Annotated in this window: 56 protein-coding genes (2 of these 56 running past the window's edge); 16 read left to right on the top strand and 40 right to left on the bottom strand. The window is 40.7% G+C overall.

The genetic code is table 11. The annotated features are described in order from the left end of the window. Positions 1-1396, top strand: the 3' portion of a protein-coding gene (locus tag ACUN24_RS19910; protein ID WP_445564084.1) for a DUF5723 family protein. 17 nt of this gene lie to the left of the window's left edge; 1396 of the gene's 1413 nt are visible here — the last part of the coding sequence; the start codon falls outside the window, past its left edge; its stop codon occupies positions 1394-1396. Positions 1397-1398: 2 nt separating this feature from the next. Here ACUN24_RS19910 and tsaB read toward each other — a convergent pair whose 3' ends face one another. The 4 genes from tsaB to rpmH all read right to left on the bottom strand — a co-directional run bounded on the left by tsaB (position 1399) and on the right by rpmH (position 3247). After that, positions 1399-2097: a tRNA (adenosine(37)-N6)-threonylcarbamoyltransferase complex dimerization subunit type 1 TsaB gene (gene tsaB, locus ACUN24_RS19915; protein ID WP_445564085.1), complete on the bottom strand. Its 699-nt coding sequence runs from the start codon at positions 2095-2097 to the stop codon at positions 1399-1401. A 312-nt stretch (positions 2098-2409) separates the two neighbouring features. Further along, positions 2410-2640 carry a membrane protein insertion efficiency factor YidD gene (gene yidD / locus ACUN24_RS19920; protein ID WP_025142648.1) on the bottom strand — a complete coding sequence of 77 codons (231 nt, stop codon included), beginning with the start codon at positions 2638-2640 and terminating at the stop codon, positions 2410-2412. After that, the gene (locus ACUN24_RS19925) at positions 2624-3022 is read right to left on the bottom strand and encodes a ribonuclease P protein component (protein ID WP_445564086.1); all 399 of its coding nucleotides are present in this window, start codon (positions 3020-3022) and stop codon (positions 2624-2626) included. Before ACUN24_RS19925 ends, yidD begins: the two co-directional genes overlap by 17 nt. 66 nt (positions 3023-3088) lie before the next feature. After that, complete coding sequence (gene rpmH, locus ACUN24_RS19930; RefSeq protein WP_010601723.1) at positions 3089-3247, bottom strand: 50S ribosomal protein L34; 159 nt, start codon at positions 3245-3247, stop codon at positions 3089-3091. A 408-nt stretch (positions 3248-3655) separates the two neighbouring features. On the opposite strand from rpmH, the gene ACUN24_RS19935 reads away from it, so the two are divergent. Beyond that, entirely contained in the window at positions 3656-5596 is a 1941-nt protein-coding gene (locus ACUN24_RS19935) for an LTA synthase family protein (protein ID WP_445564087.1), read from the top strand. A 256-nt stretch (positions 5597-5852) separates the two neighbouring features. Here the strand turns inward: ACUN24_RS19935 and ACUN24_RS19940 are convergent, their stop codons facing one another. Next, complete coding sequence (locus ACUN24_RS19940; protein WP_445564088.1) at positions 5853-6233, bottom strand: outer membrane beta-barrel protein; 381 nt, start codon at positions 6231-6233, stop codon at positions 5853-5855. Positions 6234-6978: 745 nt separating this feature from the next. Between ACUN24_RS19940 and ACUN24_RS19945 the strand changes: the two genes are divergently transcribed. Continuing rightward, positions 6979-8601: an ATP-binding protein gene (locus tag ACUN24_RS19945; RefSeq protein ID WP_445564089.1), complete on the top strand. Its 1623-nt coding sequence runs from the start codon at positions 6979-6981 to the stop codon at positions 8599-8601. Positions 8602-8610: 9 nt separating this feature from the next. Here the strand turns inward: ACUN24_RS19945 and ACUN24_RS19950 are convergent, their stop codons facing one another. Both ACUN24_RS19950 and ACUN24_RS19955 read right to left on the bottom strand, forming a co-directional pair. Beyond that, the gene (locus ACUN24_RS19950) at positions 8611-8973 is read right to left on the bottom strand and encodes a response regulator transcription factor (protein ID WP_445564090.1); all 363 of its coding nucleotides are present in this window, start codon (positions 8971-8973) and stop codon (positions 8611-8613) included. A gap of 651 nt (positions 8974-9624) precedes the next feature. Next, a complete protein-coding gene (locus ACUN24_RS19955) occupies positions 9625-9873 on the bottom strand; it encodes a hypothetical protein (protein WP_445564091.1) in 249 nt (82 codons plus the stop codon). 30 nt (positions 9874-9903) lie between these two features. On the opposite strand from ACUN24_RS19955, the gene ACUN24_RS19960 reads away from it, so the two are divergent. Beyond that, complete coding sequence (locus ACUN24_RS19960) at positions 9904-10359, top strand: DUF1810 domain-containing protein (protein WP_445564092.1); 456 nt, start codon at positions 9904-9906, stop codon at positions 10357-10359. A 765-nt stretch (positions 10360-11124) separates the two neighbouring features. Here the strand turns inward: ACUN24_RS19960 and ACUN24_RS19965 are convergent. Further along, on the bottom strand, positions 11125-11736 hold the full coding sequence (locus ACUN24_RS19965) for a class I SAM-dependent methyltransferase (RefSeq protein ID WP_445564093.1): 612 nt from the start codon (positions 11734-11736) through the stop codon (positions 11125-11127). A 466-nt stretch (positions 11737-12202) separates the two neighbouring features. Between ACUN24_RS19965 and ACUN24_RS19970 the strand changes: the two genes are divergently transcribed. Both ACUN24_RS19970 and uvrA read left to right on the top strand, forming a co-directional pair. After that, a complete protein-coding gene (locus ACUN24_RS19970) occupies positions 12203-12409 on the top strand; it encodes a DUF3606 domain-containing protein (RefSeq protein ID WP_445564094.1) in 207 nt (68 codons plus the stop codon). Between the two features lie 155 nt (positions 12410-12564). After that, positions 12565-15066 carry an excinuclease ABC subunit UvrA gene (gene uvrA, locus ACUN24_RS19975; protein ID WP_445564095.1) on the top strand — a complete coding sequence of 834 codons (2502 nt, stop codon included), beginning with the start codon at positions 12565-12567 and terminating at the stop codon, positions 15064-15066. A 464-nt stretch (positions 15067-15530) separates the two neighbouring features. Here uvrA and ACUN24_RS19980 read toward each other — a convergent pair whose 3' ends face one another. From ACUN24_RS19980 to ACUN24_RS20110, 27 genes are all read right to left on the bottom strand, one after another. Then, complete coding sequence (locus tag ACUN24_RS19980) at positions 15531-16277, bottom strand: DUF421 domain-containing protein (protein ID WP_445564096.1); 747 nt, start codon at positions 16275-16277, stop codon at positions 15531-15533. A 553-nt stretch (positions 16278-16830) separates the two neighbouring features. Beyond that, complete coding sequence (locus ACUN24_RS19985; protein WP_445564097.1) at positions 16831-17112, bottom strand: helix-turn-helix domain-containing protein; 282 nt, start codon at positions 17110-17112, stop codon at positions 16831-16833. 425 nt (positions 17113-17537) lie between these two features. Beyond that, a complete protein-coding gene (locus ACUN24_RS19990) occupies positions 17538-17846 on the bottom strand; it encodes a hypothetical protein (protein WP_445564098.1) in 309 nt (102 codons plus the stop codon). Positions 17847-18091: 245 nt separating this feature from the next. Next, positions 18092-18661, bottom strand: a complete 570-nt coding sequence (locus tag ACUN24_RS19995; protein ID WP_445564099.1) for a UPF0758 domain-containing protein — start codon at positions 18659-18661, stop codon at positions 18092-18094. Between the two features lie 796 nt (positions 18662-19457). Further along, on the bottom strand, positions 19458-20219 hold the full coding sequence (locus tag ACUN24_RS20000) for a hypothetical protein (RefSeq protein ID WP_445564100.1): 762 nt from the start codon (positions 20217-20219) through the stop codon (positions 19458-19460). A 94-nt stretch (positions 20220-20313) separates the two neighbouring features. Continuing rightward, a complete protein-coding gene (locus ACUN24_RS20005; RefSeq protein ID WP_445564101.1) occupies positions 20314-21111 on the bottom strand; it encodes a hypothetical protein in 798 nt (265 codons plus the stop codon). Positions 21112-21162: 51 nt separating this feature from the next. Further along, positions 21163-21972: a DUF4099 domain-containing protein gene (locus ACUN24_RS20010; protein WP_445564102.1), complete on the bottom strand. Its 810-nt coding sequence runs from the start codon at positions 21970-21972 to the stop codon at positions 21163-21165. Between the two features lie 56 nt (positions 21973-22028). Then, positions 22029-22553 (bottom strand): M23 family metallopeptidase, encoded by a 525-nt coding sequence (locus ACUN24_RS20015; protein WP_445564103.1) that lies wholly within the window; start codon positions 22551-22553, stop codon positions 22029-22031. Beyond that, entirely contained in the window at positions 22525-24483 is a 1959-nt protein-coding gene (locus tag ACUN24_RS20020; RefSeq protein WP_445564104.1) for a type IV secretory system conjugative DNA transfer family protein, read from the bottom strand. Before ACUN24_RS20020 ends, ACUN24_RS20015 begins: the two co-directional genes overlap by 29 nt. Positions 24484-24493: 10 nt before the next feature. Beyond that, positions 24494-25333: a conjugative transposon protein TraN gene (gene traN / locus ACUN24_RS20025; RefSeq protein ID WP_445564105.1), complete on the bottom strand. Its 840-nt coding sequence runs from the start codon at positions 25331-25333 to the stop codon at positions 24494-24496. Between the two features lie 6 nt (positions 25334-25339). After that, on the bottom strand, positions 25340-26536 hold the full coding sequence (traM, locus tag ACUN24_RS20030) for a conjugative transposon protein TraM (RefSeq protein ID WP_445564106.1): 1197 nt from the start codon (positions 26534-26536) through the stop codon (positions 25340-25342). A gap of 10 nt (positions 26537-26546) precedes the next feature. Further along, the gene (locus ACUN24_RS20035) at positions 26547-26975 is read right to left on the bottom strand and encodes a hypothetical protein (RefSeq protein ID WP_445564107.1); all 429 of its coding nucleotides are present in this window, start codon (positions 26973-26975) and stop codon (positions 26547-26549) included. Next, a complete protein-coding gene (gene traK, locus ACUN24_RS20040; protein ID WP_445564108.1) occupies positions 26953-27567 on the bottom strand; it encodes a conjugative transposon protein TraK in 615 nt (204 codons plus the stop codon). Before traK ends, ACUN24_RS20035 begins: the two co-directional genes overlap by 23 nt. A gap of 16 nt (positions 27568-27583) precedes the next feature. Continuing rightward, positions 27584-28729: a plasmid transfer protein gene (locus tag ACUN24_RS20045; protein WP_445564109.1), complete on the bottom strand. Its 1146-nt coding sequence runs from the start codon at positions 28727-28729 to the stop codon at positions 27584-27586. 12 nt (positions 28730-28741) lie between these two features. Beyond that, positions 28742-29518, bottom strand: coding sequence for a hypothetical protein (locus ACUN24_RS20050; protein WP_445564110.1), 777 nt, complete (start codon positions 29516-29518; stop codon positions 28742-28744). An 11-nt stretch (positions 29519-29529) separates the two neighbouring features. Continuing rightward, the gene (locus ACUN24_RS20055) at positions 29530-30195 is read right to left on the bottom strand and encodes a hypothetical protein (RefSeq protein WP_445564111.1); all 666 of its coding nucleotides are present in this window, start codon (positions 30193-30195) and stop codon (positions 29530-29532) included. Next, positions 30192-30857, bottom strand: a complete 666-nt coding sequence (locus ACUN24_RS20060) for a hypothetical protein (protein WP_445564112.1) — start codon at positions 30855-30857, stop codon at positions 30192-30194. The genes ACUN24_RS20055 and ACUN24_RS20060 overlap by 4 nt, the downstream gene beginning before the upstream one ends. Further along, on the bottom strand, positions 30854-31516 hold the full coding sequence (locus ACUN24_RS20065; protein ID WP_445564113.1) for a hypothetical protein: 663 nt from the start codon (positions 31514-31516) through the stop codon (positions 30854-30856). Before ACUN24_RS20065 ends, ACUN24_RS20060 begins: the two co-directional genes overlap by 4 nt. A gap of 12 nt (positions 31517-31528) precedes the next feature. After that, a complete protein-coding gene (locus ACUN24_RS20070; RefSeq protein ID WP_445564114.1) occupies positions 31529-33994 on the bottom strand; it encodes a TraG family conjugative transposon ATPase in 2466 nt (821 codons plus the stop codon). Then, complete coding sequence (locus ACUN24_RS20075; RefSeq protein WP_445564115.1) at positions 33972-34280, bottom strand: plasmid transfer protein; 309 nt, start codon at positions 34278-34280, stop codon at positions 33972-33974. The genes ACUN24_RS20070 and ACUN24_RS20075 overlap by 23 nt, the downstream gene beginning before the upstream one ends. A 2-nt stretch (positions 34281-34282) precedes the next feature. Continuing rightward, complete coding sequence (locus tag ACUN24_RS20080) at positions 34283-34591, bottom strand: DUF4134 domain-containing protein (protein WP_445564116.1); 309 nt, start codon at positions 34589-34591, stop codon at positions 34283-34285. A gap of 68 nt (positions 34592-34659) precedes the next feature. Continuing rightward, positions 34660-34956, bottom strand: coding sequence for a DUF4134 family protein (locus ACUN24_RS20085; RefSeq protein ID WP_445564117.1), 297 nt, complete (start codon positions 34954-34956; stop codon positions 34660-34662). A gap of 2 nt (positions 34957-34958) precedes the next feature. Beyond that, complete coding sequence (locus tag ACUN24_RS20090; RefSeq protein ID WP_445564118.1) at positions 34959-35276, bottom strand: hypothetical protein; 318 nt, start codon at positions 35274-35276, stop codon at positions 34959-34961. Then, positions 35273-35629 carry a hypothetical protein gene (locus tag ACUN24_RS20095; RefSeq protein ID WP_445564119.1) on the bottom strand — a complete coding sequence of 119 codons (357 nt, stop codon included), beginning with the start codon at positions 35627-35629 and terminating at the stop codon, positions 35273-35275. Before ACUN24_RS20095 ends, ACUN24_RS20090 begins: the two co-directional genes overlap by 4 nt. 9 nt (positions 35630-35638) lie before the next feature. Then, positions 35639-36277: a ParA family protein gene (locus tag ACUN24_RS20100; RefSeq protein ID WP_445564120.1), complete on the bottom strand. Its 639-nt coding sequence runs from the start codon at positions 36275-36277 to the stop codon at positions 35639-35641. 19 nt (positions 36278-36296) lie between these two features. After that, positions 36297-37424, bottom strand: coding sequence for a relaxase/mobilization nuclease domain-containing protein (locus tag ACUN24_RS20105; RefSeq protein WP_445564121.1), 1128 nt, complete (start codon positions 37422-37424; stop codon positions 36297-36299). 256 nt (positions 37425-37680) lie between these two features. Next, positions 37681-38091 (bottom strand): plasmid mobilization protein, encoded by a 411-nt coding sequence (locus ACUN24_RS20110; protein WP_445564122.1) that lies wholly within the window; start codon positions 38089-38091, stop codon positions 37681-37683. Between the two features lie 1258 nt (positions 38092-39349). Here ACUN24_RS20110 and ACUN24_RS20115 point away from each other — a divergent pair. The 9 genes from ACUN24_RS20115 (at position 39350) to ACUN24_RS20155 (ending at position 53172) form a co-directional block, all read left to right on the top strand. After that, positions 39350-39664: a hypothetical protein gene (locus tag ACUN24_RS20115; protein WP_445564123.1), complete on the top strand. Its 315-nt coding sequence runs from the start codon at positions 39350-39352 to the stop codon at positions 39662-39664. Positions 39665-40438: 774 nt separating this feature from the next. Further along, positions 40439-41176 carry a hypothetical protein gene (locus tag ACUN24_RS20120; protein ID WP_445564124.1) on the top strand — a complete coding sequence of 246 codons (738 nt, stop codon included), beginning with the start codon at positions 40439-40441 and terminating at the stop codon, positions 41174-41176. A 1-nt stretch (position 41177) separates the two neighbouring features. Continuing rightward, on the top strand, positions 41178-43658 hold the full coding sequence (locus tag ACUN24_RS20125) for a TonB-dependent receptor plug domain-containing protein (protein WP_445564125.1): 2481 nt from the start codon (positions 41178-41180) through the stop codon (positions 43656-43658). Further along, positions 43655-44806, top strand: coding sequence for a DUF4249 domain-containing protein (locus ACUN24_RS20130; protein ID WP_445564126.1), 1152 nt, complete (start codon positions 43655-43657; stop codon positions 44804-44806). The genes ACUN24_RS20125 and ACUN24_RS20130 overlap by 4 nt, the downstream gene beginning before the upstream one ends. A 10-nt stretch (positions 44807-44816) precedes the next feature. Beyond that, on the top strand, positions 44817-47189 hold the full coding sequence (locus ACUN24_RS20135; protein ID WP_445564127.1) for a hypothetical protein: 2373 nt from the start codon (positions 44817-44819) through the stop codon (positions 47187-47189). Between the two features lie 521 nt (positions 47190-47710). Next, a complete protein-coding gene (locus ACUN24_RS20140; RefSeq protein ID WP_445564128.1) occupies positions 47711-49216 on the top strand; it encodes a hypothetical protein in 1506 nt (501 codons plus the stop codon). 13 nt (positions 49217-49229) lie between these two features. Further along, on the top strand, positions 49230-49748 hold the full coding sequence (locus tag ACUN24_RS20145; protein ID WP_445564129.1) for a hypothetical protein: 519 nt from the start codon (positions 49230-49232) through the stop codon (positions 49746-49748). Between the two features lie 17 nt (positions 49749-49765). After that, complete coding sequence (locus ACUN24_RS20150) at positions 49766-51541, top strand: O-antigen ligase family protein (protein ID WP_445564130.1); 1776 nt, start codon at positions 49766-49768, stop codon at positions 51539-51541. Beyond that, positions 51538-53172, top strand: a complete 1635-nt coding sequence (locus ACUN24_RS20155; RefSeq protein WP_445564131.1) for an alpha/beta fold hydrolase — start codon at positions 51538-51540, stop codon at positions 53170-53172. Before ACUN24_RS20150 ends, ACUN24_RS20155 begins: the two co-directional genes overlap by 4 nt. Before the next feature lie 149 nt (positions 53173-53321). Here the strand turns inward: ACUN24_RS20155 and ACUN24_RS20160 are convergent, their stop codons facing one another. From ACUN24_RS20160 to ACUN24_RS20175, 4 genes are all read right to left on the bottom strand, one after another. Beyond that, positions 53322-53540 (bottom strand): hypothetical protein, encoded by a 219-nt coding sequence (locus ACUN24_RS20160; protein ID WP_445564132.1) that lies wholly within the window; start codon positions 53538-53540, stop codon positions 53322-53324. A 560-nt stretch (positions 53541-54100) separates the two neighbouring features. Next, positions 54101-54505: a hypothetical protein gene (locus ACUN24_RS20165; protein ID WP_445564133.1), complete on the bottom strand. Its 405-nt coding sequence runs from the start codon at positions 54503-54505 to the stop codon at positions 54101-54103. 176 nt (positions 54506-54681) lie between these two features. Beyond that, on the bottom strand, positions 54682-55098 hold the full coding sequence (locus ACUN24_RS20170; protein ID WP_445564134.1) for a lysozyme inhibitor LprI family protein: 417 nt from the start codon (positions 55096-55098) through the stop codon (positions 54682-54684). Between the two features lie 578 nt (positions 55099-55676). Beyond that, a complete protein-coding gene (locus tag ACUN24_RS20175; RefSeq protein ID WP_445564135.1) occupies positions 55677-56108 on the bottom strand; it encodes a hypothetical protein in 432 nt (143 codons plus the stop codon). Positions 56109-56486: 378 nt separating this feature from the next. On the opposite strand from ACUN24_RS20175, the gene ACUN24_RS20180 reads away from it, so the two are divergent. Continuing rightward, the gene (locus ACUN24_RS20180; protein WP_445564136.1) at positions 56487-56903 is read left to right on the top strand and encodes a DUF4259 domain-containing protein; all 417 of its coding nucleotides are present in this window, start codon (positions 56487-56489) and stop codon (positions 56901-56903) included. Positions 56904-57469: 566 nt separating this feature from the next. Here the strand turns inward: ACUN24_RS20180 and ACUN24_RS20185 are convergent. Continuing rightward, positions 57470-57671 carry the 3' end of a DASH family cryptochrome gene (locus ACUN24_RS20185; RefSeq protein ID WP_445564137.1) on the bottom strand. Its footprint extends 1214 nt past the window's final position, so the window shows 202 of its 1416 coding nt (coding positions 1215-1416); its start codon lies beyond the right edge, outside the window; it ends in the stop codon at positions 57470-57472.

Raw genomic sequence — 57671 nt, forward strand, 5'->3', positions numbered from 1 at the left:
TACGTTACTGGCAATAGCCAGCTTCGGGATTGCAAATGCACAACAATATGCGCTTTTTGGCACGAAAACCATGTTCGATGCATTCGAAAATCCATCTCAGAAATCTTTCACCTTAGATTCATCACGAAGATTTTCTTCTAATTTCTTCTTACCTTATTTTGGAACAAATGCCATTAATATGGGAAGCTCCAGGCTGGCTATAAGGAAATTAACGCAGACAGGTGTTTTTGATACAAGAAGTTTACCGATTGGTACTGGAGAAGTGAATCATTTTTTCGAAAACAGTAATATCTATGTTGCAGCATTCAGGCTTTTCAAATCTTATAAATATCAAAAAGAGATGGGGTTTTCGTGGCAGATCAGATCTGATGCACATATCAATTATACCAACGAAACTTTGGCTATTTTTGATTCGTTCGAACGTTTCACACCAGATAAGCAATATACAGGCATATTCGATACAAAAGGTTACGAACAAAGTTACCATCAGTTCAGCTTTACCTATCGCGAAAACTGGAATAAAAGGCTCGCATTTGGATTAAAAGCAAGTGTATTGAGCGGAATACTTTATAACAAATTAGATGTTTCTGATTCTTATTTATACATCGATCCCGAATCAGATGCGCTGTTAATTGGTTTGAAAGGAACTTATTCAGCTAATTTCTCTGATTTTAACGAGGTGGATAAGAAAAACTTCTTCCCAAATTTTAAAAACCCTGGTTTATCATTAGGTTTTGGAGCAAATTATACCACGAAAAAGGGTTTGTTTTTAATGGCTAACGTTAAAGATTTAGGTTTTATCTGGTGGCGTAGCAATACTCAGCGTACGACGATAAATCAATCGAAAATTATTGAGAATATAGAAAACAACCAGTCGAATACGAATCAGGAAATAAAAGACCTTTTCCTCCTTTCAGAGCAACCCAAAAAGTTTTTGGCGCCAACCAATGCTAAACTGGATGTTTACCTATCTAAACGTTATGGTTTTTACAAACCCGCATTGGCCGTTTCAAAAAACCTGTTTTACAAAGGCGGGGATATCGCTTTTGTAAACACCTTTATTGTTAACGATCTTTCAGGAAGCATTACCCCATTATATAATTTGAATGGTGTTTTTATGGTTGGGCTGCAAGGGAAATACCAGACGCCGAACTTTGAGGTGTTTATGGGTACTGATAATTTTGTGGCTACAGGCTACCAAGCTTATGGACTAATTAAAAAAGATGCTTATGTAGGCAGCGGACCTAATGGCGCCTCTTTTTACATGGGCGTAGGCATTAAATTTGGAAACGTGGTTAACCACCCTCAATTTGCCGATGTGATACCAGGTATTAATGACAAAAGTGATAGTGACAGTTTCTTTAAAAGCCTGTTTTCGATCTTTAAAAGAAAATAAGCTTAACCTTGTGCTAGTTGCTTTTTTTTAGATTGGGTAACTACAAAATCTTTAAGGTAAAAGGGTTCGAAATAAGCTACGTCTTCAAAATTACTATTGCCGAAAGCTTCGTTAGCTAAACGCGACATATATGTTGCAGAATTGAAGTTGGCTCCATCGAATTTTGCATTTTGATATGTTAAAATTTCAGCACACTTGGCTGCGCCATCACCAATAAGAGTAAGCGTTTCCTGTGTGAGATAATCGGCAAAACTTGTTTCATCAATAATTTTAGCTTCAGTTGGCATCATTACGTTTAATGACAGGTCGAAAATTGAGGTGTACACTTCCATTCTACGGGCATCAATCATCGGGCAAATTAAACCAGAATAATCCGGGTTCTCCGCTAAGTAACCGGCAGCCATCATTTCTAATGTTTCAATTGCAATCAGGGGTTTATCTAAGGCATAACAAAGTCCTTTAGCAGTAGAAACGCCAATTCTCAATCCGGTATAAGATCCAGGGCCTTTACTTACGGCAATGGCATCCAATTCCTGATAGCTTAGTCCTGCAGTTTTAACTACCTCATCAATAAACAAGGTTAAATTTGCTGCGTGCAGGTTTTGTCCTTGCTCTTCTTTAAATGAAATTGTTTTGCCGTTAACAGATAATGCCACAGAACAGATTGCCGTAGCGGTTTCTATTTGAAGTATTTTAGCCATGAGGCAAAGATAAGTAAAAATGGAAGATGTAAGAGGGATTATGGAAACTGCTAGTCCGCAGTCTTTAGTCCGAAGTCTATAGTCAATTATCGCTTGCGTAGGATCATCCTGAGGGATGATTTTTTGTATAAAAATCTTATGAATAACAGAAATTTTGACTAATGAAAGGCTTCGAGAGATCGTCATTCCCAACTCGTATTCTATCGGATCGAAATGACGTCCACATTAACCAATAATCAAATGGTTAATGAATCAATAACCAGTCAGGGGTGGTAACAAATGAACTAATGACTAATGAACCAGTGAACGCTCCTATGGAACCGGATCGTGCCCATGTTTACCCCAGGGATGACAACGGCCAATACGTTTCAGCGCCAGCCAGCCACCTTTAAACGGGCCATGTTTTTTAATGGCCTCTATCCCATACTGGGAGCAGGTTGGTGTAAAGCGGCAGTTTGCGCCAAGCATAGGTGAAATGGCGTATTGATAAATTTTGATCAAACCTAAAAAAAACCATCCAAAAATTTTATTGATGAATTTCATTGGGCTGGATTAAATTTTGGAAACGCTTAAAGGTAGCAATCAGTTTTTTCTCGATAAAAGCAAATTCATACTTATCTTTCCCTACAAACTGGATGGAAAACAAAAGTAATCCCCGATCCGTAGGTAAGGGCATATATAATTTATCTTGTTTATTTAGGCGATAAGCTTCGCGTATACGGCGCTTGAGCAGATTGCGGTCTACTGCCCGTTTATATCTTCTTTTAGGAACATTGATCACCACCTGTGCTTGTACATTAGCAAGTGCATCAACAAAAAGATAAGAAATCCGAAAAGGATATAATAAAAAAGAAGAACCGTTTTTAAACAACAGGTCTAAATGTTTCCTGCTGCATAACCGTTCTTCTTTTCTGAATGTGTACATATATTTTGATTGATAATTGCAGATTTTGATCTGCCGATTCCGAATTAACGGAAAAGCAATCAAAAATTATGCTTTATGCTTGCGTTCGTCAGAAACTGTTAATCTTTTTCTTCCTTTAGCACGACGTGATGCTAATACTCGTCTGCCGTTAGCTGTTGCCATTCTTTCGCGGAAGCCGTGTTTGTTTCTTCTCTTTCTTTGCGAAGGTTGGTATGTTCTTTTCATGACTGTATATTATCTATTGTAAAATTAAGAGGTGCAAATATAAAGCGATTTCTCTACAAATGCAAGAGTGATTAATTATTATTTTTTCTATTTAAATGCAAATGTAGAAAATCTTTTGAAAAATGAGGTTATTGGACCATTTATAAATATCTATTCTTCACAAAACGTTCTTACGGAACGGAATATCCAATTTAATGTGATAGAAAGAAATTACCTGCTAATCTAATCTTTAAGCAGTAACCTACACCATTTATTAACATAGGATTAATAAATTATTAAGTATAATACTTTAATAATACCTTTAAGCCTAACCAAACCTTCAGGATTTCTTCAGAATTGAAAACTACCTTCGCCAAATTACTTAATACCTGGCAAGTAAAATTCAAGCTTTGGATCCATCAATTAATTATGAGCATTAAAGAAAAAATAAATAGGGTACAACGCCATAGGTTTGGACCAGTCTTTTTAGTTATCGCACTATTGTGTAGCATTTCATTGATTACCAGAGTGGCCCTGTTAATTTATAGTGCATCTGCTGTTGATTGGTCGATCTTGAATCTCCTTAAAATTTTAATTATTGGATTATTTTACGACCTTGCTGCTGCGTCTTTTGCGGTAATTCCCATTGTAATTTACCTATGGTTGCTCCCATCAAAATGGTACGTCAGCAAATTCAACAGGATATTATTATTCATCTACTTTTTCTTTGTTGTTTTCACCCTTATCTTCAATGCCATTTCAGAATGGTTCTTTTGGGAAGAGTTTTCGGTCCGTTACAACTTTATAGCGGTCGATTATCTGGTGTACACCACAGAAGTTATTGGAAATATCCGCCAATCGTACCCAATAAACAGCATTATGGTAGGCTTGGTTATAGTAACCTTGTTAATTATTTTCTTCTTAAGAAAGTCCATCACCATATCTACCACCAATACAATTGGTTTTGGTAAACGCACCAAAATTGCTTTGGTTCTTTTGTGCCTGCCAGTGTTTACTTATTTTGGTGTAAGCCATAAATTAAAATACCTGAGCAAAAACCAATATGTAAATGAGCTTTCGGGCAACGGCATGTACGATTTCGGATTTGCTTTCTGGAATAATCAACTGGACTATAATACTTTTTATAAAACGCTTCCGATCAAAGATGCAGAAACCATTTTAAGCCATTTGCTTCAACAGGATACTATTAACAAAGGAGTATTTAAAAATACGTCCAGAACCATCAGTAACGCTGGTACTGACAACAAAATGAATGTGGTACTGATCAGCGTAGAGAGTTTAAGCGCTGAATTTCTGGGTGCATTTGGTAATACACAGCATATTACACCCCAACTCGACTCCCTCGCCAAACAAGGTCTGCTTTTCAATAACCTGTATGCCTCGGGAACGCGTACAGTACGTGGTTTAGAAGCACTGTCGCTTTGTATCCCACCTACACCAGGCCAATCCATTGTAAAACGTCCTGATAATAAAAACCTGTTTACTTTGGGGAGCGTATTTCGGTCTAAAGGCTACAACAGCAGGTTTATTTATGGTGGTTATGGGTATTTCGATAATATGAACGAGTTTTTTTCTAATAATGGTTATCAGGTAACGGACAGAAGTGCACTTCAGGATTCAGAAATTCATTATTCGAATATCTGGGGTGTAGCCGATGAAGATTTATTTACGCTTTCGTTACGGGAACTGGATAAAGATTATAAAGACAAGAAACCCTTCTTTGCACAGATTATGACGGTTTCGAACCACCGTCCATATACTTACCCCGAAGGGAGGATTGATATTCCCTCGCACACAGGCAGAGAAGGTGCGGTTAAATATACTGACTACGCTATCGGCAAGTTTATTCGCGAAGCAAAACAGAAACCATGGTTTTCGAATACCTTGTTTGTTATTGTTGCTGATCACTGTGCTTCGAGTGCTGGTAAAGTACAGCTACCAGTAGATAAATATCATATTCCAATGATTTTTTATAGCCCGGGGCACATCGCACCAGGCAAATTCGGGAAACTTACCGCACAGATTGATATCGGCCCAACTATTCTCGGTTACCTGAATTTCAGTTACAACAGTAAGTTTTTTGGTCAGGATGTGTTTAAAATGAAAGATAGTGATGAAAGAGCTTTTATAAGCACTTACCAGAGTTTGGGTTACATTAAAAACAGTACCTTGGTTATTCTCGACCCGAATAAAAAAGCAGCTACATATAAGCCCGATTTCACTACTGGAAACGCCATAGCCATACCAGCAGACCAGAAGTTGATTAACGAAGCCATATCAAATTATCAAATGGCATCGTACCTTTATCAAAATCGTTTGTACGGATTTGAGTCTAAAAAGAAACCCTGATAAATTTTACCATGAGCATAAATATTGGGTTGCTGATCTGGAAAGAGATAAAGGCAAATCGATGAGTAGAGAACAACTTGCCGGGCAAATAAGCGTAGAGCATATTTCATTCAAGCATCTCTCCAAATCTCATAACATTCGAACTGAGGAGCCAACCCCGTTGTGTAAAATTGACAGCTATTTGTGGGCTTTTTAGAAGTAGATAAAAGTGATGTACCAACACACTCGCTTTTATCTTGACGAGTGATCCCATCGATTAACTGCCGCTCCTTCCCTTTTCATCAGCATCACCGCGGCGTCGTTCTTCGGTCTGTCGGATCTTTGTATTGCCAAATCGCCAATTGAAACCCAGGGAAACACGGCAGCTCTCGAAAGTACCGAAATCAGTATACTGTAAACTACCGAAGTTAACGCTTGTATATTGACGCTGAGTTTTAAAGATATCACTGATACCGATCCGTAGTGAAGCCTGATCATTGAAAAGTTTACGTCTGATACTTGCGCTGGCATTGGCGCTGCTTGGTTGCTGATAGATCCGGTTTTGCGAAGCAGAAGTATATCGACCGCTTAACTGGAACTGGTATTTGCTAAACAGGCTAACTGCTGGAGAACTGGTAGCGCCATTTGCCCTGGTCAAGTTTGCCCTGAAACAATTCTCCAGAAAAGTAATCGTTGCCGATAATCATTCCTGATGTGATAATACTTTAAGACCAAATATGTTTAACCATAATCTTTAAGCTTCCTCTCACCAACATGTACCAGCTCTAGACCAATACTGTTACGATGAATAAGACTAGATATGAGTAAAGTGATTATTTACCGGGTGAAATGCATCTTTTAAGTAATAAATACCAAATGATAACCTTCAGTGTGAATTTAAACGCATGTCCATGTCGCTGAAGGTTATTTTATTATTTTATTTTAATGGTAGTCATTAATTGGCAAACGAACTTTCGGCATCAAAGCGAGATAATCGTTTGCAGTATCCCTATAGCCCATAGAAAGAATAACTGAAGCGTGCAGGTTCTTTTCTGACAACCCCAAAACATCATTAAAGAGCTGTGGAATGAAATCCTCCATAGGGGTTGCATCTACTTTAAGTTCAACAGCTGCAAATTTAGATTGGTGTAACCATTAATTTGGTTATCCCTTTTTTTAGAACCAAAACGCATGAAATTCCTTGTCAAAAGTGATCAGCCAAGAAGAACCCAAACAGAATCCGTCATTGCAAAATGAGCCTCACTCCCCTCCCCTTAAGGTTTTTAACCACAAATGCACGCAATCGATGTCCAGCTTATTTTCGGCAGTAACTAAAGACTTTGATTTGATGATTATCTTTTGAAAAAATCTTGTTTTTATATAACTTATACCAAATTTAGAAAGTGAACACTTACAAACACGCCATAGACAACCTTTTCCCTGATAATGACGAACAGCGGGTTGCAGCATTGAGGAGGTACCAAGTTTTTAACGATGAACCTGAACCGGTATTCGATAGAATTTGCGAACTAGCCTGTAATATGTTTAATGTTTCGATTGCTCACATTTCATTCCTTGATGAGGAGAATGAGCTGGTTAAATCCAGTATGGGGCTTGGTGAACAGGTTATCAAAGTTGACCGGTCGATTAGCCTTTGTGCCATCACGGTATTAAATGGCAGCTCGACAGTTATTCCCAATGCCCTGTTGGATGAAAGGCTTGCAGGACACCCTTATGTTTACGGAGAATTCGGGCTTAGGGCTTATGCCGGCGCGCCTATCTTAAGTAACGATGGCTATATCGTCGGAACGATGTGCCTGGTTAGCCGTGTGGTACGCGATTTTACAGGGCATGAGGTAAGTCTGCTAGAAGGATTGGCGAGAATTGTTAATGAGCAACTGGAACTTAGGCTGGAAAACCTGGAATACAATAATCAGCAAAAGTCTATCCAGGATAGGCTCATTGCCAGCGAAGCCCGCCTGCGTTGTATTTTAGATACAATGGCCGATGGAGTATGCATTGTTAATGAAAACGGGACCACCACCTACATCAACCAGATGGCCGAGCAGATTTTCGGCGTAAACCTGTTGCAAATGCAAAGCCGATCATATAACGACTCACTTTGGATAAATCTTCGCCTTGACGGATCGGCGCTCCCCATAGATGAGCACCCCATGTACACCATGCTTAAAACGGGTGCCCCGGTTTACGATCGGGAAATTGGCGTTGCCAGACCTGGAAAGAATACTTTTTACATCTCGGTTAACGCCGTACCTTTGTTCAGCGACCAGAATGAACTTTCCGGAGGAGTCTGCACCTTTATTGATGTGACCGCCAGGCGGAAACTCATGAAGGAAAAAGATGATTTCATCAGTATCGCCAGCCATGAACTGAAAACACCTATTACAAGTCTGGGCGCATCGCTCCAGTTAATGAAAAAAATGAAAGATAATCTTGCTTCGCCAATCCTCCCCAAGCTTATTGAGCAGGCAAATAAAAGCATGGAGCGGCTCAATAGTCTCGTCGGAAGTCTGCTCGACGTGAACAATATCAATATTGGAGCACTAAGACTGAACAAAAAGGCTTTCATTATTTATGAAATGATTGATGAATGCTGCCAGCAGTTGCGGCTAGCTGGCGAGTATCGGCTGAAGATAACAGGCGATTGCAGTTTGCGGATGTATGCTGACCAGGAAAGGATAAGCCAGGTGGTGGTTAACCTTATCAATAATGCTGTTAAATATGCACCAGAGTCCAGGGTTATCAAAATCAATATTTCTATCCAGGATGGAATGGCAAAGATTTCCGTGGAAGACCAGGGAAGGGGCATCGACATTGAAAAGATACCACATCTTTTTGACCGGTATTACCGCGCAGATTACAAAAGCCTTCACTATTCTGGCCTGGGACTGGGCTTATACATCAGTGCAGACATTATACGAAGACATGGGGGCGAGATTGGTGTAGACTCGGTACCGGGTCAGGGAGCCTGCTTTTGGTTCACTGCTCCTTTATCCGATCAATAAAAAGATTCGTTACCCTTTAAACAGCGATGCTATTTTTTCAGTGAGCTTGTAGATATCGAAGGGTTTGGCGATAAAATGCTTTTCGCCGGGCCAGTTAGAGACTTCAGCAACATTGGTATGGGCGCTCATGATTAAAACAGGAATGTGTGCGGTTGCCGGGTCGTTAGCTAATGAAGCCCTAACCTCGAGTCCATTGCCATCGGGTAACATAATATCAAGCAAGTAAAGATCTGGTACCCCGTCTGCTTTCCCTGCATTAAATTTGCTGACATCGGCGAAGCAGGTTACCTGGTGACCTTCCATTTCGAGCACCATTTGAACAATTTCGCTAATATCCTTATCATCCTCCAGGACGTATATTCTTTTTGCCATACGGTCAATCACTATTTTGCTTTAGCCGGGCGGTTCTAAAAGACGCCATTTCATGGTTATAAAAATATAATTATAATTCAAACTGACCAAACTAAAATAATTTGAAATAACGGAATATGAATACCCGCTACGCTGATCTAATGTTGCTGTTTCAGAAAGCTGGAAGTTCATTGCTATAGGCAGCAGGTACATCAAACCGCCTTAAGCAGTATTTGGACTCTTGGGTCACGAAACAACCTTTCATCCGCAGTATAGGCAATGGCTATTTTAATGCCCCATTTTCCTCTGAGGAAATTGGGCTTGTTTTTATAGGATGGTGAGTAATCTCCGTTGTACCAAGGTATAATATCGATTTTTATATGATCAATTGACCCCTATTATTTCAAAGTAGGCATCATCATTCTTTTTGACTATTAGATCCAAGTGCTCTTCAAAGTCCACCAGGTTGTGCACCTCACCTTTTAGAAATGTGTTGAATATCTCCAGGTCAGCGGTTGGGCTTATTATGACTTCGAGTATTTCGCTGCTTTTCCATTCGGTTTGGATGATTTCACCATAAGCGCCCTGGAGCAGTGAAGGAAAGCCTTTCTGGAAAATGCTTCGGAAAGTGCTGCTGCAATGTCATAAAGATACTCCTGTAGCGCCTGGTCTTCAGTCGTCCATTGCAGAGGGGCAGGTAATTGTATGGATCAGACTCAAAGCTAGCGACCAATTTACCCTGTTGAAATACCTTACCTTGCAGCTTTCTCCATTCTGGTGCAGGTATTCGCCAACCTCAAAATGATGGGTCTTTTTATCCCAACTTATACTGATCTGATAGTTTTCCATAGTATTTGTTGTTGAGTGTGTTAGCGAAATTGCTGTTTTACCTGGTTTCGAAAACCATTTTGCACTAGTCACGGTTAGCATAATACTAGCTTATAATTTGTTATGGAAAATACGATCGACAAAGAAGAAAATCTCGAACTGGAAAAATTCATTGTTGCGCAAGAGCAGGATTACGCAACGGCGCTAAACGAAATCAGCAGAGGCAGAAAGCAATCGCATTGGATGTGGTACATATTTCCACAGATCCAGGGGCTTGGATTTTCCGATACCGCAAAACACTATGCTATCCGCGATCTTAAACAGGCAGCTGATTATTTAGCTCATCCGGTGCTTGGAACCAGGTTAATAGAGATTTCGAAAAGACTATTAACCCACACGGAGCTTAGTGCAAAGGAGATTTTTGGCAGTCCCGATGATTTGAAACTACGCTCATGCATGAGCTTGTTTGCTGCCGTACGGAATGCGCCTTTTGTGTTTCAGCAGGTGCTGGATCAATTTTTTTCGGGTGAAAAAGATTCAAAAACACAACGGATTCTGGAGCTACAGGCTTATGGTTGACGGCCGCTGGCATTTCTATACTGCATTATTTCGTAAAAATTTTGGGTATCTGTGGCAGGCCGCACCATTGCGCTATACCATTATACTTTCCTGCTAAATCCCTAAAGGTATCCTAACCATATTCTACGGCTTTAGTCGTTTTATGAAGCGTTGTATTTTTATACGCAGGCTAACATGACCAGTCTTAAAGTTTAATGATGATGCCCCACATCGAATGTGGCTGCAATACTTCCTTCCGGGCAGGAACAGTCAGGACGCATTTGCTGCGCAAAGGCTACAGACAGGCTTAGCGTAAAAGCGATGAAAAATACAAAATGTTTCATATGTTTCTAACGAATCTGTAATGCAAATATTATTCTATTTGATTCAATATATCTTGGATATGCTTTTATCAAAGTGAGTAATTTATAAAGACAGTTCAAACTCCCTTGAAAATCTTAACAACGATTTCGCACACGCTAACTCACTCGTTAATACGCTCTTTACTTAGATTGAAATATATGGATGATGATTTTGCTAAGCGGCAAAGCTGGTTGATAGACAAAGAACTTCCCCGTGTTAGAATTGTTTCACGCTATCGCATAAGTGGAAACCAAAACTAATAATTTTTACAAAAAACAAGACTTTTCCATTCAACGTTTACACGCTACTTTGCTTAACTTGACACCCTCAACATGGCTAAGTATCAAAATACTCAAAAAGGCACAGAAAACAGCTGGATAATGTCGGTATCTGCATCGCTTAAGTGACAGCCCCTTTATAAAATTAACTTTTCCTCACGCACCAAGTTGTCATGCTTCGCATGTTTTGGACATTTGTAGTTTTGATCGGTTCGTGAAGTTTTCCGGATAGTTTCTTGGTCAAACTAAGCAGCATCTCCTGATTAACAAGAAAGCGTTCTGATTCATCAGGAAGTATGTACCTACCATTCCCAATAAACCTTACCAACGACTCGATACCAATATCTGAAGCCAGACGGCAAAAAAGATACCCTCCTGGTTTAATAACCCTCCACATCGAATTCAACATAGCTTCAAAATGCTCAAGGTTCTCTGCAAAATGCAGAACTGCGATACTGATCACCAGATCAAATTTCCCATCCTCAAAGGGCAGTTCTTCTATAGGCGATATCAAAAATTTATCCATATTGCTCTTTTTTGAAAAATTAGCAGCTAAATCTTGAATTTGATAAATTGCATGAGGATCGCTGTCAATACCAAATACATCAAGCCCTTGTCTTAGAAAGTAGTTGATGTTCCTTCCTGTACCACATCCTGCATCGAGGATCACCTTACAATCCGAATATGTATCCTTTAACAGCTGGTCCAATAAATAGATATCAATATTCCCGTAAATTTCCTGAATACGCTCGCCCATATCATAAATAAAACAACAAAGATAATGACTGCACTTTAAGATCAAAATAATAAGAACGGATCAAAAACATTAGCATTTGTTATTCAGAAAGCTATTCATTGCCTTCAGATCCACTCTGGCCTATAGGGCTATCCGATACTTATGATTTACCATTATCATCAATGGCCTTTTCATCATACTTTGCTAACCGATTTTGATTCCGATACTGATTTGAATTCCTCGTAAGATTCTATACATTAAAGATAACGGATTGCTTCCCATTGAGATAACCATACTGCACGGTAAATTATTAACAAAATACACGTGGAGATTGAAAGCTATCCATCGACTTCAACTTATGCAGATAGAATTTTATAAACATATAATCAAAACAAAGACGTGAACAAAAAAGCATGATAAATCAAGAGTAAATTTGGGGAATTTCAGTTTATTAATGGCTAAACAATCAGGTTAGAGAGATTGTTAAATGAAGAAAACATTTGATACTATGAGCGACAATAAGCGTAAACAGGATGGCAGGGAAGATTCCAAAGTCGATCTCAATGATGCCAGCGAAGTAGCTTATGCTGCGAAACAGGCAGGGGTCACTCCGGCAAAGTACAAAGAACTGGCAAATGCTTCGGGCAGCACTTCCAGAGAAAAGGTAGCTGGATACATCAAAAAAAACAGCTAATCCTGACAGTAAAGCGGGCCCTGATTAGATTAAAACAGGACCGAAGATCCGGCCTGTTTTTTTAGTTCATCTTTTAGTCCACTTTTGGATTGCCAATTTTAAATATCAAAAGAATTTGGCCATTTAACTTATAACTAGAGAACAAAAAAACAAAAATGCAGGAAAACAAGAATATGATTAGGGTAAGAGGCGCACGTGAGCACAATCTCAAAGATATTGACATCGATATACCAAGGGATAACCTTGTGGTATTTACCGGTGTCTCCGGCTCCGGCAAATCTTCACTTGCATTCGGAACTTTATACGCCGAAGCCCAGCGGCGTTATTTGGAATCAGTTTCCCCATACGCCCGCAGACTGTTCAATCAGATGAATGTTCCGGAGGTAGATTCAATAGAAGGCCTACCACCAGCCATTGCCCTCCAACAGCAGAGGGGCGGAACCAGCACCCGTTCATCTGTGGGAAGTGTTACTACCCTATCTAACCTGTTGCGCATGCTCTATTCAAGAGCCGGACATTATCCGAAAGGACAGTCGATCATTTATGCAGAAGGTTTTTCGCCCAATACACCACAAGGTGCATGTCCGGAATGCCATGGCTTGGGAAGTGTATTTGAAGTTACGGAGAAAACCATGGTTCCGGATGACAGTCTGACCATCCGTGAACGAGCAGTGGCCTCCTGGCCATTGGCGTGGCAGGGGCAGAACCAGCGGGACATATTGGTTTCGATGGGTTTCAATGTAGATATTCCCTGGAAGCAATTACCGAAGGATCAGCGGGACTGGATCCTTTTTACCAATGAGACGCCAACTGTTCCGGTTTATCCGGGCTATTCTCCAGAAGAAACCGCAAAAGCTATAAAAAACAAGAAAACTCCTGATTACATGGGAACTTTCATTGGAGCCAAACCTTATGTACTCAAAACATTCAGTTCAAGTCAGTCCGAGCTGATGAAAAAAAGAGTAAGCCAGTTTATGGTCAGCAGTAAATGCCCCGAATGCAATGGGAAGCGGCTCCATAAAGAATCCTTATCTGTTAGTTTTGACGGTAAAGATATTGCTGAAATCTCACGGCTCCCCATTTCTCAACTTTCTGACATTTTTAAAAAATACGCACAAGCTAAAGGGATGGAATCAGAACAGCAGATCGTTACTCAACGGATTTCTAAGGATATCCTTTCCAGAATAGAAGTGATGTTGGAACTGGGGCTGGGCTACCTCAGTCTGGAACGCACAACGCCCACTCTGTCCCCGGGAGAACTTCAGCGTTTAAGATTGGCTACCCAAGTATATTCAAACCTTTTCGGTGTTGTTTATGTCCTTGATGAGCCTTCCGCAGGGCTCCATCCGGCCGACACTCAGGCGCTGCTTGGAATATTGGACAGATTAAAAGAGGCAGGAAATTCAATCTTTGTTATCGAGCATGAAATAGAGGTCATCCGGCATGCGGACTGGATTGTTGACGTAGGGCCGGAAGCTGGCGAAAAAGGTGGATATATCCTATACAGTGGTCTTCCAGAGGGCTTAAAAAAAATCAAAGGCTCACTCACCTCAGCCTTTCTTTTCGGTAAAGCCGGAAAAACCCACCATGCTGAGAGAAAACCCGCAGGCCAACTCGTTATTACTGGAATTTCCCGGCACAATTTGAACAATATAAATGTCGAATTTCCAATTGGTGTGATGACCTGCGTGACGGGAATTTCAGGCTCGGGAAAGAGCAGTCTGGTAAGCCAGGTACTTGTTCAACTCATCTCGGATGCACTTGGCCAAAAAACGGACTCCGTTTCTGATCTGCCACTAGACGCCCCGGATATGCATATAAACTCAGCGATTAGGGGAAAAATTTGCTCGGGCCTGGATCATATCACCAGGCTGGTGGTGGTCGATCAGAAAGCTATCGGAAGGACACCAAGATCAAACCTTTCCACCTACACCGGATTATTCGACCACGTGCGCAAACGCTTTGCAGATACCCCGCTCGCAAAGAAAAGGAAATATGATGCCGGACGCTTTTCCTTCAACGTAGCAAAAGGCCGCTGCCCAAACTGTCAGGGAGAAGGCTTTGTCATGGTTGAATTACTGTTTTTACCCAGTGTTTACACACCATGTCCAGTCTGCAAGGGCAGCCGGTACAATCCCCAAACCCTGGAAATAACCTACAAAGGGCACAACATCGCCCAAGTGCTGGAAATGACAGTAGAACAGGCATGCAACTTTTTTGACGAAGATCCGGTAATTTATAGGGCGCTGGATATTGTCCGCGAAGTCGGACTTGGCTACTTAAGACTTGGGCAATCTGCAACCGAACTCTCCGGGGGTGAGGCCCAGCGTATCAAGCTGGCAACCGAACTGCAGAAAAGCCAGAAAGGATCCTCACTCTATATACTGGATGAACCCACAACAGGCCTGCATCCTTCGGATGTGGAAAGACTGTTGATTCAGCTTAATAAGCTCGCAGATTCGGGTAATACCGTAATTGTTGTTGAACACGATATGCAGGTAATCGCCGAGAGTGACTGGATAATAGATATCGGACCTGGTGCGGGAGAGAGTGGAGGAAAAATTTTGTATTCAGGAAATGTGGGTGGTCTGTTAAAATGTAAGGAAAGTAAAACAGCCCCGTTTTTAGCACGTTATCTGAAAGATGCAAAGCAATAAAATTGCACAAAATTAAAAACAAACAGCAATTTATCTCTACATTACCTTTATCCGGTATGTAAAAATGCTAAGGATTATTAGTGCAATGGAAATGATTAAATACTGAATATAACCGAGATTGGATATCCCAATATATCGGCATTCAGCAATAATTTCCACCAATTGACAAACATGCGATCTACCGAATTTAAGGCGGTGTCTTTATAAATAAAGAAACTAACGGCAACACTTCTTCGAATCAATCAATAAAAGCAGACTATATGATGATCCGTTAAGGTAATAGATCTAAACCAAAATGTTTTTCACTTACATTTAACCATGAAAATAACCTTATATATTGTTGATTATGAATAATATAACATCGATTATACTTCTGAGCTAAGTAAGAAAACACCGCCTTTTAGAACTATTCGCCTGGAAAAGACTAAAGGAAGTTTACTCGATATGATCAGACGGCCCATCCACTAATTTTCATGCTGATTGTACTCCGAGGTAAGCCAGCGTTCACAGCCGCAGCGTTTGCACATACCCAGGGGTAGCCCCGAATGCTGACGTGTAAAACCGCACCTGGTACAGCTGTAATGTACCTTATCCTCAGCTATGGTGCCGGACTCAGCAAACAGAGAACAATCGATCATTTCTTCCGGCACTGTGCTCAAGCCCGGCCGGATCTGCTTAGGTGGTAAAAATAACACCGAGATTATCCCCGAGGTTTCAAAAATTGCTTTATTAATCTGACCCAAATGATCGACCTGGCTTGTTCTCAATGACCGCAGTAAATCTTCATGTGATAGTTCATTCTTTTCCAGCAGTTCCAGATTGATCAAACCCTGATCCACCAGACAATCAGGCTGTCCCTCCATGACATTTTCCAGCTTCTTATTTCTGTTGATTACCTTCTCCATGCCGATCTGGAGCAGCGCCACCGTGGTAATAACCACCAAGCCGTGGATAACTGGGATATCCACACCCATCATCGGATCTCCGACCGCCGAGCCAAAACTAATGATGATCGCCAGCTCCAGGGTCGAAAGCTGCCCCATTCCCCGCTTACCTAAAATCCTTAGCAAAAAGATGGTGTACGCATACATCATGACCGTACGGAATAAAATTTCCAGCAGAAAAGCATAGGGTGCGTCCCCGAAAAAAATACGATGAAAGTCATACCTTCTGCAACGGCCACCACCGTTTATTTGATATCCTTTGCCCAAAGTATGCCGAATAAAAAAACGAAACCCCCTAAATGAACCATTTAGAGGGTTTTTGATACAGTTTGTATCTGTTTTTGTCGGGATGGCAGGAAGCGAAACACTTCCATAACTACCTATACAACAATAACTTAGAACACTCAATTTTTAGATGGTTACGATTTGGGTAACTGTTTCTTTTATCGCTTTTCACTCCAGATTTTGTTTAATTTTTATCTTGATAACTAACCGAAAATCCGTTTTTGTTACTGCAAGTTACATAGAAATAATGAAATTATTAAAGAAAGAATGCGGAGGCAGCGAGACTTTGGGATAGTAGCGAAAGTAAAGTAGGCCTCCCATCCAAGTCTGTAAATTTGGGAGCTATTGAGGGGGGATGCTAGATATCAAAGATGACAGCTATTTATTAGACGGAACAATCACACTATAATGGGATTTTGTTTTCAAATGAATATCTCGAATTGTATTAATTTCCTTCCTTTCACTATAAGGAGTAACCAACCATTGTTGAGTTCAGGGAATATGAACAAGGCTCTGTCTTTACTTAACCAGTTTATCAAGATAAACACCATTGCCTCTTAAGTACCAAGGCCTCTATGTCCTCATATTTATAGTACATAAGTCCACCGACCTTAGAATACCTTACAATACCCCTTCGTCTGTAGCTGCTTAAAGTTCCCTTTGAGATGGAGAGTAGACCACAGACTTCATAACTTTTCAGCCATTCTTTTTTAAAAGGTGCTTTTACGCCAGAAAACCGGTTCCTTCTTAACTCCTCAAAAATATCTTCTTTGAGCTGCTTTATATCTTCTTTTGTAACGATTTCAGAAATATCCATGTTGTTGATGATAAGATTGTACAATAATTATTTATCGCAAAGCGCATATTTTAATCTGAAATTTATTATATATTAATACCAGTCTATCAAATGGTTATACCATTCATATACTATTTCACTTAAAATAAGCGTTCATTTTGCTCCCCAAATGTATCACAACAAAGAAAAGCAGAAAACTTTTGAGCCAAAATAGCTCTAATTGATCCGAATATGAGCTAATTGTGAGCCCTGAATAAGGGACAAATGGAAGAACTATCAAAGGCTCTTTGTTAAATTATTTATTTAGTTAAGTGAAGTATTATGTTGAATAAGAACCTTAAATAGTAGTATTTAATTTAAGTTCCTATATTTTTTCTAAGGGTCAGATTCAGCCTTAGCCCTACAGGCTTGAATTTTTGCAATCCGGCAGATCGGAAACAGAGGCTTTATGATAAAAAGACCCTATCATGCTCATTCACCGTGCTCTTGTAATGGGTGTAACCAAGCCGGCTACATCTTTCCGCCACCAGATACTCGATATCTGCAGGGACATCGTTTATGATCAGGTAACGGATCTTGTATTTCTGGTTGTAAGCTAGGTTGATGATAAGGCAATGTGCAGTGGATCTTCTTCCGTGAAGACAGGCAAGATGGAAATCCTGCAGTTCTTTTGCCGCTGTCAGCAATCTGTTGTTTATGATCTTGGCCAGCGCCGGCTCCTGTCTGAATTCTGCATCTAAAATAGCAACTGCCATAACCTTCATTAGGTAAAACTACCATCTTCAGCACCACTTGCAAACCTCCTACAGGTAAGTCACTGGAACGAGAAACATTTTATTTATGCACAATCCGGCAGCATTTTCCTCTATAATAGATCCCCGTTCTGCACCCCTTGTTTCTTCTCCTCACCCGGCACCTTATACTGCCTGGTAGCTCAAGAATATATCAAACAGCTATTGTTTACAGTATAGGCACTAATTCCAATTGTCAATATTAGCAACTAAACCGCGCACATCCTCCTTCCCAGTTCAAGTGCAGCCAGAATAGCACTGGACTTTGCAAGGCCAATCCCCTTAAATCTGGTAAGCGTTTTATGATTCAGACCGCCCAACAAATCAAGCCTGCCCCCAACCGCTTTTAAAATATTTTTCGCTATATCCACCGCGCTCACGTCTATTCGCCCAGAACCGATCAGCATCGCCACTAGCTCCGCATCACTCATCAGTTCCGCTCCGAGTGAAACAAATTTTTCCCTGGGCCTTAGCGCTACATCCCATGATTTAATCCCGCGATGGCAACTGGCTCTCTTAATACAGGCCATATCCGCGATACCATAATTATCTTGATGCAGGTATGCCGCTGAATGGAACAGGGACGACATTGCGGAAATAAGAAAATGAAAATCTTCCTCAAAGACCACAACACTTGAACGTTTATAGTTACCATTTTTTTGCTGATCGCTTCTGGTAATGCACAGATACCGGTTATCATTTACCGCTCTTTTAAAATCAAGGAAGTAATTTTTCTTCCCGGACGAAAAGTTTTCGGTTGCAAGATTAATATTTTCCATGTTCATCATTTTAAATTTAGACAAAATTGGTAATTTGATTCCAAGCTAATCGGTTGTATATTAGCGTATCCGATCCAATCGGATAAAAAACGGATAGAAAAACCCTGATAATTATTCGAGATGCAACAACTCAGAGAAACCCAACGGCTCTGCAGTTACAAATACTGCGGCAATACATTCGAGGGAAGAAGCGATAAAATCTTTTGCAGCGACCAGTGCCGCAACAGGGCTCGGCGTGATCAGTTAAAGACCGAAAAATGGAATGCACCCCTTTTCTTAAATAAAATAATAGACATCCTGCAGAACAACCATAAAATATTAAAGGCACAGTATGGTGAAAACAGGGAACCAAAGGTTGTCAGCGAATTCTTGTTAAGGGACAACGGTTTCAATTTTGAGTTTCAGACCAGGATTCTCATTACATCGAAAGGCATATATAAATTTTGCTTTGATTATGGCTGGCTTGAGCTTGAGAATGGCAAAATACTTATAGTCCACAATGACAAGATGGTCGTTCTTTGATTTACCGGATTTCAAAACGTGTACTTTCCATTCACCTTAAGAATAAAACTGACCTACTTTAAAAATAAACATCAGTTTAAAGAAAATTTTAAGCTTACTAGGTTAAACTTCACTATTTTATAGTACTGCCTCTTCCGGGGTTAGTTTTTTACGCTTGCATTTCCATTATCTTTTCCCATGATGAGTTAATGTTCATTTTTCCATTTGCTAAAAAATCTAGGGCATGCCTGAACAGGGGGCCAAAGCCCCCTTTCCTTGGAAACGTGCTCACCAACTATCTGCCAAGTCCTTTTTTCTCTTCCATTTCAATGTACTTTTCCTTTATTAAAGGCTCAGGTCGGTTTATTGCTTTACGATTAATCTGACTTAAGTTCCTGTCATAAAAATCAATAGTTTTAAAATGTGGGTTAGCTGTTACAAAACCATTTACCTCTTTGCCGCTTTTAACGAAAGATACGGCATGAAGATTACCCTGTTCGAGACTTCTTAGAAACTGATCCATTGATCCGGCAGTTTCAATGCCAAGGATTGCAAACTTATCAATTACATTGACAAGATTGAAACCATGTTTACCACCATAATATTTAACATTAAAACCTTTGTCCGGATCCCATTCTGTGAGGTCTAACTTTAACCAGACCCTTTCTCTTTCGTTATTTTTGAACACAACAAGCTTATTGACCGCACGACCGGAAAGCAGATTAAAACTTTCTTTCCCTGTTATCCCCAGACCATTTTTTACAGGAAATACATGACTGATCAAACTAACCACATTGTCCGGCATAAGTGTAGCACGATACCTATCTAACAGGTATCTCTGCCCTTCCTTATTTTTCAGAAAGTATAGTTCGTAATGAACTGCATCTGCAAATTCCGGCCTATTATCCCCATATTCTGCCTGAACATTCATACTTAATTTCAATTTGAATTCAGAAAGCCTATTTTCAATGCACTCCCTTAACTGTGTATTTAAGAATGTTCCAAATCCTAAATATTTAAGACAATCATAAAGGGGGCCTAAGTTATCTTCTATCATAACCCGCAGATTTATTTAAAAATTAATTATTTTACAAATGAAATTGATGGGGGACCTAAGTCCCCTATCAGTGTTCAATGGTAGGTAATTCAAATTATCTACCTCTCCCCTTTTTTGCTTCCACCGAAGCCTCCTCCACCACAGCTTCTTTTATTTCATTTGATTGCGTCGCTTTCGCAAAAGCTTCTCTTAAATCTACCGCTTTACTATAAACCTGGCTTAAATCTTTATCATAAAAGTCCAGCGTTTTAAACTGTGGGTTAGCAGCAACAAAACCGGCTGCTTCTTTTCCATTCTTCATAAACGATACCTCATGAAGATTTCCACGTTCAAGACTTTTAAGTAACTGATCCCTAAAACCAGGCTTCTCCATATCCAGTATATTAAATTTATCTACTGTTTGCTTAAGGTTAAAACCGTAATTTTCGCTATAAGAATTCACAGCATAGCCTTTCCCTGGAGTGTGTTCGGAGAAATCCAGCTTAAGCCAAAGATTGGCTTTTTCTCCACTTTTAAGTACGACATCCTTGTTTACAGCACGGCCTGACAGCAGGTTATAACTTTCTTTGGCGGTAACCCCTTTCCCTTTATTAACATAAAAGGTCTGCGAAATAAAATCCTTCGTATCTGCTTTTTTCAATGTAGCCTCATAACTATTAAAAAAATACATGTCAGTTTCCTTACTTTTTGAAAAACTAAGTAAGTATGAAATCTTGTCTCCAAATCCCTGCTCATATCTTTTAGCCGGATCTGACATCTCCTTAGTGGGAGACTGGATTTTAAAGCCTTCCGGGCTATGTGCAATTGACTCCTTTAAATCTGCGTTCAGGGAATCTCCAAAGCCTAAGTACTTTAATGTACTCTGTAAGTACTCTAAATTATTCTCATTCATAATTTGAAAAATTAAGGTTAACATTCATTTGATTATTTTTTTTGAACAGGATTATCTCGACATCCCTGATCTGCCGTATCCACGCGAATATTCGTTATTATTGGATATGGCTGAGTTTTTTACTTCAGCGTCCTTAACCGTAGACTTATGTGCTCCCGCTGCCTGAAGCGCTTTATGATAGTTTTCATTCCGCTCATCTTTCTGGGGCAAAAGCCCCCTATCTCCAACCATAGCTTTTAGCCCTGTTAACAGGAGATAGGATATTCCACCGTCCATCAGAAGAGAGACGACAAGCGCCAACCTATTGGAACGGATTCCATCCGGAGTAGTACTACTGGCCTGAAAGGTAGTCCCATCAGGCATTTCAATCTGTCTTCCGCTACCAAAACGTTCTTTCTGATAAGGGGTGAGTGGCATACCATTAATCATTTCTGGCACCCTCAGCCTGGACGTGTCAGTAACAATAAATTCACGCGTGTCCCAATCATATTCCACCATAAATTTCTTTTGTTGCCCCTTCTCAGTAGTTTCTTTAATAAGGTTTGCCTTCAGGCCGGTCAGCAGGTCATCTCCTTCCCCGCGGGAAATAATAGAAGGAAGATTACTCTGTTTGTAAACAGGGTGCACCAACAGTTCAGCTTTTCCATCTGCACTTTTGGCCAGGGAGAGCTTTACACTCATCTCCTTTATTTCAATGTCCCAATGATTGATATCATTTAGCCTTATAAGCCCTGTCCGCATCCCGGCCAATAGCGCATCTATATCTTTTTTGGGAAGTCTAATCTCTCCTTCCCTAAACAGTCCGAGGTCGCGCAAATCTTCAACCGGAAGATCCCGCGCATTCAAGTTTGCAGTCTGCATATTGATTCATTTAAAAATTTGGATTAAAACCTAATGGGGACAATGTGTAATTTTGCTCATCCGCCATGTAAATAGTGCTTGAGTTCTTCGCCTGAAATTGATAGAATTATCATAAGAAAATAAAGCGGATTAACGCTCAGCCCGCCGCGAAGCACAGATATGTGCAGGTGTTCACCCGTTGTCCTGCCCGTTGATCCGGTAAACCCTATGGGATACCCCGTAGCAACAACCTGGGCAACAGAACAATATATTTTCGATAAGTGGGCATAATAGACGGTATAGCCACCGTACCTTATGGCAACATAATTGCCCATTATGGACGTATAGCCAATTTTATCAATTATTCCTGGCAGCAAAGAAACAACAACCTGGTTTTTACCTGCTATGTCTATCCCCTTATGAAAAGAATACCGTTCTCCAGTAACCGGATGAACCCTTATCCCATAATGAGAATTCAGTTTAAATCCTTTAAGCGGAAGCATCGCGTACCAGTTTTTAGAAGAAACAGTATCCTGGACAGCACCATATCCGTTAATACTGATCAATAAAGCACTACATGAAGCCAGCAACCAATAATTCAATTTCCTGATTAATCCGTAAAAAATTCCGTGTGAGGATTTCTTCCTTCTTTCCACCAAAGTCGTAAAATTTAGGTAGTTCAACATATCCTTCTTCCTCCTTTTTAATTTCTTTTAAATCCAGGTTTATCTTGCAGTTTATAGCTGAGGTTTCATACTCACCTGTATACTTATCATCTGCATCCGTTGCAAGTAAACCCACCAGCTCTCCTGCACCGAGCGTGGTGATCTTACCTGCAGGAATCAGTACTTCAAGCTTTTCACTGATCGATTTGGAAACCTTACTCCTATCAATGGAAATACTTTCACCGATCTGTTTTGATTTACCAAAGATCCTTTCCAGCCAGTCTAGCGTTTCCTTGTTCCTCGCAGAACCGGACAGCACATTGCCCACTACGGAAATGATGGTAGTCGCCGTATCTTTTCCGTATTGCTGTTTGAACTGGGGCAATTCCTGTAACCCCATTAAAACCGCCACCTTGTTGGACCTTGCAGTTGCAACGAGGTTCTCAATCCGGTGAACGAAAAGTGTTGGAACTTCATCCAGTATTAGGGCTGACGGAAGATTTCCCTTTGAATTGATCAGCCTGGTAAGTCGGTTAATTACAACCGAATAACATGCAGAATTGATGTTCTGCGTATTGGGATCATTCGCCAGCACCAATATCCCCGGCGATGATGGGTCAGAAATTTTCAGGTTAAAATCATCCCCTGAAAATACCCAGAATGTTTCCTTCGTAGCCATGCGGCTCATGAATATTTTCAGTGTTCCAATCTGCCCTTCTAATTGATCAAAGGCCTTTGCAGCGAATGCAGATTTGAAAGGCGATAGCAGTGATACTAGCTCTGGGTTGGTAAACAGTACAGAAAAAATCTCTTCATAAGAACGGTTTAACAAAGCCATTACATGTGGAAGACTGGAATATTTACCCTTTTCATACCTGCTCATAAAATAGATACAGGAAGCCAGAAAATTGATAGCTGACTGCGTAAAAAAAGCATCGCTCCCACTAGCCCTATCTCCTTTTTTAAGCGCTTCCACGGTTCCTTCCGCCGTCTCTGAAGCATCTGCCAGCATCGTAATATAATCGCACCGGAACGGATTTATCCTCCTGCTCCTTTCAACATCGGTCAAGTTGATCACATGAAAAGTAAAATCCTTCAGTAAGTTTTTTTTCTTTGCCTTCAAAAACTGGTGATAAGCTATCTTTCCAAGATCAGGAAACTTAAAATCGTATAAACAGACCGCAAACGATTTCGATATCAGTTGTCTGATATATGGATTTACGACCGAAAAAGATTTTCCGGATCCCGGGGTTCCGATTAAAATTGTTGCACGGAAGGGATTTACAATATTTACCCAGCCCTTCCGCACTTTACGTTTATAATAGAAAAGCATCGGTATATTTACCGAGTAAGGATTTTCTATTTTTTTGACCTGCTGCATGAAACTTTCGGCCTCAACATTCCATTTATCCTTGCCCAGTCCCGACCTGATGATCTTGGAAACATTGTCCATAGAAATACTGATCAGTATAGCTCCGACAAGGGAAAACACCATGTAGGTCAGATCCATTGTCGTAGTGTAAGCAAACAAAAGCCTGCCGGGTTTTCCATAAAAAAACAGGCTACCGAAATAAAGGAGGAGTCCAAGGGTCAAAGGATAAACAACTTTAGTCTTTGGGTCAAAGTCCAACTGCTTTTTTGACAATGTCCCGATGCTGACCAGGCAGATCAATAGCAGCACAGAAAGCTTGCTATTGATCAGTTCTCTGTATATAATGATTGTTTTGATCTTTAACAGCCCTATATTAAAGATGCCCCAAAATGGCGCACCCAAATAAACAAATACACTTATCTCCAACACAATTGCAAAGTAGATCAGGCACTGCAGAAAACCGTGGAGTTTCTGGATTTCCCTCGTCTCTTCCATAGTACCTCTTTTAGATGATAATCTTTTTAGCTTTAAGAATGTCGGAATAGCGGATATTAAAAGAAATGGAACGTCCCGAGATCTGCTTTTCGGAAAGTTCTACTTTGAGCAGTTTATGATCTGGGAAAGTCAGCCTGCGCAGCACAAAAATATTCCTATAACTTTTTTCAAAGACCTGGATGTTTTGTAGCCTTGATACTGGAAGGATCTCCAATGACTGTACCGTGGTTGCCTTATGTTGTTTTTGATCTTCAATACGAAACCTTAAACCATCTATCTCATAAGGGATATGGGTTGTATTGTCGAAACCGACATCCAGAAGAATATATTCTCCAATTGTACTAATGCCATTTAACATCGCACGGATTCCATTTTTCCTTTTCCTTACCTCTGTCTTTAATGGTCCATGTTTCAATATCGCCCTGGAAATACTATCAAGTTCAGTACTTGATACCATTGAAACTTTCGGTTCAATAGTCCTCATCCCGCCGATGCCTATATCAATGAGGGAACTGAATGCAGTTTCCGGTCTGTCATCGTAGATAACCCCATACTGTTTGATCCGTTTTTCTCCAAGGATAGTAAGTACGCCTATAAACGCCTCTTTGATTTTGGCCGAATCAGGAATTTTAACCCTCAGCAGATTTTTATCCGGCAGATCGCCAACGAGTCCATTTGGAATATCGACATATGTTATCTTTTCCGGAGCAAGAAAGTGGACGGTAAGAGATCTTTTGATAAAAATCTTTGGAATCTCTGAAGAAGATCCAACTGTATTGACTGAAACTTGCGCAAAAAGGTTTCCTGCCATATTAAGAACTAAAATGGCTGTTAAAATTATATTTTTCATATCGTTTTATTTTTGGTCCTGAAGATCCTGGGGATCAACAAGGAACACTTGATTGTTATATTTTAATTTTGCCCTGTTTTTCCTGACCATATTGGCAATGGCAGCAGAGGATGACTGGAACAGCCGGTCAACAGTGCTCATCACAAATTCGTTCTGGCCCTGTGCACTTCCCATCGTATTAAATCCCTGGACAGGGCTTGAGCCAAAGCCCTTAGAAAACTCCCTAAAAGCAGACCCAGGGACATATAACCCAGGAAGCCCGTCCATGTCATAGACTAAAAGTTTGATAGGCAAAATTTTACCTGCACAAAGAACAGAGCTAACCGCTAGCTGAACCCGCTGGTCGGAAAATCCACTGATCCTGGCATACATGTCTGTTCCTTTGGTTAATTTCAACTTTCCCGCATAAATGTCTTCAAGCAACCTAAGCCTGATCCTTGACCCTGCGTACCCCGTAATATCTTCATCTATTATTGCGGTGATCATTTCTCTGCTTTCATCCGCCAGAAGGGTATTAAAATCGGATTTAACGGCAGCATTCCTGGAAACCGGAAGAATCTTCTCTTCCCTGATGAGTTCTTCATCCTTTTTCATCTTTTCCTTTTGGATGTTGGTATAGGAAGGATCATTGACCTTTTGCACACTATCCAAATAGGCCATCTGTTTTTTAAACAGATCCATGGGGTCAGTTTCTTTTGTTGTACTTCCAGATGGTGGCCTCTCCTTGCTCCTTGCCTCGGCCAGGATTGCCAGGGCCTTTGCCATTTCACCGTCCTCCCGCCTTATACTGCTACCGTTTTCAGTTCTCCTCGGAGGTGAAGGAGTAAAAGTTTTTCTGCTCTGCTGCGTGGACAGGTAAGCCTGACTTTTGATGGATTCTTCTATAGAATCCAACCTCTGTTTCTCCAACTCAGAATATGAACTTGCCATCGTCGCCTGTGGCAGCTTATCATCGCTTACGGTTTTGATTGCCGAATAACCATCAGATTCCTTATAACTGTTTTTATAGGCTTCCAGCTTATCGGAAAGTCCGCGTTCACGGACCCGGTCCGATATTTCAGCAAGGTTACCATTCATATCCTTTTCTGTCCTAACCGTCCGGTTTTTTGACAGGCTCTCGCGGTATACGAAAAAGAAAAGACACAGAAAAGGAATGGCAATAATTGGAAAAACATACCGTGGATTTTTAAAATCTATTTTCATAACAATATGGTTAATGGAGCATTCTGAGCTCCTCTAGTTTAGCTTCCAGAAAAACGGAATCAGCATTGCTAAGTGCTCCTTTGTCCAATACGGAGTCTACCTGCTTTCTGATCTCCAGCGTTTTTTTAAGTTTTGTGCCTGTGGTGCCGATCCTGGACAACCCATCGTCAATGGCATATGACTGTTTAGTGCTTTTTTCCTTTTTGCTGAAAGGAAGCTCCTTTACTTCTTTTTTATCCTGCAAGGGAAATAAGCCAAATGAAAACAGCAAGGAAAAAGCGACGATTGTAACCATCAGCTTAAATACCTGCTTTGGATATGCCTTTAACAGCCGCACCATCCGTCTGCGCAACAGCACCAGATAAGGCCGGAATTCATGATAGAGCGCTACAGGAACTGTCCTGTAAGGAGCGCTGTTAGATCGGATTTTTCTGAACATTTTCGATATCTTTATTTTCAAGGGTTTTCCAGGATAGGATCAGTACGCCGTATAAGTTATTATCGCTTTTTGGTATATCCCTTAAATAACCTTCAGTAACCATCGAACGGGTAACAATAGAACTTCTGCGCTCGATACGCTGCTTTCCATAATAGCGGAAGTATTTCTTTTTGACATCGATGTAGATCGAATCAGTTTGAAGGGTCAGCACCGAACTGCTGGAAAGAATAGAGCTGAAATATCCTTTTTCCTTTAGGTTCAGGTATTGCTGCATCCCCGATTCATCGATCAGGTACATCGCTTTTTTCATCTGATAGTCGATATACCGATCGTCCGGTGTAAGGGAAAAGAAAAGCGAATGGAAAAGCTCCACATGTCCGCGGTAAACTGCAGGCCGTATCAGTTGTTCATCAGTCTGTCGGGCCAATACCGGAACATTGTTTTCAAAAATGTAAATACTGCGCCTGGCAATCTCAATCTGCTTATAGGCAAAAAAACCAGTCGAAATACAGATCAGAAAGGCACAGACCAGACTGCCAATAGAAACGATGGTAGCCAAACGTATCTTGGACTCAATATTTTTAATGATCATGTTGTTGGATTATGGTTTAAAAGAATTTACCGGTAGCCTTTTTGGCCATACCGATAATGGTCTGCGATCCACGGCCAAAATTAGATGCAGCCGAACTGATCCCGGATGTAGAGATAATCCAGGTAGATATACTTGGCACAGTAAACATACAGATCGCACCAATCAGAAAGCTCACGATTACTGTCCCAAAGGAAAGGATACCGTTGCCTGCAAACCAGGCCATTTTCTCCAGATTGGCAGCTTCTCCGTTTTCACCGATAAGTTCTTTATACCTGCTGATCTCAGTAGTCATGGCATATTTCTGTAGCAGCGCCACCAGGTACATAATCAGATAGGCAATGCCCAGATAAAGATTGACTGATACAAAGCGTGCTATCCAGGTGCTTAAGGAATCGCGGAAAGCCGGCAGTATACTGGCAGCTACGGCAAAGGGCCCTAAAATGATCAGAATGGTGGAATAGATAATCTGGATCATAAAAATCACGTAGGTTGCAATCCTGAGTATCCATATTCCCAGCAACTCCAGTAATTGGGTAAGCAACAACTGCATGCCGATCTTCAGGCGGTTCTTCAGTTCTATAACAGGACTGACCACCGTTGACATTCCTTCGTTTATCGTGCCGGTCACAGAATCCCATGCCTTGCCCATCCAGGTATCCGACTCCTTTTCCGCCATTTCGGTCTCTGCTTGAAAACTATAAAGTGAATTTGCTACCTTCTGCATGTAATCTGCGCGAATGAGCCTCAGCGTATTGACGTTGGCCTGCTCGCTATTGAAAAATGTTTCAGTCCGGGCGGCCACGAGATCAGTCGGAAAGGCAACCATCTTGACAAATGCTCCCCACCACAGTATGATCATGACCAAACCAAAAGGCCTTAAAAGCGGCATAATTTCCAACTTTTTATCCCCGGCTATCATTTCATAGGATTTAATGGCAAAAAACATAATCATAAAAATCGCAGCCAATGCCTTGGCATCGCCAATAAACGACTCCGAATGTTCCCATACTGAGTCCTTTAATCCCTTTAAAATGGTCATCATGCCTTCTTCATACACGCTGTTTCCCTGCAGAAACTCAAAGGACCTGCGATAATCGGTGGTCTGCCCAAATGTTAAACCAGTGGTCAGCATCACCATGCACAACAATAAAATCTTTTTCATTCCCTTTTTGGTTTAAAATTTTCGTTTGTTAAGGATTTCTTTTGCCGTCCTGACATCTGATTCCGGTGTCCAGCCATTTATCTTTATTTCCTGACTGGTCAGGTTCTCCTGGACCTTTACCCGGGCCGGTCCGCGAGCAGCTGCAATCACCTTATCGTTCCATATTGACGATATCCTTCGGTATTCTGCGAGCAGCCGGTGATAAGATAAAATCCTCTTCCCTCTTTCCAGTATTGTTGTCCGGGCTGCTTCGAGCCTTTCTGAAAGGATAGCGATTTCGCGGGTGTACCAGTCCAGGCTACCATTAACAACGATCTGCGCTCTTGCCATCTGTGGAACAGCTGCAAGCAACTTTCCAGGATCAAAATCCGTTACCCCTTTTAGCTGGCGGGAATAATAAAGTATCCAGAGTGGATCTGTCGCGGAAAGCATTCCGGACATTCCCGCAATCTGTAAAAACGAAGTCTGCGCCAGGGTATCAGACTGCAGTTCATAATCCTTATCTGTCTGCCGCATTCCCGTTACCGAAACGAGGCGCTGATTCTGTGGGCCTACCGGCCCCAATGGACGTAAATCCGTTTTGGGATAGTTGGGGTGAAGCCCCCAGGTCAACCAGTAATACGGATTAAGGCCAAAAAAGCCGGAAGTGGGCGTAAACTTTTTTCTGTCCCACTGTTTAAATACCATGCGTTCCTGCTGGTTGGCAATACTTTCATCCCTGATCTGTTTTTGCGCCTGGGCTGATATAACCGTAGTCAGCAGCATCCAGACTATAAATAAATTCTTCATAAGCTTTAATATTATTTTTTTAAATACCTGGTTTTTGTAATAATGTCGGATACGATCTGTACATCACGGTTGATAAAGCCTTGAAATGGGTTGAGCATCTTGACCACTCCCCCGACCTTTGCCCAATACATTGCTTTCCATGCGCCGTAAGCCAAGCCGCGTATGATCTGAAGATCAGCCCTGATACCTGCAATCAATTCATCCCTGCTGTTATAATCCATCAGAATATTCTGCCCCTCTTTGAGCACAAAACCAGAGATCTCGGTCATCAACTGCGTACTCCTTTTTGAAATGTCCCTGATAATCTGCTCACTAAAGAGCACCAGATAGGGTTCACTTATCCCAAGCTTCCCCATTTCCCTGCCATAACCGATAATCTCTTCGCATATCGCATACATATCACGCAATGCCAGTCCATTCTTCAGCGCTGAATTCACATTGGACAGTGACGAATAGATCATGCTCTGGGCCAGAGCAATACTGGAAGTATTTATATTGATATTGCCCAAGGACTTATTGATCTTGCCCAGCAGTTCGTGATGGCTGATCTCTGCTGCATTTCGAACAAGGGCATTTTCATTTACAATAGCGAGGTGCCTGGCATCAAAAACTACCCGTTGCGCCAAGAGCAAAAACGGACACATGCAAAAAACCATCACATAAAATATTACTTTCATTTTTTCAGGTATTTGGCGTTTTCAAGAATATCCTTTATGATTGCCCGGTCAATAGCTATATACTGCGAAAATGGATTGGCATTTTTGATCATAGCCGAAAGGCTTCCGTATTCAAGGCTCCGAACCAGCGCGGCGGACAGGTTCCTCAAGGCGGACAGCTCGGTGAGCACATGGTCAAACAATATCCTCCTGTCCGAAGCTTTCATCTGGTTCACCGCACCAAGACTGGCGGTAAGCCCAGCCAGATAATAGACCAGGTCACGGGATCTCTCCAACAGGTCAATCTCACTCTGGAGTACCAACGGCAACAGGTAAGGACTTTTCCCCGTCAGTTCATATAACCTATGTTGGTCCTGCGTGATCTGGCTGACCATTGGCACTGCCTGGGTTCCGATGTCCAGCACATCAATTACGGTACCGACAATACCGAAACGAGACTGCAATTCCCGGAAACTGTTTTTAAACTTTGCCAGCAAGGTTCTGTTCGCCTGTTCGTTAACCGTATTGACCGCCTGCCTGTCCCTCGCCTCCGACTGCCGTTCATGCTCACTTTTGGAATCCGAAACAAGCTGATGGATTGCCGGAATGTTGAGCGCTTTTTGCTGGGCCCGCGCTGTGTGCAAACACAGAACAAAAGCCAAAAGTAGAACCAGCACCCTCATCTCTTTAAGTATTTTGCGCCCGATAAAATATCGTTTGCGATGCGCACATCCATATTGACCCAGTCAGACCAGGGATTGAGCGAAGCGAAAATCCCCCGCATCTTTGCCCAGTACATCGCCCGGTGCATCCCATAAGAAGTCCCCCGGAGGATACGCATTTCAGATGCAATATGATTCAGCAATTTCGAGCGTTCCCCGGCATCCATCAGGTTATCCCTTCCCCCCTTGAGGACAAAAGTGCCGACCTCAGAACCTAGCCTGACCGCCCTTAACCTGAATTCACGCGCATTCTGCTCGGCAAACAACAGCAGCACTGGATTAGCCTTTCCAAGCTCAACAGCCTTTTCCACATCCTTGACAATATCAAGCCCGATATCGGTTATCTCCTTAACGGACATCAGGTTGTTGAGTATCGCCGATACTTCTGTAAGTCCCCGATATATCCTGTCCTGCATATCGTTCACCACAACAAGCTGTCCGGTTACCAACAGCTGTCCCTTTGAGATCAGGCTTAAATTGTCATTGGTACGGTTTAACTGCCTGTTGATAATTCCCGAATGGCCCGCAATGGCGGCTGAAGTAACCGGATCCACATAAAGAGTCTGTGCATTTATGCTCCCGCATAACAAAGCACAAAAAATAATTAGAAGTACTTTCATGATTTTAAGTTTTTAAGAGTCAGTTAATGATCCAGACGCGCCCGAATTGACCTGTTTAACGAAATCACCAAGGGAAAGTCCGGAACTTTTAAGATCACCAATAAAGGCTTCGAGTGCCTTAGGGTAAGAACCAGCCCTTGCCAGATAACTTTCCACAGCCAGCTTTTCAGGTTTTTCCGTGGTATAGGTCAGGTACTGCTGAAGTGAAACCTCTACCCCATAAACCTCTCCAACGTCTCCCCTTCTGATATACACTTCCTTAAAGGGGCTCCTGCCATCGCGGTTATCCAGTTGATTGGTGCTGAAAATCTTGTTCCTTTCAGTCTTTGAAATAGAGAGCATCGCCGCTATTTCATTGTAATTGTCGCGGAATTTGGCCTGATCGAGCAGGATGACAGTATCCGAACTGCTTATAATGGTATCTTTTACCACTGCATTACCGATCACGTCCGCGAGATCCTGGGTCACCAGTATCAATTCGCCCCAGAATTTCCTGACCGTTTTATCGACATAGATCAGGAAACCTACCATTAGGGGTGACGAAATCGCTTTCCATGCTTCCTCGATGACCAATGATTTCCGCTGAAAATTCCTGTAGCGCATTTTCTGGATGAAAATGTCCATTATATTCAGCGTAACGATCGCGAAAAGCAAAGCATGCTCTTTAATGCTGTCAATTTCAAATACGATTAGCCGCTCATTCAGCAAGGACTTATCCGCATCTTCATTAAGTATGGTGCCAAATTCCCCACCAGTACAAAATTTGCGCATGATAAAACGGAAACCTTCAAAATCAAAAGGAACATTATCCTCCTTCATGATCATTGGGATCTTTTCCATTGCATAAGCATAGAAAGAATCAAATTTGAGTTTTTTGATCCCTGAAGATTCTCCCATCGAAAACCATTTTGCATAGTAAGAAGTAATCACTTCAGAGATCACATCCCTTTCCAGCTGGCTCGCATCGCCTTCCGGTCCTTTTAGACAGACGAGGGCCAGAACCAGTATAAATTCCTTCTTTTCAATATTGTACTCTTCTTCGCTAATCGTAAAAGGATTCATCGTTATGGGACTGTTATCGCTATAAGTGATATACCTGCCGTCGGCATACCGGCACAGCCCTGAATAGGAATGACCTGTATCGATGATGACGGTATCCACATTGTATAGCAGATACTGTTCGCACAGGGAATTCATGAAAAAGGACTTACCGGTACCAGACGGACCAAGAACGAATTTATTCCGGTTTGTGATCCTTCCGGAAGACATCGGCAGATCCGCAAGATCAATAGCGATCGGGATCCCAGACCTGTCCGTAAAACGGACGAGAAATCCTGACTTTTCATCCCTGGGAAGGCTTTCTTTTAACAAAAGACATATGGCAGCTTCGGCAGTGGTTAGAAACCAGTCATACTTCCTGAGTTCGGCAGCATTACCAGGTAACGCCGTCCTGAATAATTCCAGCTGGTTATAGGCATTCCTGCTCGGGATGATCCCGGTCCGGAACAGTGCGCTTTCAATATAATTATAAGCCCTGTTGACTAATGATTTTTCAGCACATACAATGATATTAAAATGCGCATTGACCAGTAACCTGCCATCCCTGGCCACATCATCCAGCAATAGAGAGATATCCTCCACACACAGATTATTTGCAGGATCGGGTATTCCACTATGCCTTTTCCGCTTAAGTTCCATCTGCCTGACCATCATGGTCTGTGAAGGTATTTCAAGAATCTGGTTATACAGAACGGAGGAACAGTCGGGTACTTTAAAAAGAAACGAAAGCATATCAGTAGGAAATCCCTTAAGACTTTCTTTGTCCGATAGCTTTACCGATGTTGGAAGCATGGCAGGAAGATCGACCTGGTCGATATTGATCAGCGGTATGGAACGGAAACAACGGGTTCCAATATTTACTTCGGTATCCGTGGGATGATAATTGTCCAGTGAAACGCTTTCCTCGCCAAACTGCATGGACATCACCCTCATGATAAACAGGTTGATCTCTCTTTCCCTCAGTACCCTTGGTTCCATTCCCGAATTGCCCAGCAGCCCAATAACCTTGGCAACAGTTACCTTAAACTCAGCAAGCGACTTTTTATCGTGCACAAAAAATGCCCTATTTTTTACCTGCCTGGTAATGGTGAGCACCGTCAGGAGTTTTACATACGGTCTGCCCTCAAAATGCCTGTTATAACTATCCTGTAGGTATTCATCAGCAACCTTGTACTGGCATTCAGCCTTGTAGATTATATCCTGCTTCTGAATGATATGGCCTTCGCCAATAACCCTGGACAGGTTAACGAAAAGCTCATGAAAATTATCATAAGCTCCATGATCACCTCCGAACCTGAGCACCGGATTGGTAATATCGATCAGCACAGAGAATTCACCGTTCAGCCCATATAAAATATCCAATTCCGGATCTATATCAATGCCCAGATAGGGTATCCTAAATTCTTTTTGTCTTACCATAAAGATTGATTTTTGAAAGATGGTTGGTCTGAAGAAAGATCCCATTGGAACGGGTCTTATTGTGCAATCCCCTCTTTTGGCATTTACCGATATAAAACAAACCACCAATGATCATCATAAGCATAATCACCGCGCCTAAATACATATTGATGAGCGCCATGGTCAGCGCACCTGTAACCAACGAAAGCAGCAGGATACCTACTCCCCAATAAATAAAACGTCCTTTAAAGCCTTTATAAGTCAATGGCCGCTGTAGGCCCCTGTAGACCGGAAAAAAACCTTCCATAACTATAACCCAAAGAAAGCTTTAACAATAAGGGACGAGAGTACCAGAAAGAGACAGGAACCTCCCCAGCCCATTAACTCCTTGTTGATGTCCTGATCTCCACTGTTCCATTTGGAATACACCCGGATACCGCCGACTATACCGACCAGTCCACCGATCACCAACGCAATATTGGTTGCCGGATCTATATAGGTCTTAAGCGTACTGGTAGCGGTGTTCAGTCCGTTTACCCCACTTTGTGCTATAACGTATCCATTAATTGTACACAGGTATAAAAAAATGATAAACCTTAAATTTTTGATATTTTTCATTTGATTGGGATTTAGATAAATTGATAAGAAATAAAAAAACCGCCATCAGCGGTTAGCAATACGGCGGCTCAGAGTCCGAAGACATGCACCAGCACGATATGGATGACGATGATAAACAGCGCAGAAAAAAACCATGCCGGGATATCCGCACTCACATCTTTGCCCATCTGCATTTTATGGTATACATGGACTGCGCCAATAACGGAAATAAGTGCGGCCAATACAAATGACAAGTCCCTCATGGAAAAAAATGACTCCCTGATAAAACTCCTTGCTTCTCCCATTTCTGCGATTCCAGGCTGGGCGAAGGCCGCTGTACAGGTCAACATACAGATGACCACGAACATCAAAATTTTGACTTCCATTGTTAGAAGGATACCGAAGAAGTGTACTCGATAGACTCGGAACGCGCAAGGGCAAAAAGCTCTTTTATGGAAACCCCTCCAGAAAATATGATCGGAGGCTCCTCTAGTTCCCCATCATCCAGGAAATAATCAATCTCTTCATCTTCGATCTCCTTGAGTGACACTTTTTCAGGTTCGGGAAGATCAATAACCACAGTGGTTTCGTTTGCATTTTCCGCATCGATCTGCCTCCTGTTTCTTGACAGATCGAAAGCGATTAGCCCTGAATAATAAAATGCATAGATGCACAGCATCCAGGACAGGAATTGTATCCAGCTCATAGTTCAAAATTTTCTAAAGATGTTTTAATAAACTTTTTGATCTCGGGATGCTGCTCAAAAAGCCTGTTTAGGGCAAAGGCTATTACCCGGTTCATATCAAGGCCTGAGGCCAGCTTTAGCCTGTTGAGCAGCTGCACTATTCTATTGTTCAGCCTGGGATGCAGCATATGGGTGTTGCCGGAACAATCAAAATCCCTGATCAAGGCGATGATGTCCGGCTCATTAACACCTACTTGATTTGGTCTGCCGGCGCTTTTTCCATGCGTAACGGGATCCTTATTGGTAGGTCCAATTTCTGGCGGCCTGATGCTCTTTCTGATCTCATCGGCCAGGGTTTTGATCTCTGCTTTCATAAATTGCTTTTAAGGTACAGGTGCGGTGGTTTCGATGTGATCAGCATAGATCTGATCAAATACAGGGATAATCACCGGAAAAAGGGATAAAGGCGTTTGAGCGGTATCGGTCCGCTGGAAATCCACACGGTCTGATATCGGAGCAGTAATTTTTCCGAATTTTGAAAGCTGCTCCTCCACTTCCGCTGCCGTATCATACCTGACATTTCCTTTGACGCGGTTCGGGATAAAGACCAGGTGTCCCGATGGGTTGATCTTTTTCAGCACGACTGAAAATAGAACGGTTGAATCGAAGCTGAACTCATCATAAGAGAACGGGCATAGTACCAGATCGGCTGAACTGAAAACCGGAATAAGCCCGTCATCATCCAGTTTCCCAGGCAGGTCAATGATCACAATGTGTTCCCTGCTCTGGCTGAGCACGGTATACATGGAAGGAAAATGTTCCAGTCCAGCGGCAATGATCTCATAATGCCCGGGCGTTTCAGCCAGCTTGGCCTTTTCGTATTTCTGGGCAAGTGACTGCTGATAGTCCATATCGATCACGGTCACCTTCCGTTTTTTGACCAGCGTTAAAAAGTTGGCCAATAAAAGGGTGAGCGTACTTTTCCCCGCCCCTCCCTTCTGGTTTCCAATAATAATTAGCATAATAAAAAAGGTTTAAAAATTAACGGGTATTTGTACGGGCCTTACCCTTGCGCTGACGGTTGCGACCAAGAATAGCTTCATCATCGATATCCTCCTGGAGATCAAACGTCCTGACAGGCTCTTCATATAACCCCGCCCCCTCCAATTCAGAAATAATGTAATTCACTTCAATACTGGGATCTGCATAGGATATCCTATAGTCCCGAGGCTTTACATCATTTTGACGATCAACATTCAACAGCGCGATAATATCACGAAAATGCATCACCTCGGAACCTTTCATAACCGTTTTACGGGAATGGTCAATAATGGTATATCCGTAAGGAACTTCACTATCCTTACTGTGAAAGACCAGTTCAGCTCCTGTTTTCTTTTTGACCATCCTTGAAAATCCTTGCAATTCTGATCTGATATCGGTTTTTGGAGAAAGAAGATCAGGGTTTGATAAGCGTTCGGTCAGGATTTTTGAAAAGATAGCCTTCAGCTGTCTGTACCCATTTTTATCCCTGCCCTGATCCTGGCATAAAGATTCAATAGCTGAGATCTTTAAGGTGGAAATCAATTTCCCGGACCGGGACACTTCCATGTTTTCCTTTTCAAAACGGACCTCAAATCCCATTCTTTCCAAAAGGGTTCGCACCTGTGCAACAGTAGTGAAACGGTATTTAAGCAACTTATCAAGCTTTGCTATATCAGCTTGCTCCCGCTTCACTACATTAGAAAGTGCCCTGACTGCCCGGAGTTTTTCAAAGGCCGAAGAGATTTTCCTCCCATTCTTATCGATCCTGGTCGAAACGATATGTACATGGTTGTTTTCCGTGTCATTGTGAAAAATTACCAGATATGGATTTTCACCATAACCCATTTTCGCCATCCACTCTTCGGCAGTATCCAAAAGTTCTTCTTTCGATGTCATTTTACCCTTAGCAGAGATCACCGCATGGAACTGCGGTTTACTTACCCTTTTGTTTACCACAGATACAGCTTTCAGATAATTGATAAAATCCTTTGGCCCAATTTTGTCCAGTCCCATTAGGCTACCGAAGTTCCGGACCTTTAAAAGCTCCCCCTTTCCAGAGCGCATCTTCTCGTGGTTATATCTTACTCCCGCAAAAGTCGCAGAAGAGCTGAGTATCTTTACGATCATATAGCTGAATCACTTTGCAACCTGCTCAGCAGATCACGGGATTATAATAAAGCTAGATAACCAGCTCCGTTGTTTTACAGTTGCCTCCGTAACCAGCTAGCGGTATTTCCAGCTCTCGGGCTATATTCGAAACCAGCAATCTATGTAGCCTATAAACCGGTTACCAAACTACCAATGGAGCTCCGCAACTGTATAACAATGTAACAATAGAACACTAAAACAGCATAACCGGTTATGCACCTAACTACATAGCACCTTAGCTGCCCATCAACCTTAACATTCTTCTGATTTCCATATTGAGATTTTTTAAAAGAATAGAATGTTTATCAAGCTCTTTACTATACCTGGTGAAGATTACCGGCGAGAGCACCCGCTGCTTGTTCAATATATTGGCGTACCTGGCGAGCTGATTTATATTATTTCCTGTTCTGGAAAGTTCCAACCCGATCTGATCAATACTCCCTAAAACCGATCGCCCGTCAAAAATTAACTGAACGTTAACCTCAAGCACCCTTTTTCTGATGATATCAGTCCTTTTTAACCCAAGAAGTTTTTCAAGGGATACAATAGAACTAAATTCTTCCTCCGAAAACCGTACACTTATCTTTCTGTTTCTCTTGCCACTTTTGAGGTGAGGCCGCCCAATCTGTTTTATCTTTTCTGCCATTCCAATATCATCTAAAAGAGAAAACGAGTTGCGAGTTTTCTCATCCCCAAATGCTCCGCTTTGGGGCAAGATTCTTTTTGGAGGTATAATCCGCAGGATTATTGTCCGACAAAAAGACATCTTGCGGGTATAAAAAAACTAAGGATTTTCCTGCAAAACCTACATCTGTAAAATTGACATTCCTTTTATTTACTAAAAACCAGGACATAAAAAAAGGGGCCGAATGGCCCCTCCCACCTAAACTAAAAACAAAAAAAACAAGTCTTCAATACGGTATACCGGGATTACTCACGTAAGTCCATACGGACCTGGCCGTCGCCTGCCTCTGCGCTTTCGTTTATTGAAATGATCTCAACTTCGCATGAATTTTCCGCTCCTCACGGAATAATGCTTCATCCCACAATTTCAAAGAACAGGTGCATGGCACCTATCTATTCCCATTAGCATAAAAGACTATCTTTTGAAAGAAGATCCTTTACTTGATCATCTGGAACCGCATCTTCGATGAGGGCACCATGGATCCAGGTAATTTTTAGATTGTTATTCAGTTAGTCCCAAAACAGGTTATCCCGTTTCAATGACCAAACGTATCCAGTAATTGACAGTGATGAAATTTTTGACCTGAAATGGCCTGAATTGGCCGATGGATGGTCTACAAGTGACCCCAGTACCTTCGATCGTAAAGTGGATTTTTTAAATGGAGAGGACCGCGAAGAAACGCGAGAGGTACGATTTGGCACTAGGCTGGTGCACATTTTAGGGTTGTTCAACACTTTTAGCCTCGCAATATTAAGATACCTGAATAGTCGGATCCTACACCTGCTGTGGATACGGAACACTTTAGAGAAAACCGACTACCATCTCAGGTAGTCTTTATCACGACAGTCTTATTGTTGGCAAAATAAGTTTGGATACCCACGATGGAAAACTCATGAAGAAAGCTAAAATAAAAAAAAGGCATGTTTGGTTCCGCTGACGCTATCGCTGAAGAAAGTAGACTTTCAAAAAGGCTTTTACAAAAGTCCCCCTTGACGAAAATAATCAACTTCAAAAAACCCAATGATATAACAACACCTTTCAAGCCCATTTTATATACCCTGTCGATTATTATTTTTTGGGATGTAACGGCAACAAAGACCTAAGCCCGGTAATTCCGTCCACAGATCTTCTTCAGGGCAATGATCAGATCTCAAAGTGTATCACGCAATACGTCAACTCCGACTCTGATTTTAGTGCGTTTGACACGCAAGAAAAATCGATGGATAAGCAAACGTTTCTGAACGAAGTACTATCCGGCAGTTACTTACCTTTAAGCTTGAAAACCCAAACAGATGAAAACTCATATCAGCTGTACAAAATTAATGTGCTTATTGAAAACTCGCCAAAATATTATCTTATAGACCAGGCCCGTCAGAGTCTTTTTCAACTTTCGCTCGTCGGCAAACCCGCACCAAAGTTTGAATTTGTAGATTTAGCAGGCCACAAATACGACAACCAAAATACCAGGGAGGGTAATCCTTGTAATGAAAATCTGGTTTATCAGCTGTGTTGCCTGTGTACACGAAATGCCTGAAGTGAATAAAATAGTTAATCAGGATCGTAAGGACATTCTTTTTGTTAGTCTTGCATCAAACAAAGCTGGACCATTAAAGAAATCCCTTAAGCAGGTAACATTCAAATATCAAACTGTAGCGGACGCCCACCATACATGGTTCATTCTATCGGTACCAAGCTATTTCCTCCGCATTTGATTATTGGCAGGGATGGAAGATCAGGAAATTCGCACTACAATATGCTGAGGTTGAAAAGCTACTAAAAACCCTTTAGTAATGAAACAAATTGGAAACAGAGATAGCCTAACAGCATAACGAACCATAAACAGACAAAGCCAGACATTTCTATCTGGCTTTGTAATCTTATTCCTTAATTAGTTTTCTGTTCTTTAGGGAATATTCTACCTTCCAAAGTATATATTATGCGTAATTTTTCGCGGTTCTACAATTTATATTTAATTTATTCCAGAGATAACGGTAACGAAGCGACTTTTACCCATCTATTATCTAAATATTTATAGAAAGCTATTATTCTATTTGCAATGCCCCCAGTGCCAGCTGAGTTTGAAAGAAATCATAATTATCAAGCAAGCCCTATTTTCTGTTTAATAAATAAAGCTTTTAAAAATGAAGTTCTTGTGGAGAGATTTGAACATCACTGCTATTGTTTTAACAAATTGTACTGAATAATTCAGTGAATTGTTTTGAACTTCGACTTTATAGTACCTAACCAAATATTGTATTCGATTTCGAAATGCTTAGTCAAACTGAAATCGACCATAAATCGAAAATGTATGTCTTGGATTACCCATCGTATGTTAGTATTTTCTTTGTTAACTGTAGTTCAGTTAAACGTAGTTAGTGCGCAAACAATAACTGATAGTCTTTTTGTGGCTAGTACAACCGAAATGGCCCATAAAATCTTCTTCAATAATCAGGAAGCGACAATGCCAATATTCAAAGGAAAGATCTATAATATCCATCCTAAATTTAAGGACAACAAACATGCTTTTTTTCAAAGTGATCATTATGCAAAGGGAGGAATAGCCTATGATGGCATTTTTTACCCGGAGTTAAGTATGAAGTACGACATTATAAAGGATGAACTATTGCTTTTAGCACCTGATCATATTGAGGGGGTCGTATTACAACGAGAATATGTTAATTCCTTTACGCTGTATGAACATCAATTTATCAATCTCAAACCAGCAACTTCACTTAAGGGAATTTCAGCTGGTTACTATGACTTACTTTATAAGGGTAAAATTTGCTTGCTAGTTAAGAGACAAAAAGAAATTACCGAAAAGATAGAAGAGCAAATTGAGAAATTTATAAGTCCGAAAGACAGCTATTATTTGCTTAAAGATTCAAGTTATCAACAGATCAGCAGCAAGCAAGACTTGCTAAGGTTGCTCAAATCTACCAACGATAAAAATCAAGCATACATTAAAGCTAACAAATTAAACTTCGGGAAAGACTTTGAGCGATCTGTTTTGATGCTAGTAGGATTTCATGATTCAATTTCTAAGTAAAATGAAATATAAACGCCTTCTATTGCTCATTTGGATGTTGTTTTCAGTATTGTGGTTGAAAGGACAGACCTTAAACAACAAAATCAACATTAAGCTCCATAATCAGCCGATTAGCGAACTGGTAAAACAGATAGAAGCGCAAAGTCATTATCATCTTTATTATGATGAAAACCATTTCAGTTCATTTACGTTATCGATAGATATCAAGGGCGGCACCGTTGAAGAGGTGTTGGATAAGGCCTTTATGGGGACTGATGTTAAGTTTGCTATTTTTGGGAAATCAGTATTTTTAACCAAGGCTGTAAATATTGTTACTACACTGCCCTCTCAGGTAGGCGATGTGCCTAAAGACCCTAAGCTCCTTTTGGGGGCAGATCTTTCTACTCCTGCCGTTCCAAACCCTGTTGTAACAAACACCAAGTCATTAGCGCTAAATGAAGTGGTGATAACTGGAGATAAATCTACGAATGTTACGGGGACGCAAATGGGAGTTCAAAAGCTTGATATCAAGACCATCAAGCAGGTGCCTACAGTTTTCGGTGAAGTTGACGTGCTGAGGGTAATACTCACGCTTCCAGGTGTAAAATCAGTTGGTGAATCTAGTGCTGGATTTAACGTACGTGGAGGTTCTACAGATCAGAATCTGATTCTCTTCGATGAAGCCACTATTTATAACCCCACCCACTTTTTTGGCTTTTTTTCTGCATTTAGCCCAGACATTATCCAAGATGTTAAACTATTTAAGAACAGTATTCCAGCCAAATACGGCGGTCGGCTCTCTTCAGTGTTGGAAATGAATGTGAGGGAGGGCAACAAAAAGAAATTCGAAGGTACTGCGGGCATAGGTTTGCTAACCAGTAGATTAAATATCGAAGGTCCAATTTTAAAGGATAAAACTTCCTTTATTATCGGTGGCAGAACCACCTACTCTAACTGGATTACAAAATTACTACCCAAAAACTCAGCATATAGGAGAGCTGAAGCCAGTTTCTATGATTTGAATGTTGCTATTAATCATCAGCAAAATAAAAACAACAGTTTCTACATTACTGGATATTTAAGCAATGATAGGTCAAGTTTAGCAACGGATACCACTTTTCAGTACAGTAACCGAAATTTATCATTGCGTTGGAAGCACATTTTCAACGAGAAATTCTATAGCCAAATTACGACTGGGCTTGATGAATATCATTATGATAATTTCAGCAACTATCAAGAAGAAACCGATTACCGGTTAACATTCAGCATTAAACAAACCCGGTTCACAACAAACTTCAAGTATGCTCCTAATCGGCGGATGAACATTGAATTTGGAACCAACTCCATATTATACAACAATAAGCCAGGTTCTTTGCAGCCGTACAATGAGCAGTCGTTGGTTGTTGCTGATCTTTTGCCGAAGGAACAGGGCATAGAAAATGCGGTGTTTGCCGAGCAAAGTTATGAGCTTACGCCAGCGATTACGCTCAATACGGGGTTACGCTATTCTTTATACACAAGTTTAGGGCCATCAACTCAGCAGATCTATGCCGAGAATCTCGGTAAAAGTGATGCGAATATCGAATCGACACAGGAGTATGGGGCTGGAAAAGCCTTTAATACCTACCACGGGCCAGAATATAGATTAGGCGCAACTTTTTTATTGAATGAGAATTTATCTATTAAGGCGGGTTATAATACCCAACGGCAGTACATCCACATGATGTCCAATACTACTTCTATGTCTCCCACTGATATCTGGAAATTAAGTGACCTGAACATTGCACCACAAACTGGCGAGCAATTTTCTTTAGGTATTTACAAGAATTTTAAGTCGAACCGCATTGAAGCATCTGTTGAAGGATATTATAAAAACATCAACAATTTTTTGGATTACAAAAGTGGGGCTCAACTAATTCTAAATCATAAAATAGAGCAGGATGTGCTGCCTACAAAGGGAAAGGCTTATGGGATCGAATTTCTCCTTAAGAAATCAGTTGGCCGGTTAAACGGTTGGGTCAGTTACACCTATTCAAGAATAATGCTGAAGACCGAAGATGTACAGGGTTCTAATTCGATTAACCAAGGAAAGTTTTATCCGGCTAATTACGACAAACCTCATGATGCCACGCTTATTGGCAATTACCAATTTTCACAACGTTTTAGTGTTTCCCTCAATGTTACCTACAGCACAGGCAGGCCAATTACGCTTCCTGTCGGGAAGTATTTTTCTAATGGTGGACAGCGATTGCTCTATTCAGAAAGAAATCAATATCGTATTCCAAACTATTTCAGGTCAGATATTTCACTCAATATTTTGGGGAATCACAAGGTAAAGCAATTAACACATAACTCTTGGACCATTGGGGTATACAATTTAACCAATCGAAAAAACGCATTTTCAACTTTCTTCGTCAGTGAAAACAAGGTCATCAATGGCTATCAACTCTCGATTTTTGGAACCGCAATTCCTTTTGTAAACTATAATATTCGTTTCAAATGAAAGCACTTAGACTGATTATATTCGCATGTTGCGTACTCAATTTTGCTTGTAAAGATTCTTTCAAGCCCGAGATAGATAACAAATATAAAGATCTACTTGTTGTAGAGGGATTTATAGATATAGGTGGCATCACTACTATTAAAGTAGCTAGATCAGTTGATCTATCAGATTCTAGGTCATCAGCTCCAGAGAAAAATGCTATCGTTTCGGTATTGGGCGAAGATGCTATAGAAACTAAAGGTACAACTAACGATCTTGGCGAGTGCTCTTTATCCACTCAAAGTTTAAACCTAACAAAGAAATATAAGCTCAGAATTATTCTCTCTGATACTAAGATCTACGAGACCGGTTTTTTAAGCAGCAAGGCAACACCTGAAATTGACGATCTCCGATTTTCGGCCACCGAAAATGGCTTCAATATATTGCTCAACACCCATGATCCGAACAATGCTACAAAATACTACACTTGGGATTATAAAGAAACCTGGGAGGTGAGGGTACCATTTGTATCTACCCATGAATTTAGAAATTCAGAAGTTGTGTTGCGAGATCCAAATATAAACATTCAACTTTGTTGGGCCAATTCGAGCTCATCAAATATCTTATTGGGTTCTACAGCACGTTTATCCCAAGATAAAATAACTGATGCACCAATGACTTTTGTAGCAGGCAATTCAATTAAAGTAGCCTATTTATACAGCATTCTTGTGAAGCAATATGGGCTTTCAAAGGAAGCTTATGAGTACCTAGAGAATCTGAAGAAAAACACAGAGCAGATCGGTGGCATCTTTGATCCCCAACCCTCTGAACTAAAAGGCAACATTACGTGTATCTCAGATCCAAAAGAACAGGTTATGGGTTGGATCAGTGCTGGCCGCATGGTGCAAAAGAGATTGTTTATTAAGGATAGCGATAAACCATCCGTCGGCTCAAATTGGGTTTATGTCCAACCATGCGAATCAGTAATTATTCCAAAGGACAGCTTAATTAATTATATCCGTGCCAATAAGGTTATCGTAAATGAACAATCTTGGATTGCTCCCGGGACTACAGCGCCAATATTATATCGATATACGATGAGTACAGCAGCCTGTATAGATTGTCGTTTAAAGGGATCGAATATTAAACCATCATTTTGGCCAAATTAATATTTGCTACATGAGAAAACTAACATTTATTCTATTTTGGGTTTTAAGCATGCTATTGACCACTGTTAACGCTCAGATTGTTGACACTACAATTGCACATCAGTTCAGTAATTATCTGACCAATAATTTACAGGAAAAGATGTATGTGCACACAGACAAGGAATCTTATTTAGCTGGAGAAATGATCTGGTTTAAGTTATACACTGTAGAGGCCTATACTAATCGGCCAATCAATTTAAGTAAGATAGCTTATGTAGAACTTCTTGATTCGGAAAACAAAGCAGTATTGCAGGCTAAAATAGTAATGGAAGGTGGCAATGGCAACGGATATTTCTATCTTCCTCTTTCCTTGCGGTCTGGAAATTTTGTTTTGAGGACGTACACAAATTGGATGAAGAATTTTGATGTGAATTATTTTTTCCACAAGCAACTAACAATCTATAATACATTAAAAGCTGATCCCCCTGCTATTCCATCGGCAACTATCACTACGCCTGCAATTCAATTCTTTCCAGAAGGTGGGAATTTAGTATCAGGTCTTATTAGCAAAATTGCTTTCAAGGCGGTAGATGCAAGCGGAAAGCCACTGCAGTTTAAAGGAGCAATTACTGACAGCAGAAACGATACACTGGTGAAGTTCAGCCCTCAACAATTCGGATTGGGAAGTTTTTATTTCAAACCGCAAGATCACATTAATTATAGCATTTGTATTCAGCCAATGGCGGGAAAACCATTTTACGCGACATTGCCTAAAATATTTGCAGTGGGGACCGTTATGAGTATTAAAGCTGATGGAGACTCTGTTCTGAAGATAAGCATTCAGGATAATCAGCACCAAGATCAATATGGTATTCTATTTGTTCACTCCGGAAGAAAAGTAGTTTTCAGCAAAAGGATTACTGCGATAGATATCGCCACAGGCATTAGTATTTCTAAAGATTTGCTTGGTGATGGAATTACTCATTTTACTTTATTTAATACAGATTTGGAACCCATTTGCGAGCGATTATATTTCAAGAAACCAAACTCATTGTTAGCAGTAACCATATCGGCAAAACAAAAGGAATTTTCGACAAGAGAAAAGATAGCGCTATTCATTAATCAAACCCAACAGGGTAAACCGATTGCCACAAATTTTTCTATTGCTGTATATCAAGCTGATTCGGTTGAACATCTTAATGATATAACTTCTAGTTTGTGGTTAACTTCTGAATTAAAAGGTAAAATTGATTATCCCGAATGGTATCTCAAAAATGCGGCTAGTGAAGCTACAGATCTGCTCATGTTGACCCATGGTTGGAGACGTTTTGAATGGAAGCATATTTTAAAAGGGCCAAGCGGGAATTTGCTGTATCAACCTGAAATCGTTGGGCAAATTATCAGTGGCCAAATATCAGGATCAACACAGCGATCTTCTTTAGCTAGTTCTTCGGTTTATCTATCTATTCCTGGCAAGAACTACAGTTTTTATACCACTCCTATTGGCAATGATGGCAATTTCATTTTTTTTACTAAGTATTTTTATGGAAGGAAGAAAATTATTGTTCAGGCAGATCCTCGAGTGGATAGCTTAGGCAAGATAACATTGAGATCACCTTATGTTAGCCAATTTTCGGATTACAGGTTGCCAACATTCCACAACAATTATGAAGCTCAAAAATTGATTGATCGAAGTGTTGCTATGCAGGTTCATAATGCATTTAATGCTAATCATTTAAAAAGGGAAACGACTGTAAGTATTGATACAACAGTTTTCTATTATAAGGCAGACAAAAGCTATCTATTAGACGACTATGTAAGGTTTCCAAAAATGGAGGAGGTATTGCGAGAGTACGTTTTTGAAGTGTCTATCATTAAGCGAAATAAAAATTATTATCTAAATACATTTGATATTGGGAGCCAAAAATTCCTTGAATCTTCTCCTTTAATACTTGTGGATGGGCTCCCGCTTTTTGATGATGGAAATGCGCTGATGATGAAGGATCCCAAAACCATCAAAAAGTTAGCGATTGTTGCAAGTCGTTATGCTAATGGAAACGACAAGTTTGAGGGAATTCTGGACCTACAGACCTATGCAGGCGACTTAAATGGGACATCAATTCCTACACACGCCCTGCAGCTTGATTACGAAGGGCTACAAATTAATAGAGCCTTTTATGCACCAATGTATGATGGTGATGTTTCCATGTTGACTAGACTTGCAGACTTCCGAAGTACATTATTTTGGAGCCCGAATAATACAACCAAAAATGATGGAAAGGCAACAATCAGCTTTTTCAGCTCTGACTTTGAGGGAAATTATGTGGTGGTGGTTCAGTCATTATCGCCCAATGGCGGTACTGGGACTGGTTATGCCAATTTCAAGGTATTGAAGAAAAATTAACCGTTCGGAGTAAACAGCAGCACTAATATTCGGCAACTAATTAAAGCGCTAGAAATGCAATTTGATTAATGACTTAAATGATAAATATGTTAAAATACACGATGTTCCTTTTGATACTAGTGATGAATTCTTATTGTGCAAATGCACAAACCCACTCATCAATAATCAATTCCTAACCTTCCCCAAGGTTTACTGGCTGGAATTTTTGTTTTGTCATTGCTTTTTGCTGCCATTTTCTTGTCTTTTAGTAATAAGCTATTTGGGGAAGGCATAGAATGCAAAGTTACTGAGCATAGCAAACACAGTGGCGAACGAACTAACGCACACCAAAAAACTATTTATCAAGGATTTAGTCCTTTATGTACAGGAATAATACCCATCCATGTAAAAGAGATTTCGACCACAATAACAATATGGCTACAATGGCTAAATTTGACTACTTAAAAATATTGTCTGTAGTAGTCATCACATCTCACAAAGTAGATATACAAATACACCCATACATTCAAACCAATCAGCCAATGAAAAACGCAAAAATCTTACTATTACTGATTTTCGCGGTCTTTCTTTTTGCAAATTCCTGCAAAAAGGACCATGACAATCTCTTAGAAGACCTTCCCTCGAACTCAAGCTTAATCACCGAAGCAAAAAAATACTACAGCACCACGGTTAAAAAAGATTTTGCATCAACAGCCCAGTTAAAAAAATTTGAGGGCAGCCAGCCGATGTGGGACAATTCTGCACGCGCCATACAGAATAATGGTACCAACATCATACTAACGGATTATCCCGCATATAACATGAAGAGCCGTGCATTTGCATTTGCGCGCAGTTATGTCTTCGTCGAAAATAAAACCAAGGTTAAAGACGGTTTTATTGTAGAAGTCTTCGGGGATAAATCCTTTCTTGATGAAAATGCCAAAAAGATTTTTATCAGCTACAACAGCGAAAATATTGCAGGCTTCACCGGAAGGATCATGATTTACGACCTTGATTATAAGCTGATCGATGGCCGGATATTCAAAGATGGCGTCAAAACCACAGGCCGGTCGAGCATATCGGCAAGGAGAAAGGCAAATGGAAAGGCATCAACCGAGTCACTGGTTACCACAATGAGCGAGGGTCAATGCATCGACTGGTATATGGTATCAACCTGGTACGATGATTCTGGGCAGCCTATCAAGAGCGACGAGGTACTTCTGTACACCACATGCTCAAATGGAGGCTCCGGAACTGAACCGGGAGGTGGCGGCCTGGGCGTCATTACCGACTGTGCAGGTGTAGAAAACGGAGCTGCACAAATGGCATCCTGCGGATGTATCCGTGGAACAACTGGTATCCCTTCATGTCCCAAAGATCCGTGCGTTGAACGGAACAATGTTTCTTCACGTGCACAGAGCAGTGCAGTTTCTTCACAGAAATCAACAATAATAAGTAATTCGACTAATGTGGAATGGGGAGCTGAGCAGAACATCAACGCGTGGCCTGGAGGAACCTCGTATAATCAGGTAGATGCAAGAACGAATGCCGCAACAAACAACTTTAGCCCAAATTTCACCTGGAACGCAACCAATGGATATACGCTTGGTGCGGCCCATGGACATCCCGGAGGAACAGGACCTTCACCTGCAGACGTTTTTTGGGCAACTGAGAATGTTGGCAGTTCAGCACTCAGGGCAGCAGGCCCTGATGCAACCGCATATTACGAAACTAATGTTACTGTCACCACCTATACCCCAAACGGCACGACTTATGTAGTACAGATCAATGACTGGCCCGGGATGATCGCAGAAAATTTAAATAATTTTAAAGGGAATGAGGCCAATTTTAACTATAATTACCAGCAGGAGGCACAAAACTATCTGATTGCCAACAACTCAACAGATGTCGGTGCAGCAGGAGTCTGGGCACTTATGAGCCTCTTTGGAGATAAAATCACCATTTATAAAGCGGAGCCGGGATCAAATGACCTCAGTCCTGTAGAAAAGATCGGTTTCACCGTACAAGATAAAATTTGCTTACACTAAACATTAACATAGCATGAAATCAAAAATCATATTGATGATCCTGACCGGGATATTTTTCATCCAGTCGGAATCTTATTCGCAGGAAAGTACCCTGAACAGAAATACCACATTTTCCGTACCTGAAGGTTTTGTAAAACAGACCGAGTCAAACAGGCTTGCCATGACAAAATCAAACCAAATGAAGGCGGCTGCCCTTCCCAAAGGACTCAACAGGCTGATGTATTCTTATCAGGATGTATTTGTAACACTTTCCTCAACCGACAAACCGCAGAAAGCCGACCTGGAAACATTAAAAAAAGGGATGGACGAACTGTCAAAAGGGATACCCTCATACAGCTCAAAAATCATTAACGTAAATGGCAACAAGGTTTTGTTGATCGACAATACAGTAGGAGAACGGATTACTTTTTATGCTACCAATTCAACCGGCAGTTCACTAGTCAACGGTATGCTCGAATTTAACAGGGCCGACCACCAGAAAGCACTGGGCAGTGTCCAGGCCATTCTGAAAAATATCAATTTCAAAAACTAGTCAAGCTTCGCAGAGGTATGGAAGTGCAGGAAAGAAATTTCCATCCCGCAAAGAAATACATTGTATTCTTTACCATTTCTATACTATTTTCAACGCAACTATTTTCAATTGAGCATGCCAGGTCAAATTTTATCGAATATGACAGGCATGCTTTTTATTTTGTCGGGGTTCTGTTGGGCCTGATTTTATCCTTTCGGGAATTCTTCCTCGATATGGCATTGCCTAACAGTATTTTTGCATTATTTACTTCTTTTCTCATACTCAATGTCTTTCTTACCGGTGGAGATTTCCGGTCAGGAGGCCTTATGTTCTGTTTGGCCTTAATTTATTATGTATTCAGGTTTTTACAGGATGGATTGGAAAAAACGTTGGTATATATATTTGTGGTGGTGAACGCGGTCACTTCAGCACTTTTCATAACCGGCGTCCACCCCTTTGGGTTTCTGCTCTATTTTGATATGGATTCATCGATAAACACCGGCGTGAATGCAAATTATTTTGCTTCAGTACTTCCCTTCGCGGCAGTGTTGTGTTTTAGAAGGGACTATTTAATAAAATACAAGTGGTCTTACCCTGTCATTCTATTTCTGACCTTATCATCTGCCTACATCCTAATTGTGTCCAAGTCAAGAATCGGTTATATAGCTGTTTTTGCCGCCCTTGGCTATCTTCTCGTCCATTTGGTAATAAAAAAAAATGGAATACGGCTCGCTATGATCCGCTTAAAGCATTATTTGCTAAGCATCCTATTGGTTAGTATTACGGGCTACGCCATTTACAGCATAAATCCACGATCTGTACAGGGCCGCCTTCTGATTTATAAAGTGAGCGCGCGCATCATAAGGGATTACCCGTTTTTCGGCTGTGGACCCGGAAATTTTAAATCTGTCTACAACATCTACCAGGCTGATTATTTTCGTGAACAGACTTTCCTCAATCACGGGGAACAGCAGGTGGCGGGCAATACTTATGAAGTGTTCAATGAACCCCTCCGCTTATTGGTGGAGCTGGGAATTATTGGCAGTGCTGTTTCATTATTATGCCTGGTCATCTTTTTTCATAAGGTCCGGATCAGCCATCTTCATACCCCAGCCCTTGGGGCAATTGCCTGTTTGATATCCATATCCGTCTGCGGCATGCAGTCATATCCCTTGTCTTCACTCTCCATCCTCGTAAACGGAATATTTTTTGTTTCATTTCTTCCGTTCAAAATCCGAAGGACTGGAATACCTTTAAAAATAGGAAAATACGGCAGATATGTGATATCCTGCATCATTATACTATTTTATGCGGTCATGTCTCATAAAGAGGTTCAGGTAGCTAGTAGCGAATACCGTTGGTCGCGTGCAGCACTGGCTTCCCTGGAGGGAAATTTTTATAGTGTCGAAATGGAATATAGGACTTGCTACCGATACCTGGCACATAATGGCAGGTTTCTCTTTAATTACGGCGCAGAACTAAACAATGCAGGTAAACATAAGGAGGGAATAGAAATCCTGAACCAGGCCGCAAAACTTTTTCCCGATGAAAGGGTTTTCCTTGCTCTGGCAGATGCCTATGAGTCATCAGGTGAAAACGGCAAAGCGCTAAGGTCCTTTGATATGGCGATAAACATTGTGCCCGGCAGGTTTTATTCCAAGTACAAACGGCTTAAGCTGTTGGTACAACTTGGTCACATCTACCAATCGCATATTTATGCAAAGGAGATACTGAATTCTCCGGTAAAAATACCATCACCAGAAATCAACATGATAAGAAAATATGCTACAGAGGTAATGAAAATTGCAAAATGAAGGTAATTACATCTATAGCCGCGTTTGCCTTTTTAGGGTTTTTTACCATGTGTAAGGGAGAAAAGCAAATCCCTGTTGAAATCAATAAAAAACTTGTGATTTCGGCTCCGTGTGACCTGCTTGCCTTCAGTGCAAACCGGGGCAAGTATTTCGCACCCGAAATTATCCGTGGTGGGCTGCGTGGATCCGGGAAGAAAGAAACTACCACGCTTGAAATTGAAAGCAATAAATCTACCTACCCACAGTCCTTTTCATGTGACTGCAAAAAAATCGCAGTGCTATTGGAAAACAGTGATGATATCGGATACAGCCTTATACTTTACGATATAAATAATAAACAACACACGCTAATAGGACGGAACGGAGGGATAAGTTCAGCAGTGTTTTCTCCTAATGCCCCCCACTTGGCCTATATCGAGGGGACATCAATAAGGATTTATGATTATTTAAGAAAAACACAGGTTTCGACATCATCCAAAACTATCCGTTTCCGCAGCCTGAACTGGACTTCGGACGGATTATACCTATTGCTCGAAGATCTGGATTCAAATGTATGGAAATACAATATATCAGCTGGCAAATACACAGAGCTGGTACATGCAAAATCCTATTTCTGGGGTTCAAGAAATATTACGCTTGATAATTCGGGAGGAGACGCATTCTTTTACCTTTCGGACGAAGTGAGCGGATTTAACGATATTTTTCATTACAGCAAAGGAAAGAGTGGCCTGGTTTACATGTCAATGCACGATAAATATTTACTGCAGACGCCCCAGTCACTTGATAATCTCTACTTCAGATCTACAGAGGACGGAAACATGGTCATTAAAAACTACAGAAACAATAAACTGCAACAACTAACAAAAGATGGCGTCTACTTCGATTTTTACACCGCTCCAAATAAAACATTTGTCACGCTGTATTCGGATTATTCCACACCAGCGACAGTTTTGATCAAACAAGGCGTAAATACTATATTCTTAGGCCCTAATAGTGAACGTGCAGACTTTGTCAGACCGCAAACCTATAAAAACACAGAGGGCATGGGAAGTTACGTCTACCAGTCATCTGCTCCAAAGCAAAAGTGGGCAGTTTATCTCCACGGGGGGCCTTGGGAAGAATACCAGGTGCGCTATAACGTTTACATACAATCATTATTAAAAAACGGCATCAGCATAATCGCCTTAAATTATCTTGGCTCGACAGGTGCCGGCAACAAATATGAATCAAGGGAAGATGCACAGCTTGACCAGCACCAGATTCAGAACATCGCGCGTGATCTCAGAGAAATCAGGATTAAATATAGAATAAGAAATCCTATTTCATTAATAGGGGTGAGTTATGGTGCTTTTATTGCAAATAAATACGCAGCCAAATATCCTGATGAGGTAAATAAAGTTGTTGATTTTTCAGGTGTGGCAGATAAATTTTATCCATTCAAATCACAAAGACTGTATATCTATGGGGAAGATGATTTCATGCTAGATAATCCCGGCCGTACAGGTATGTTAGCACAAGCAAAATCAGCAGAAGCAAAAATTGTCATATTGAAAAACGAGGGCCACAATATTTCCCAGCGACAGAACATAAAAACCGTTATACGGGAAATTTCTCATTTTCTTCAGCAATAATAAACCCAGGGATTTTTTTTTGGAAAACCACCGACCGGTAAGCAAAAGATAAGCACGTAAATTTCCAATCCGAAGTACCATAATTTCATTCATCACCAGGATAGGTGGGTATTTCGGCAAAAGTGCTTAACCCGCTACGGCCTTTTCAATTAATAACTTCCAAACTCCTGCGCTTTAGATGCAATACCATCCTGAAATTGCTTCTGTTGTTCATGTGTAGCAGTAATGCCGGACAGTTTAAAGCGGTAACTTATCTTTTGATCAGCACTGGACCATCTACCTAAAATCTGGTTCCCGGATAATGACCAAAAAAACACACCTGAAAAGTTAGTGTCGCCTGCTCCACAGAATAATATTGCCCTTTTCATTCCTATAGCCGTTCAATAATAGATATCCCTTTTGATCATCGTATTTGTAGGCGCCAATTACCCGATGGGCGTTTGTACCTTCCCCCAGGCCCTGTAGATAAAGGGTTATTTTTACTGAATTGTTAAGAGTTCCCTAATTTACTTCTTTCCAGTGTATTAGGAATATCTATGAAGAAATCGGATTGAGAAATTCGCCTAATATTTCTCCGTAGATGCCCTTTTGATACTCTGAGAGGGCTTTTACTTTTTTCATTTTGCTATTTTTAGGGGGTATTTGGCAGACTTTTGTCAGACTATTTACCCTTAATTTCTATTCTAAAATCACGAAAAACATCCTTTTTTTGCAAGGGCAAAACAATTTTATTAATCACCACTTTTTAGCATTAGAAAATTAAACTGTCAGACTTTCGATCTTCTGTCTTTTCTTCCAGTCATTGGTTTCCATTGAGTGAAGAATCAGACTAGGGTTATAGCCAAGGAGCCAGATTTAGCCGATGGAAAGATAATCATCGTTGGATCACCCAGGTAATGAAGCCTAATCGAAAGTAACATTTCTCATCTTATTTGCAATAGTAAGCCTCAAAGTGTCCTTTAAAATCAATATTCTGTTCCGGCCATTTCACATTAACTTGGCCGCTCACCTTATCCCCTGTGATGGAACTGATGGTGATAATGGTTTGTTCTGAAGAGAATAATGAACCATTCTGACCGCTGGGGTCGCCCGGATCATTAACCAGGATATAGGTATCATTGCCAGAAAAAGTGCCTGTCTTTTTGGGCACCGTCAGGCGTATCGAAAAATCACTTAATGGCGAGCTACAGGTTTTAGATCCATCTCCTGCCAGGTATATACTGAACAGGTCTTCGGGGCGATAGTTGTTCATACCAAATTTTGTATAACGCTCCAGTGTCACTTTCGCCGTAAAAGGCGATCCGTATAGCTTTCCTGTAACTACCGCCGGCATATCTACCTCGGGTTGGGGTTGATCTTCCTTTTTCTTACAGCAGGTTAATATACTGATCAGTAAGATTAGACAAAAGAATCGTCTTAGGAGCTGATAAAAAGTCATTGTTATTGGTGTTAGGTAAAAGTATATGGAATTGATAGGATTGAGTAATGCATCATTGAAAGACCGGAATGTTAAGATTTCATCCTGACCGAGCCCAGGCAAACTTCACCTTCTTCGATTCCAGTACCCCATACATTTAAAAATTTAATCCGGTCTCTGGTCAGCGTTTCCAGGTATATCGATTCGCACATGGGTGCCACCGAACCATAGGTTCCGCTCTTGGGGTATTTAGCGGCCAGTTTTGCATCACGAAGCTGAATCCAGAGCCGCTGTGCATTCCTGAATTTTTTAATAAAAGTAGTTTCCCTGAAATAGCTTTTCAGGATCTTTTGGTACACGCCATTTAGTTCCGCACCTGCCTTTTTATAGTCAGAATAGGCATTCATATTCATGGCAGTTTGTGACTGTGCAAAAGTCGAACCGATAAAGAGCATAGTCATGACGACAAAAGCCAACAGGAAAATCGGGGATTGGTAAAGGTTTTTCATGGGTTTGATTATGGATATTCCCAATCTAAACCATAGAAAGATCCTTTTGTTTGAGCAATTTGTCTACCATGCTTGGCCATATCAATACATTTGACCCCTTCTCGCCAATTTACAAATACTCAGCCAATCAAAAACTTACAACAAATCTATTGCTGGTGAGACGGGGTCAATTTATCCCGGTTTATCCAATACAGAACTAAATTGAGAAAAAATGAGGTGATCGTCATAGACTTAATAAACCCTTCACTAAAGCTCATAAAACCTCCAAAGAATTTATCAGCGACCTGCAAAAGCAATTACAGGACTGTAAAACATTTTCAGCAGCTTCAGCCCCGTGTTAAAGATTTGGCACTCAATTATCAGTTTAAACTAAAGATTTACAATAGGCTTAGGACATCTTTTGAAGCGTGATGAAATTAAGTACAGCCTTTACCTTATAGTTTGTCCTGAAGCAAAATATCCTCAACTAACCAGGGTTGAGTTACGCTGAATTAACCCCGTTTCGGTTTACAATAAGATGCACATAAAATTAACTTTATCTCACCATCTGTATTATTTTAAGAAGTTTTTTTCCTATTCTATATTTCCAAAATTTTAGACGCACTGTACCTTGCATGTTCTTTTGTTCTTACATAGCCCAATTGATTGGTAAGCATCGTCGTCTCGTTTATTTGAAAAGCCGGGATATTCTCATGATGATGCCCATATATCCAGTAAGCTGGTTTATATTTCTCAATCATTTCACTTAGTTCTACTGCGAAAGCTTCGTTTAGTGTACTTCCGAGAAATCTAACAGGATAATTGATTAAGGTAGGAACATGATGAGTAACTACAATTTTGTTTTGTCCGGTTTGCTGAGAAAGCTCATCTTCGATAAACGCTAAACTTTGTTTATGCAGGCTAGTAAAATCTACAGGCGTGAATATGTTACCGTGATTACGAATCACATAAAAATCGGATATACAATCGCGAATTTGCCGCTCATTTTGTGGGGTGATATTGGACCACATGGTTGAAAAAATAAGGTCCGAATCAGCAACAGAAATCTTTACATTGTTTACCAACGAAATGTTGTCTTTAATCTTTTCGTTGACGCTTCCCTTGGTTGCAGAAATGAGTGCCGTTATTGAAAAGGTTAAAAAATTAGATCAGTAAACAAAAAAAGGAAAGAACAAATTTTATTTTAATGCTTCTGGGCTTTGCAGTAAATAATGAATTGCAAGCCCAATTGAAGCTAAATGGTCAGCTAGGCGGCCTCAAATCGAATTTGATTGAATATAGCATCTGCTTTAAACAATTCTAAAATTATATTTTGGCGCTAAATCAAAAACAGTAAATTGGTCCTCTATTATACATTAATCAATTTTATTTTTTAATCGCTAAAAATTATGGGTGCTTGGGACTGCGGAATATTTGACGATGATACAGCATACGATTTTGATGGAGAAATCAAAAACGATGCAAGAGAATTTTTTAAATCTTCTTTTGAGAATGCGATGTTATCAGAATATTTAGAATATGAAGAAGGCTTTGCTGCTTTAGTTTCTGCTGCTTACATTGATAACCTCATGAATGGAACTGAATATCGAAATGATAATCAAGAACTTAACGACGAGAGTAATGTGAATGTATTTGGAATATTGCATAAAGATTTGGAAGTTGAAGATTTAAAACCAATAGCTATAGGCGCCTTAAAAAAAGTAATTAATGAAAATTCAGAACTAAATGAACTGTGGGCGGAAAACGAGGAACTTTATCCAAAGTGGAAACAGAATATTTTAGATATTATCCATAGACTCAGTTAATCCGAATATATAATCGGGTGTGCTTTCGGCTAAAAATTTAATATTGTCATAATCGCTGAAGAAGAAAATAAAAAAGGCAATACCGAAAACTAAGGATGAGATGACCAAAGCACATCTTCAATATAGCGGGTAAAAATTGAAAAGGCTTTAAAAAATTAACGTAGTTTTATGGTTTGGCAAATAAGTTCAAAAGTACAATAATATAAAAGCCGCTGTTTAATCATAGCGGCTTTTATGCAATAGATTCTAAAAGTTTTAATATGTCACAGATAGTAGTAGTTTTAGATAGTAAGATTGACACGTCGATCCTATTTGAAGTTAAAAAAATAACGAAAGAAAGTATTGATAAATTAAGGTCCGCTGAAGAAAATGACAAACCAATATATTCCTGCAATCTCTTTTAAAATAACCATGATGAAGTTTCTGGAATCCTTAAAAATCTAATTTCCTTACTAGACAATTCAAGTCCATATAAAATTTACGAACTTGACGAAGATGAAGTATACGATGTGGTAAGGTCTCGAGAACAAGAAATCACGAAAGATACACTTATTAATATTTTGGATTCATTTGACAGGGAGTTTGAAAGGTAACTCGCCTGCTTTTCTAATCAGATTGATCGCCCTAGTCCATTTATCGTATACTTCAATAGGCTTCGGGTAAACCGGAATATCGAATTCCCAGGGAACGAGTACTTCAATATCATTTCTGTCTGCAAGCTCAGGTATCCACTTCCGGATAAATTCCTGTGCCTTGTATTTATTGGAT

The sequence above is a fragment of the Pedobacter sp. WC2501 genome (assembly GCF_052682415.1).

Excerpts from the sequence above, each read along its gene's own strand:
- ACUN24_RS19950 (WP_445564090.1), bottom strand. The coding sequence starts at position 8,973 with ATGGCAAAAAGAATATACGTCCTGGAGGATGATAAGGATATTAGCGAA.
- ACUN24_RS20060 (WP_445564112.1), bottom strand. The coding sequence starts at position 30,857 with ATGAGGGTGCTGGTTCTACTTTTGGCTTTTGTTCTGTGTTTGCACACA.
- ACUN24_RS20130 (WP_445564126.1), top strand. The coding sequence starts at position 43,655 with ATGAAAGCACTTAGACTGATTATATTCGCATGTTGCGTACTCAATTTT.
- traK (WP_445564108.1), bottom strand. The coding sequence starts at position 27,567 with ATGATCATTAAAAATATTGAGTCCAAGATACGTTTGGCTACCATCGTT.
- ACUN24_RS20125 (WP_445564125.1), top strand. The coding sequence starts at position 41,178 with ATGAAATATAAACGCCTTCTATTGCTCATTTGGATGTTGTTTTCAGTA.
- ACUN24_RS20045 (WP_445564109.1), bottom strand. The coding sequence starts at position 28,729 with ATGAAAAAGATTTTATTGTTGTGCATGGTGATGCTGACCACTGGTTTA.
- traN (WP_445564105.1), bottom strand. The coding sequence starts at position 25,333 with ATGAAAAATATAATTTTAACAGCCATTTTAGTTCTTAATATGGCAGGA.
- ACUN24_RS20000 (WP_445564100.1), bottom strand. The coding sequence starts at position 20,219 with ATGATAGAAGATAACTTAGGCCCCCTTTATGATTGTCTTAAATATTTA.
- ACUN24_RS20035 (WP_445564107.1), bottom strand. The coding sequence starts at position 26,975 with ATGTTCAGAAAAATCCGATCTAACAGCGCTCCTTACAGGACAGTTCCT.
- ACUN24_RS20085 (WP_445564117.1), bottom strand. The coding sequence starts at position 34,956 with ATGGAAGTCAAAATTTTGATGTTCGTGGTCATCTGTATGTTGACCTGT.
- ACUN24_RS20020 (WP_445564104.1), bottom strand. The coding sequence starts at position 24,483 with ATGGAAGAGACGAGGGAAATCCAGAAACTCCACGGTTTTCTGCAGTGC.
- ACUN24_RS20080 (WP_445564116.1), bottom strand. The coding sequence starts at position 34,591 with ATGAAAAATATCAAAAATTTAAGGTTTATCATTTTTTTATACCTGTGT.
- ACUN24_RS20050 (WP_445564110.1), bottom strand. The coding sequence starts at position 29,518 with ATGAAGAATTTATTTATAGTCTGGATGCTGCTGACTACGGTTATATCA.
- ACUN24_RS19960 (WP_445564092.1), top strand. The coding sequence starts at position 9,904 with ATGGAAAATACGATCGACAAAGAAGAAAATCTCGAACTGGAAAAATTC.
- ACUN24_RS20115 (WP_445564123.1), top strand. The coding sequence starts at position 39,350 with ATGGATAAGCAAACGTTTCTGAACGAAGTACTATCCGGCAGTTACTTA.
- ACUN24_RS20135 (WP_445564127.1), top strand. The coding sequence starts at position 44,817 with ATGAGAAAACTAACATTTATTCTATTTTGGGTTTTAAGCATGCTATTG.
- ACUN24_RS20150 (WP_445564130.1), top strand. The coding sequence starts at position 49,766 with ATGGAAGTGCAGGAAAGAAATTTCCATCCCGCAAAGAAATACATTGTA.
- ACUN24_RS19935 (WP_445564087.1), top strand. The coding sequence starts at position 3,656 with ATGAGCATTAAAGAAAAAATAAATAGGGTACAACGCCATAGGTTTGGA.
- ACUN24_RS20055 (WP_445564111.1), bottom strand. The coding sequence starts at position 30,195 with ATGAAAGTAATATTTTATGTGATGGTTTTTTGCATGTGTCCGTTTTTG.
- ACUN24_RS20140 (WP_445564128.1), top strand. The coding sequence starts at position 47,711 with ATGAAAAACGCAAAAATCTTACTATTACTGATTTTCGCGGTCTTTCTT.
- ACUN24_RS20110 (WP_445564122.1), bottom strand. The coding sequence starts at position 38,091 with ATGGCAGAAAAGATAAAACAGATTGGGCGGCCTCACCTCAAAAGTGGC.
- ACUN24_RS20005 (WP_445564101.1), bottom strand. The coding sequence starts at position 21,111 with ATGAATGAGAATAATTTAGAGTACTTACAGAGTACATTAAAGTACTTA.
- ACUN24_RS19965 (WP_445564093.1), bottom strand. The coding sequence starts at position 11,736 with ATGGGCGAGCGTATTCAGGAAATTTACGGGAATATTGATATCTATTTA.
- ACUN24_RS20160 (WP_445564132.1), bottom strand. The coding sequence starts at position 53,540 with ATGAAAAGGGCAATATTATTCTGTGGAGCAGGCGACACTAACTTTTCA.
- ACUN24_RS20100 (WP_445564120.1), bottom strand. The coding sequence starts at position 36,277 with ATGCTAATTATTATTGGAAACCAGAAGGGAGGGGCGGGGAAAAGTACG.
- ACUN24_RS20095 (WP_445564119.1), bottom strand. The coding sequence starts at position 35,629 with ATGAAAGCAGAGATCAAAACCCTGGCCGATGAGATCAGAAAGAGCATC.
- ACUN24_RS20120 (WP_445564124.1), top strand. The coding sequence starts at position 40,439 with ATGTCTTGGATTACCCATCGTATGTTAGTATTTTCTTTGTTAACTGTA.
- uvrA (WP_445564095.1), top strand. The coding sequence starts at position 12,565 with ATGCAGGAAAACAAGAATATGATTAGGGTAAGAGGCGCACGTGAGCAC.
- ACUN24_RS20105 (WP_445564121.1), bottom strand. The coding sequence starts at position 37,424 with ATGATCGTAAAGATACTCAGCTCTTCTGCGACTTTTGCGGGAGTAAGA.
- ACUN24_RS20145 (WP_445564129.1), top strand. The coding sequence starts at position 49,230 with ATGAAATCAAAAATCATATTGATGATCCTGACCGGGATATTTTTCATC.
- ACUN24_RS19970 (WP_445564094.1), top strand. The coding sequence starts at position 12,203 with ATGAAGAAAACATTTGATACTATGAGCGACAATAAGCGTAAACAGGAT.
- traM (WP_445564106.1), bottom strand. The coding sequence starts at position 26,536 with ATGAAAATAGATTTTAAAAATCCACGGTATGTTTTTCCAATTATTGCC.
- rpmH (WP_010601723.1), bottom strand. The coding sequence starts at position 3,247 with ATGAAAAGAACATACCAACCTTCGCAAAGAAAGAGAAGAAACAAACAC.
- ACUN24_RS19985 (WP_445564097.1), bottom strand. The coding sequence starts at position 17,112 with ATGGATATTTCTGAAATCGTTACAAAAGAAGATATAAAGCAGCTCAAA.
- ACUN24_RS20075 (WP_445564115.1), bottom strand. The coding sequence starts at position 34,280 with ATGGAAGGTTTTTTTCCGGTCTACAGGGGCCTACAGCGGCCATTGACT.
- ACUN24_RS20010 (WP_445564102.1), bottom strand. The coding sequence starts at position 21,972 with ATGCAGACTGCAAACTTGAATGCGCGGGATCTTCCGGTTGAAGATTTG.
- ACUN24_RS19990 (WP_445564098.1), bottom strand. The coding sequence starts at position 17,846 with ATGGCAGTTGCTATTTTAGATGCAGAATTCAGACAGGAGCCGGCGCTG.
- ACUN24_RS19995 (WP_445564099.1), bottom strand. The coding sequence starts at position 18,661 with ATGGAAAATATTAATCTTGCAACCGAAAACTTTTCGTCCGGGAAGAAA.
- ACUN24_RS20070 (WP_445564114.1), bottom strand. The coding sequence starts at position 33,994 with ATGGTAAGACAAAAAGAATTTAGGATACCCTATCTGGGCATTGATATA.
- ACUN24_RS20175 (WP_445564135.1), bottom strand. The coding sequence starts at position 56,108 with ATGTGGTCCAATATCACCCCACAAAATGAGCGGCAAATTCGCGATTGT.
- tsaB (WP_445564085.1), bottom strand. The coding sequence starts at position 2,097 with ATGGCTAAAATACTTCAAATAGAAACCGCTACGGCAATCTGTTCTGTG.
- ACUN24_RS20155 (WP_445564131.1), top strand. The coding sequence starts at position 51,538 with ATGAAGGTAATTACATCTATAGCCGCGTTTGCCTTTTTAGGGTTTTTT.
- ACUN24_RS20180 (WP_445564136.1), top strand. The coding sequence starts at position 56,487 with ATGGGTGCTTGGGACTGCGGAATATTTGACGATGATACAGCATACGAT.
- yidD (WP_025142648.1), bottom strand. The coding sequence starts at position 2,640 with ATGAAATTCATCAATAAAATTTTTGGATGGTTTTTTTTAGGTTTGATC.
- ACUN24_RS20065 (WP_445564113.1), bottom strand. The coding sequence starts at position 31,516 with ATGAAAGTACTTCTAATTATTTTTTGTGCTTTGTTATGCGGGAGCATA.
- ACUN24_RS19925 (WP_445564086.1), bottom strand. The coding sequence starts at position 3,022 with ATGTACACATTCAGAAAAGAAGAACGGTTATGCAGCAGGAAACATTTA.
- ACUN24_RS20170 (WP_445564134.1), bottom strand. The coding sequence starts at position 55,098 with ATGAAAAACCTTTACCAATCCCCGATTTTCCTGTTGGCTTTTGTCGTC.
- ACUN24_RS20090 (WP_445564118.1), bottom strand. The coding sequence starts at position 35,276 with ATGAGCTGGATACAATTCCTGTCCTGGATGCTGTGCATCTATGCATTT.
- ACUN24_RS20165 (WP_445564133.1), bottom strand. The coding sequence starts at position 54,505 with ATGCCGGCGGTAGTTACAGGAAAGCTATACGGATCGCCTTTTACGGCG.